General features: G+C 36.1%; 56 protein-coding genes (2 of these 56 cut by a window edge). 44 read left to right on the forward strand and 12 right to left on the reverse strand.

From position 1 onward, the window contains the following. On the reverse strand, positions 1 to 56 hold the beginning of the coding sequence (locus BUC25_RS16745) for a TetR/AcrR family transcriptional regulator (protein ID WP_073203028.1). It extends 532 nt beyond the left edge of the window; only the first 56 of its 588 coding nucleotides appear in the window; it begins with the start codon at positions 54 to 56; its stop codon lies beyond the left edge, outside the window. A gap of 515 nt (positions 57 to 571) precedes the next feature. Between BUC25_RS16745 and serA the strand changes: the two genes are divergently transcribed. Further along, positions 572 to 2158, forward strand: a complete 1587-nt coding sequence (gene serA, locus BUC25_RS16750; protein WP_073203029.1) for a phosphoglycerate dehydrogenase — start codon at positions 572 to 574, stop codon at positions 2156 to 2158. Between the two features lie 693 nt (positions 2159 to 2851). Here serA and BUC25_RS16755 read toward each other — a convergent pair. Then, complete coding sequence (locus BUC25_RS16755; RefSeq protein WP_073203030.1) at positions 2852 to 3625, reverse strand: HAD family hydrolase; 774 nt, start codon at positions 3623 to 3625, stop codon at positions 2852 to 2854. Between the two features lie 206 nt (positions 3626 to 3831). Between BUC25_RS16755 and BUC25_RS16760 the strand changes: the two genes are divergently transcribed. From BUC25_RS16760 to dnaB, 4 genes are all read left to right on the forward strand, one after another. Beyond that, positions 3832 to 4764 carry a YybS family protein gene (locus tag BUC25_RS16760; RefSeq protein WP_073203031.1) on the forward strand — a complete coding sequence of 311 codons (933 nt, stop codon included), beginning with the start codon at positions 3832 to 3834 and terminating at the stop codon, positions 4762 to 4764. Positions 4765 to 4793: 29 nt separating this feature from the next. Then, positions 4794 to 6773 (forward strand): DHH family phosphoesterase, encoded by a 1980-nt coding sequence (locus tag BUC25_RS16765; protein ID WP_073203032.1) that lies wholly within the window; start codon positions 4794 to 4796, stop codon positions 6771 to 6773. Further along, positions 6770 to 7216: a 50S ribosomal protein L9 gene (gene rplI, locus BUC25_RS16770; RefSeq protein ID WP_073203033.1), complete on the forward strand. Its 447-nt coding sequence runs from the start codon at positions 6770 to 6772 to the stop codon at positions 7214 to 7216. The genes BUC25_RS16765 and rplI overlap by 4 nt, the downstream gene beginning before the upstream one ends. Positions 7217 to 7290: 74 nt before the next feature. Continuing rightward, a complete protein-coding gene (gene dnaB / locus BUC25_RS16775) occupies positions 7291 to 8652 on the forward strand; it encodes a replicative DNA helicase (RefSeq protein WP_073203034.1) in 1362 nt (453 codons plus the stop codon). 549 nt (positions 8653 to 9201) lie between these two features. Here dnaB and BUC25_RS16780 read toward each other — a convergent pair. After that, positions 9202 to 9789 (reverse strand): TetR/AcrR family transcriptional regulator, encoded by a 588-nt coding sequence (locus BUC25_RS16780; RefSeq protein ID WP_073203035.1) that lies wholly within the window; start codon positions 9787 to 9789, stop codon positions 9202 to 9204. A gap of 194 nt (positions 9790 to 9983) precedes the next feature. On the opposite strand from BUC25_RS16780, the gene BUC25_RS16785 reads away from it, so the two are divergent. The 16 genes from BUC25_RS16785 to BUC25_RS16860 all read left to right on the forward strand — a co-directional run bounded on the left by BUC25_RS16785 (position 9984) and on the right by BUC25_RS16860 (position 24726). Further along, positions 9984 to 11609, forward strand: a complete 1626-nt coding sequence (locus BUC25_RS16785; protein ID WP_073203036.1) for an FAD-dependent monooxygenase — start codon at positions 9984 to 9986, stop codon at positions 11607 to 11609. Between the two features lie 184 nt (positions 11610 to 11793). Then, positions 11794 to 12726 (forward strand): phosphate/phosphite/phosphonate ABC transporter substrate-binding protein, encoded by a 933-nt coding sequence (locus BUC25_RS16790; protein WP_170862725.1) that lies wholly within the window; start codon positions 11794 to 11796, stop codon positions 12724 to 12726. A gap of 22 nt (positions 12727 to 12748) precedes the next feature. Beyond that, the gene (gene phnC / locus BUC25_RS16795) at positions 12749 to 13519 is read left to right on the forward strand and encodes a phosphonate ABC transporter ATP-binding protein (protein WP_073203037.1); all 771 of its coding nucleotides are present in this window, start codon (positions 12749 to 12751) and stop codon (positions 13517 to 13519) included. Between the two features lie 19 nt (positions 13520 to 13538). Beyond that, the gene (gene phnE / locus BUC25_RS16800; RefSeq protein ID WP_244535204.1) at positions 13539 to 14324 is read left to right on the forward strand and encodes a phosphonate ABC transporter, permease protein PhnE; all 786 of its coding nucleotides are present in this window, start codon (positions 13539 to 13541) and stop codon (positions 14322 to 14324) included. Then, a complete protein-coding gene (phnE, locus tag BUC25_RS16805) occupies positions 14321 to 15145 on the forward strand; it encodes a phosphonate ABC transporter, permease protein PhnE (RefSeq protein WP_073203039.1) in 825 nt (274 codons plus the stop codon). The genes phnE (BUC25_RS16800) and phnE (BUC25_RS16805) overlap by 4 nt, the downstream gene beginning before the upstream one ends. Positions 15146 to 15163: 18 nt before the next feature. Next, entirely contained in the window at positions 15164 to 15808 is a 645-nt protein-coding gene (locus BUC25_RS16810) for a DapH/DapD/GlmU-related protein (protein ID WP_073203040.1), read from the forward strand. Between the two features lie 22 nt (positions 15809 to 15830). Then, the gene (locus BUC25_RS16815; RefSeq protein ID WP_073203041.1) at positions 15831 to 16541 is read left to right on the forward strand and encodes a GntR family transcriptional regulator; all 711 of its coding nucleotides are present in this window, start codon (positions 15831 to 15833) and stop codon (positions 16539 to 16541) included. 107 nt (positions 16542 to 16648) lie between these two features. Then, positions 16649 to 17071, forward strand: a complete 423-nt coding sequence (gene phnG, locus BUC25_RS16820; protein WP_073203042.1) for a phosphonate C-P lyase system protein PhnG — start codon at positions 16649 to 16651, stop codon at positions 17069 to 17071. Positions 17072 to 17107: 36 nt separating this feature from the next. Then, on the forward strand, positions 17108 to 17710 hold the full coding sequence (gene phnH / locus BUC25_RS16825) for a phosphonate C-P lyase system protein PhnH (protein ID WP_073203043.1): 603 nt from the start codon (positions 17108 to 17110) through the stop codon (positions 17708 to 17710). A gap of 1 nt (position 17711) precedes the next feature. Further along, on the forward strand, positions 17712 to 18824 hold the full coding sequence (locus tag BUC25_RS16830; protein WP_073203044.1) for a carbon-phosphorus lyase complex subunit PhnI: 1113 nt from the start codon (positions 17712 to 17714) through the stop codon (positions 18822 to 18824). Continuing rightward, positions 18814 to 19680, forward strand: a complete 867-nt coding sequence (locus BUC25_RS16835; protein WP_073203045.1) for an alpha-D-ribose 1-methylphosphonate 5-phosphate C-P-lyase PhnJ — start codon at positions 18814 to 18816, stop codon at positions 19678 to 19680. The genes BUC25_RS16830 and BUC25_RS16835 overlap by 11 nt, the downstream gene beginning before the upstream one ends. Beyond that, complete coding sequence (locus BUC25_RS16840) at positions 19673 to 20512, forward strand: ATP-binding cassette domain-containing protein (protein ID WP_073203046.1); 840 nt, start codon at positions 19673 to 19675, stop codon at positions 20510 to 20512. The genes BUC25_RS16835 and BUC25_RS16840 overlap by 8 nt, the downstream gene beginning before the upstream one ends. A 13-nt stretch (positions 20513 to 20525) precedes the next feature. Beyond that, positions 20526 to 21707 carry a phosphonate metabolism protein PhnM gene (gene phnM, locus BUC25_RS16845; RefSeq protein ID WP_073203047.1) on the forward strand — a complete coding sequence of 394 codons (1182 nt, stop codon included), beginning with the start codon at positions 20526 to 20528 and terminating at the stop codon, positions 21705 to 21707. A 14-nt stretch (positions 21708 to 21721) separates the two neighbouring features. Then, positions 21722 to 22444 carry a phosphonate C-P lyase system protein PhnL gene (phnL, locus tag BUC25_RS16850; RefSeq protein ID WP_073203048.1) on the forward strand — a complete coding sequence of 241 codons (723 nt, stop codon included), beginning with the start codon at positions 21722 to 21724 and terminating at the stop codon, positions 22442 to 22444. Continuing rightward, positions 22434 to 23222, forward strand: coding sequence for a PHP domain-containing protein (locus tag BUC25_RS16855; RefSeq protein ID WP_073203049.1), 789 nt, complete (start codon positions 22434 to 22436; stop codon positions 23220 to 23222). The genes phnL and BUC25_RS16855 overlap by 11 nt, the downstream gene beginning before the upstream one ends. A 217-nt stretch (positions 23223 to 23439) precedes the next feature. Then, positions 23440 to 24726, forward strand: coding sequence for an adenylosuccinate synthase (locus tag BUC25_RS16860; protein WP_073203050.1), 1287 nt, complete (start codon positions 23440 to 23442; stop codon positions 24724 to 24726). Between the two features lie 173 nt (positions 24727 to 24899). Here BUC25_RS16860 and BUC25_RS16865 read toward each other — a convergent pair whose 3' ends face one another. Next, positions 24900 to 27515: a carbohydrate-binding domain-containing protein gene (locus BUC25_RS16865; RefSeq protein ID WP_073203051.1), complete on the reverse strand. Its 2616-nt coding sequence runs from the start codon at positions 27513 to 27515 to the stop codon at positions 24900 to 24902. A 348-nt stretch (positions 27516 to 27863) separates the two neighbouring features. On the opposite strand from BUC25_RS16865, the gene BUC25_RS16870 reads away from it, so the two are divergent. From BUC25_RS16870 to manA, 9 genes are all read left to right on the forward strand, one after another. Then, positions 27864 to 28835: a LacI family DNA-binding transcriptional regulator gene (locus BUC25_RS16870; RefSeq protein ID WP_073203052.1), complete on the forward strand. Its 972-nt coding sequence runs from the start codon at positions 27864 to 27866 to the stop codon at positions 28833 to 28835. 267 nt (positions 28836 to 29102) lie between these two features. After that, positions 29103 to 30506, forward strand: a complete 1404-nt coding sequence (locus tag BUC25_RS16875; RefSeq protein ID WP_073203053.1) for a M23 family metallopeptidase — start codon at positions 29103 to 29105, stop codon at positions 30504 to 30506. A gap of 169 nt (positions 30507 to 30675) precedes the next feature. Continuing rightward, entirely contained in the window at positions 30676 to 31380 is a 705-nt protein-coding gene (gene yycF, locus BUC25_RS16880; protein WP_073203054.1) for a response regulator YycF, read from the forward strand. Positions 31381 to 31386: 6 nt separating this feature from the next. Further along, the gene (walK, locus tag BUC25_RS16885) at positions 31387 to 33213 is read left to right on the forward strand and encodes a cell wall metabolism sensor histidine kinase WalK (RefSeq protein ID WP_073203055.1); all 1827 of its coding nucleotides are present in this window, start codon (positions 31387 to 31389) and stop codon (positions 33211 to 33213) included. Continuing rightward, positions 33210 to 34568, forward strand: coding sequence for a YycH family regulatory protein (locus tag BUC25_RS16890; RefSeq protein ID WP_073203056.1), 1359 nt, complete (start codon positions 33210 to 33212; stop codon positions 34566 to 34568). The genes walK and BUC25_RS16890 overlap by 4 nt, the downstream gene beginning before the upstream one ends. Beyond that, positions 34549 to 35484, forward strand: coding sequence for a two-component system regulatory protein YycI (locus tag BUC25_RS16895; RefSeq protein WP_073203057.1), 936 nt, complete (start codon positions 34549 to 34551; stop codon positions 35482 to 35484). Before BUC25_RS16890 ends, BUC25_RS16895 begins: the two co-directional genes overlap by 20 nt. Before the next feature lie 3 nt (positions 35485 to 35487). Then, complete coding sequence (locus tag BUC25_RS16900; protein ID WP_073203058.1) at positions 35488 to 36285, forward strand: MBL fold metallo-hydrolase; 798 nt, start codon at positions 35488 to 35490, stop codon at positions 36283 to 36285. A 21-nt stretch (positions 36286 to 36306) separates the two neighbouring features. Next, positions 36307 to 37539, forward strand: coding sequence for a S1C family serine protease (locus tag BUC25_RS16905; protein WP_073203059.1), 1233 nt, complete (start codon positions 36307 to 36309; stop codon positions 37537 to 37539). A gap of 318 nt (positions 37540 to 37857) precedes the next feature. Beyond that, entirely contained in the window at positions 37858 to 38817 is a 960-nt protein-coding gene (manA, locus tag BUC25_RS16910; protein ID WP_073203060.1) for a mannose-6-phosphate isomerase, class I, read from the forward strand. A gap of 175 nt (positions 38818 to 38992) precedes the next feature. Here the strand turns inward: manA and BUC25_RS19625 are convergent, their stop codons facing one another. Together BUC25_RS19625 and BUC25_RS19630 are read right to left on the reverse strand one after the other, a co-directional pair. Next, complete coding sequence (locus tag BUC25_RS19625; protein WP_244535205.1) at positions 38993 to 39199, reverse strand: DUF2798 domain-containing protein; 207 nt, start codon at positions 39197 to 39199, stop codon at positions 38993 to 38995. After that, positions 39199 to 39471, reverse strand: a complete 273-nt coding sequence (locus tag BUC25_RS19630; RefSeq protein ID WP_244535206.1) for a DUF2798 domain-containing protein — start codon at positions 39469 to 39471, stop codon at positions 39199 to 39201. Before BUC25_RS19630 ends, BUC25_RS19625 begins: the two co-directional genes overlap by 1 nt. Before the next feature lie 293 nt (positions 39472 to 39764). Here BUC25_RS19630 and BUC25_RS16920 point away from each other — a divergent pair, with 293 nt between their 5' ends. Further along, complete coding sequence (locus BUC25_RS16920; protein ID WP_073203061.1) at positions 39765 to 40514, forward strand: hypothetical protein; 750 nt, start codon at positions 39765 to 39767, stop codon at positions 40512 to 40514. A 298-nt stretch (positions 40515 to 40812) separates the two neighbouring features. On the opposite strand, the gene mgrA is transcribed toward BUC25_RS16920, so the two are convergent. Then, on the reverse strand, positions 40813 to 41805 hold the full coding sequence (mgrA, locus tag BUC25_RS16925) for an L-glyceraldehyde 3-phosphate reductase (protein WP_073203062.1): 993 nt from the start codon (positions 41803 to 41805) through the stop codon (positions 40813 to 40815). A gap of 25 nt (positions 41806 to 41830) precedes the next feature. Then, on the reverse strand, positions 41831 to 42190 hold the full coding sequence (locus tag BUC25_RS16930) for a Lin0512 family protein (protein ID WP_073203063.1): 360 nt from the start codon (positions 42188 to 42190) through the stop codon (positions 41831 to 41833). 163 nt (positions 42191 to 42353) lie between these two features. On the opposite strand from BUC25_RS16930, the gene rlmH reads away from it, so the two are divergent. Next, positions 42354 to 42833 (forward strand): 23S rRNA (pseudouridine(1915)-N(3))-methyltransferase RlmH, encoded by a 480-nt coding sequence (gene rlmH / locus BUC25_RS16935; protein WP_073203064.1) that lies wholly within the window; start codon positions 42354 to 42356, stop codon positions 42831 to 42833. Between the two features lie 54 nt (positions 42834 to 42887). Here the strand turns inward: rlmH and BUC25_RS16940 are convergent, their stop codons facing one another. Next, positions 42888 to 43910: a hypothetical protein gene (locus BUC25_RS16940; protein WP_073203065.1), complete on the reverse strand. Its 1023-nt coding sequence runs from the start codon at positions 43908 to 43910 to the stop codon at positions 42888 to 42890. Continuing rightward, the gene (locus BUC25_RS16945) at positions 43903 to 44187 is read right to left on the reverse strand and encodes a hypothetical protein (protein WP_073203066.1); all 285 of its coding nucleotides are present in this window, start codon (positions 44185 to 44187) and stop codon (positions 43903 to 43905) included. The genes BUC25_RS16940 and BUC25_RS16945 overlap by 8 nt, the downstream gene beginning before the upstream one ends. Positions 44188 to 44365: 178 nt before the next feature. Between BUC25_RS16945 and BUC25_RS16950 the strand changes: the two genes are divergently transcribed. The 6 genes from BUC25_RS16950 (at position 44366) to BUC25_RS16975 (ending at position 50377) form a co-directional block, all read left to right on the forward strand. After that, positions 44366 to 46174 carry a DNA-methyltransferase gene (locus tag BUC25_RS16950; protein ID WP_073203067.1) on the forward strand — a complete coding sequence of 603 codons (1809 nt, stop codon included), beginning with the start codon at positions 44366 to 44368 and terminating at the stop codon, positions 46172 to 46174. A gap of 147 nt (positions 46175 to 46321) precedes the next feature. Next, positions 46322 to 46768, forward strand: coding sequence for a JAB domain-containing protein (locus BUC25_RS16955; protein ID WP_084543511.1), 447 nt, complete (start codon positions 46322 to 46324; stop codon positions 46766 to 46768). Between the two features lie 14 nt (positions 46769 to 46782). Further along, positions 46783 to 47301, forward strand: coding sequence for a DUF1643 domain-containing protein (locus BUC25_RS16960; protein WP_084543512.1), 519 nt, complete (start codon positions 46783 to 46785; stop codon positions 47299 to 47301). A 25-nt stretch (positions 47302 to 47326) separates the two neighbouring features. Further along, positions 47327 to 47620, forward strand: coding sequence for a hypothetical protein (locus tag BUC25_RS16965; RefSeq protein ID WP_073203069.1), 294 nt, complete (start codon positions 47327 to 47329; stop codon positions 47618 to 47620). Between the two features lie 131 nt (positions 47621 to 47751). Then, entirely contained in the window at positions 47752 to 48975 is a 1224-nt protein-coding gene (locus BUC25_RS16970) for a hypothetical protein (RefSeq protein ID WP_073203070.1), read from the forward strand. A gap of 388 nt (positions 48976 to 49363) precedes the next feature. Continuing rightward, entirely contained in the window at positions 49364 to 50377 is a 1014-nt protein-coding gene (locus tag BUC25_RS16975; RefSeq protein ID WP_073203071.1) for a hypothetical protein, read from the forward strand. A gap of 272 nt (positions 50378 to 50649) precedes the next feature. Here BUC25_RS16975 and BUC25_RS16980 read toward each other — a convergent pair whose 3' ends face one another. Continuing rightward, on the reverse strand, positions 50650 to 50883 hold the full coding sequence (locus tag BUC25_RS16980; protein WP_073203072.1) for a hypothetical protein: 234 nt from the start codon (positions 50881 to 50883) through the stop codon (positions 50650 to 50652). 534 nt (positions 50884 to 51417) lie between these two features. On the opposite strand from BUC25_RS16980, the gene BUC25_RS16985 reads away from it, so the two are divergent. From BUC25_RS16985 to BUC25_RS17005, 5 genes are all read left to right on the forward strand, one after another. Further along, entirely contained in the window at positions 51418 to 51924 is a 507-nt protein-coding gene (locus tag BUC25_RS16985; protein ID WP_073203073.1) for a hypothetical protein, read from the forward strand. Next, positions 51924 to 53750, forward strand: a complete 1827-nt coding sequence (locus BUC25_RS16990) for a DNA primase family protein (RefSeq protein ID WP_073203074.1) — start codon at positions 51924 to 51926, stop codon at positions 53748 to 53750. Before BUC25_RS16985 ends, BUC25_RS16990 begins: the two co-directional genes overlap by 1 nt. Positions 53751 to 54019: 269 nt before the next feature. Beyond that, positions 54020 to 55711: a recombinase family protein gene (locus BUC25_RS16995; RefSeq protein WP_139251853.1), complete on the forward strand. Its 1692-nt coding sequence runs from the start codon at positions 54020 to 54022 to the stop codon at positions 55709 to 55711. A 27-nt stretch (positions 55712 to 55738) separates the two neighbouring features. Continuing rightward, entirely contained in the window at positions 55739 to 56029 is a 291-nt protein-coding gene (locus BUC25_RS17000) for a hypothetical protein (protein ID WP_073203076.1), read from the forward strand. A gap of 263 nt (positions 56030 to 56292) precedes the next feature. Continuing rightward, positions 56293 to 56607 carry a hypothetical protein gene (locus tag BUC25_RS17005; RefSeq protein WP_073203077.1) on the forward strand — a complete coding sequence of 105 codons (315 nt, stop codon included), beginning with the start codon at positions 56293 to 56295 and terminating at the stop codon, positions 56605 to 56607. Between the two features lie 507 nt (positions 56608 to 57114). On the opposite strand, the gene BUC25_RS17010 is transcribed toward BUC25_RS17005, so the two are convergent. Continuing rightward, a complete protein-coding gene (locus tag BUC25_RS17010) occupies positions 57115 to 57342 on the reverse strand; it encodes an HTH-like domain-containing protein (protein ID WP_073203078.1) in 228 nt (75 codons plus the stop codon). A 197-nt stretch (positions 57343 to 57539) separates the two neighbouring features. Here BUC25_RS17010 and BUC25_RS17015 point away from each other — a divergent pair, with 197 nt between their 5' ends. Then, positions 57540 to 57671, forward strand: partial view of a DUF262 domain-containing protein gene (locus BUC25_RS17015; protein ID WP_073203079.1) — the 5' portion only. It continues 1542 nt past the right edge of the window; the window shows 132 of its 1674 coding nt (coding positions 1–132); its start codon is at positions 57540 to 57542; its stop codon lies off the right edge, out of view.

Below are 57671 nucleotides of genomic sequence, written 5' to 3' on the forward strand. Positions count from 1 at the left end.
GAGCGGGCAGCATCTATAATTTTTTGTTTAGCTTCTTCACCATTTGACTTTTTCATTATTAACCTCCTTTTACATTAACGGCGTTAACTTAACAGTGTTAATATAGCAAAAATATACAAAACTGTCAATTGTAATTTACAAATAACTGTAAATGAGTGGAGCTAAAGATCTTTATCATTTGTAAGTTTTAATGAACTATAAAAAGATCGAGCAAATTCTAAGTAAAGTACGTTTGGATGGGATAATTTTTCTAAAAATAAGCAAGAAATGCATAAAGACGAAATATAGATTTAAAATTTCTGTAAATGTTCGTTATTAGATTGAAAAAAGCATTAACATTAACGATAATGAACATTAAAAACAACCAAACACGATTAATGCCCTTGACATTATCACAAATTTTGCTATGATTGAAGGATAAATTGAGTAGTAATAGAGGAAATAAAAGTGCTATAATAGATGAAATGGAAAGCAAATAACTTTTTTAGTGAAAATATTCACGAAATAAGTGTTATGACATAAACAAGTGAATATCAAAAAAGAAGATACAATAATAATGGAGGGGACAACCATGGCTTTTAAAGTATTAATCAGTGATCCGTTAAGTGAAGATGGAATCCAACCGTTACGGGAAGCAGACAATATCGAAGTGGATGTTCAGACAAGTTTATCACCTGATGAATTAGCGGAAAAAATTGGTAACTATGACGCACTACTTGTACGTAGTCAAACCAAAGTGACCAGAGATATTATTAGTCAAGCATCTAATCTTAAAATTATCGGTCGTGCAGGTGTTGGTGTGGATAACATTGATTTAAGCGCAGCAACTGAGTATGGTGTCATTGTTGTAAATGCACCAGATGGAAATACGAATTCTGCAGCTGAGCATACAGTTGCGATGCTGATGTCATTGGCTCGTAAAATCCCACAGGCATTTTTAGCATTAAAAAATGGAAAATGGGATCGTAAGACACATGTAGGCGTAGAATTGAAAGGAAAAACATTAGGTGTTATTGGTATGGGAAGAATTGGTGCTGAAGTAGCTGCACGTGCGAAAGGCCAGCGCATGAATATTATTGCATATGATCCATTCTTAACAAAAGATAGAGCCGATAAACTGGGAGTAGACCTTGGCTCAGTAGAAGATGTGGTGGTAGCTGCAGATTTTATCACAGTACATACACCTTTAATTAAGGAAACAAAACACTTATTAAATAAAGAAGCTTTTGAAAAAATGAAGGATGGAGTACGCATTATTAATTGTGCTCGTGGTGGTATTATCGATGAGGATGCTCTATATGAAGCAATTAAATCAGGAAAAGTAGCAGGAGCAGCATTAGACGTATTTGAAGAAGAGCCTGCTACGGACCATCGCCTGTTAGAATTACCAGAGGTAATCGCTACACCACACTTAGGTGCAAGTACGGTAGAAGCACAGGAAAATGTAGCGATTGATGTTAGCCATGATGTGGTACGTTACTTAACAGAAGGAGTAGCGAAAAATCCTGTTAATTTACCTGCAGTACCAAAAGAAATCATGAACAAAATTGAACCATATTTCCATCTATCTGAAAAATTAGGTACCTTCTTAACCTACTTAACGAGCGGTGTAATCGAAGAGATTAACATTTCTTATTCTGGTGACCTAACGGAAATGGAAGTAGCACCATTAACTCGTAATACCATTAAAGGTTTACTAAAACGTCATCTAGGTGACCATGTTAATGATGTGAATGCTTCTTATTTAGCAGAAAAGCGTGGTATTCGAGTCAATGAAAATAAATCTTCCACACCAAAAGGGTTCACCAATTTACTTAAAGTAGAAGTGAAAACTAAAAATGTCACGCGTTCTATTTCTGGTACATTACTAAATGGCCTAGGACCACGCATTGTACAAGTGGACGCATACAGTGTCGATGTAGTACCTGAAGGGAACCTTGTCGTAATTAAACACAATGACCGACCAGGTGTTATTGGTAAAGTTGGTAGTTTGTTTGCTGAAAAAGGAATCAATATAGGCGCCATGCAAGTAGGGCGTTCAGATGTAGGCGGAGAAGCGATCATGATTGTAAGTGTAGACAAATATTTAGAAGAAGAAGAAATAGAAGCATTAAAAGAAATCGACGAAATCGAAAAACTAACAGCAATGGAATTATAGACTGCAACAAAATAATTCAATAATTAGAAAAATCCAAACGATGAGGTGAAATCGTTTGGATTTTTCTGCGTACTAGGGAGAAACTGCGCAATAAACGGTGTGGTAATTTTGAAATAGGTTAAACTGGTGTACATCTGCTCCGGCTGCCCACTTTCCTTTCCGCGGGGTTTTATCTTCAGCTAACTTTTTTAAGCAAAGGACGCTTAAAAAAGAGGATCTTCAGATAAAACGTTCCCACAGGAGTGAAAGTGGGCGGCCTGCGCTAACATATTTGTTCTACAACTACTGTGACAGATAGCATTTTGAGTTGTGACTTCAATCAACGAATTTTTTAAACGAGAGAAATGACAAAATGCTACCTCATGCTAGCGTTGTAGCATATCAAATTAGCGTAGGCGTCCGCTTCTACTCCTACGGGATATTTTTATCCGAAGATCCACTTTGGCAAGCGGTTTTTGCTTTCCAAAGTTAGCTGAGGAGAAAAACCCGTGGAAAGGGAAGCGGACTAGCCGTAGCGGTTGCTACGCACACACCTTATGTCAAAATTACTGCATTATTTATTGCACAGCAATCCTTATATTATGCAACAATAAATATAGCATAGTTCGTGTTTGAAGTTATGAAAAATATATATGTCTCAGCCTCTTTTTGCCTCAAAGTCTATCCAATAGTAATTAATATACTAAGGATTGGTTATAGCAATGCAAGTAGTTCTTCTAGATGTTTAATTTCATAGGTTGGCTCTACTTCATTCTTCTCTTTATCCTCGCGATTAATCCAGACACTTTTAATTCTCGTACGATTTGCACCTAAAATGTCTGTCATTAAATTGTCGCCAACCATTAATGCCTCTTCATTCGAAACGTCTGCAACCTCTAATACATGCTCAAAAATACTGGGGTCAGGCTTGCCTTTACCAAAACCACCCGAAATAATAATATGATCAAAGAAATCATTAAGTTCAGGAGTGATCGTTAATTTCGTATTTTGCAGATCAGGAGAACCATTTGTTAGCATGACTAATTGATAGTCTTTTTGTAATTTTTCTAGTATCGAAAAGGTTTCCTCGTACACAAATGGACTGTTTTTACGATGAATCGGAAACTGCTCCGCTAAATAAGCACCAAATTCCTTATCCTCAATGCCCAGTTGTTGTAAGCCTTGAGTCCAGGCATCTTTACGGTAATTAGGTACAATCTCAGCCATTTTCTTAAAATAGGTATGATCATCTAAGAAATTACCCCATAGTCCTTCAAAAGGATTTATGCCAATCATTTGCGTGAATTCATATGTTTCATAGTTTTGATATAGAGTTCGAGCTTCTTCACGAACAGCTTCTTCTAGCTTGTCAGGATCGACCCCGTATTTTTCTTCTGCTAGTTGGCAGGTTTTTTCGAATGCCGTTTTCACACTTTTTTTATCCCATAGTAGAGTATCATCAAGGTCAAAAATTATTGTATTTATCATTTATGTTACCTCCTCTTTTGATTCCATCCTTATTATACTGGAAATAAGATAGAATGGCATATCATTTTTCTATAAAAGCTTTAATTTGTCGCTACTACTTAGTTCGTATATAATTAGAATAGAAGTGAATGGTACGGAGGAAAAGCACAGCGCTTTCTTGCTGTGCTTTTTCGATCAAATTGAGCACGTCAAAGGTGGTTTAAACAATGAATCAACAACCAATTCAGAAGGATTTTTTCATATATATTGGGATGTTCTTCTTACTTCTATTATTATCCGTATTAGCACCATTTCTGGCAGGTATATTCTTATTTTTGCTGCCAATTCCTGTTATTTTATTAATGAAAGCATATCCATTAAAATGGACAGCACTGGCATTAGGGATCATGTTTCTTTTTTCTTTACTAGTGTTTCCTTTTCTAACCGTCCCTTTAGCAATCATAGCTTTTATTAGTGGAGGGATGATGGGCTGGTCGATCACAAAACAACAACATCCATATGAAACATGGGCAAAAGGAACAGCGGGTTTTGTTTTAGGATTAGTGTTTGTTTACGCTTATATCGAAGTGGTGCTGCAATTTTCTATTATGGAGAATTTTGAGCAAACCATTGATGAATCACTAAAGATGACCGAGGATTTATTTCAGAGTTTTGGGATGGGCCAGCAGGATTTTGAAATCATACGAGATCAGATGATGAATACGTTACAATTAATGCCGGTCATTTTGGTCGTAGTGTCGATGGCTTTAGCCATTTTAACCCAGTGGATATCTTTTAAAGTAATGAATAAATGGTATAGAGAAGCGTTTTATTTTCCGGCTTTTCGTAAATTACAACTGCCGAAACTTATATTGTGGATTTATTTTTTTACGTTAATTATTTCGCTTTTTGTAGCGGATGACTATTCCACCATTGGATCTGTTGTAGTATGGAACATCTATCATTTAGCAGGAATCCTGATTGCCTTGCAAGGCTTATCCTTTATCTTCTTTTATAGTCATACAAAAGGGCAATCTTTAGCATTACCTATTATTAGTATTCTGTTTGTAGTATTTTTTCCGCTAATAGGTCTTTATTTGATCAGAATCTTAGGTATAATTGATTTAGGGTTTGAATTAAGAAAAAGAATGGCAAAGTAAAGAGGTACTTTAGTTAGGAGCTGACAACAATGCCAAAATTTATAGATAAACCAGTTGTAATGGGACGGCATATTATAGCTATTTATATTTTATCGTTTCTGTTGCTTATATTTCTGTTTTATTATCACTGGATACTCGGAGTCATCATGGCAATATTCTTTACTGTGTCATTATATTACAGTATTAAGCGTGAACGACAACTGGTTGATCAAACAGAGGCATACATCTCGACGCTATCTTATCGGGTTAAAAAAGTTGGTGAAGAAGCTTTATTAGAAATGCCGATAGGAATCATGTTATATGGTGAAGACTATCAAATTGAATGGGCAAATCCCTATTTGAATGAATTTACAAAGGAAGATACGTTGGTCGGTGAGAATTTAGAGATTTTATCTGATAATCTCATTTCACAATTAAAAGACAGTAAGGATACTTTTTGGCTGACCATTGACGAGTATGATTTCCAGGTTTACAACAAGAAAGAAGAGCGATTACTTTATTTATTTGATCGAACAAAACAGACCGAGTTACATCATATGTATCAAAATGAAAAAACGGTGTTAGGTATCATCTTTTTAGATAACTATGAAGAAATCACTCAAAATATGGACGATACAGCGAAAAGTCAACTGAATTCTCAGGTTACTGCAACACTTAACAAATGGTCACATGAACATGAAATTTATTTAAAACGGACGTCACAGGAACGTTTCATGGCTGTGATGAATCAAAAAATATTAGGGGAATTGGAAAAAATAAAATTTGAGATATTAGATGAAGTGAGAGAATTGATTACTGATAAAAACGTTCCATTAACATTAAGTATTGGAATCGGATTGGGTAGTGAGTCATTACCTGAACTAGGAGAACTAACTCAATCAAGTTTGGATTTAGCGTTAGGACGAGGCGGAGATCAAGTCGTCATTAAAGATGATGAATCAGGAAAGGTTCGTTTTTATGGTGGTAAGACAAATCCAATGGAAAAACGAACAAGAGTTAGAGCTCGTGTTATCTCTCATGCTTTGAAGGAATTAGTGAAGGAAAGCGATCAAGTATTGGTGATGGGGCATAAGGCACCTGATATGGATTCCATCGGTTCCTCGATTGGTGTATTAAAGATTGCACAAGCAAATGATATAGAGGCCTATATTGTCTTGGATGAAAATGATATTGATACAGGTGTGCAGCGATTAGTGGAAGAAATGAAGGAAAAAGAGGAGCTGTGGTCCCATTTCATTGACCCTGATTCGGCTTTAGATATCGTCTCAAAAGATACCTTGTTAGTCATTGTAGATACGCATAAACCATCAATGGTTCAAGAGGAAAAATTAATTCAAAAAACAGACCATGTCGTTGTGATTGATCACCATCGTCGCGGCGAAGAGTTTGTGGATCACCCTACCTTGGTTTATATGGAGCCATATGCGTCCTCAACGGCAGAGTTAGTAACAGAGTTATTAGAATACCAACCAAGCAAATTATCCTTAAATATGTTAGAATCTACAGCATTATTGGCAGGGATTATCGTCGATACAAAAAGCTTCACATTAAGAACGGGTTCTCGTACCTTTGATGCAGCTTCCTACTTACGCTCAAAAGGTGCGGACACGGTACTTGTGCAAAAGTTCTTAAAAGAGGATTTGGACATATATGTGAAACGAAGCAGGCTGATAGAGAACACAAACATTTATCGAGGTAATATTGCGATTTCAGTAGGTAATTCACGAGAGCCATATGGTCCAGTGGTAATCGCGCAAGCAGCGGATACACTCCTGACGATGACAGGTGTGGAAGCATCTTTTGTTATTTCGGAAAGGAAAGATGGGCGTATCGGAATCAGTGCAAGGTCATTAGGAGATATCAATGTCCAAGTGCTTATGGAAAAAATGAACGGTGGCGGCCATTTAACGAATGCTGCTACCCAATTAGATGACATGGCGGTTATTGATGCCTATGAATGGTTAAAGGATATTATTGATGAATACTATGAAGGAGGAGATTCAGAATGAAAGTGATTTTTACCAAAGATGTGAAAAATACAGGAAAAAAAGGAGAAGTAAAAAACGTATCAGATGGATATGCACGTAATTTCCTGCTTAAAAATAATCTGGCGATTGAAGCTAATCAGGCAAATATGAAAGCATTAGATGCGAAGAAAAACAAAGAGAAAAAACTAGAACAAGAAGAAGTAGAGGAAGCAAAGCAACTAAAAGAAAAATTAGCGAGTTTAGAAGTGAAATTAACTGCAAAATCAGGTGAAGGTGGCCGATTATTCGGTTCTATTACAAGTAAACAGATCGCCGAAACTCTTAAGAAAGAACATAATATCAAAATGGACAAGCGTAAAATCGAACTAGATCAGCCAATTCGCAGCTTAGGTTATACGAATGTTCCAGTGAAGATCCATCCTGAAGTAACAGGAACAATTAAAGTACATGTTGTTGAAGTATAAGCGAGTGAATAGGGGAGTTTTTCACTTCCCTTTTTCTATAAGATGGTTTAAGGCGTAAGAAGGGGTGCAAGGATATGACAGATGCAATTCAAGGACGGACACCACCACATAATATGGAAGCAGAGCAAGCGGTACTTGGCGCTATCTTCTTAGAACCGGATGCGATCTCGAGTGCTTCTGAGATATTAATTCCAGAGGATTTTTATCGTGCCAGTCATCAGCAGATTTTTCGCGTGATGTTAGAGCTTGCAGATAAAAGTGAACCGATCGATATTGTAACAACAACAACATCTTTGGCGAATACACAACAGTTAGATGACGTTGGTGGCGTTTCTTATTTAAGTGATTTAGCAAGTGCAGTACCTACAGCTGCTAATATGGTATATTATTGCAAGATCGTTGAGGAAAAGTCAATACTTAGAAGGTTAATCCGAACCGCTACAGATATCGTAACTGACAGTTTTTCCAAAGAAGATGAAGTTGAGGAAGTACTGAATGAATCAGAGAAACGTATTCTAGAAGTCTCTAATCGAAAAAACGCTTCTGCTTTTAAAAATATTAAAGATGTCTTGATGGATGTCTATGATAATATCGATCAATTACATAAGAATAAGGGTGAAGTAACGGGAATTGCTTCAGGCTTCCGTGATTTGGATCGCATCACATCAGGATTCCAGCGCAATGACCTCATTATCGTTGCTGCCCGTCCTTCAGTAGGTAAAACCGCATTTGCGTTAAATATTGCACAGAACGTAGCAATCAAGACAGATGAGAATGTCGCTATCTTTAGTTTGGAGATGGGAGCAGACCAGTTGGTTTCCCGTATGTTATGCGCAGAAGGTAACATTGACGCCCAACGACTAAGAACGGGTGCTTTGGAAGAAGAAGACTGGGGACGTTTATCAATGGCAATGGGAAGCTTGTCTAATGCCGGAATTTTTATCGATGATACACCAGGTATTAGAGTAAGTGAGATACGATCTAAATGTCGTCGATTAAAGCAGGAACATGGTCTTGGAATGATTTTAATTGACTATCTGCAACTTATTCAAGGCAGTGTGAATTCAAAAGAAAACAGACAACAGGAAGTATCAGAGATTTCCAGGTCTTTAAAAGGTTTAGCAAGGGAATTAAATGTTCCACTTATTGCCTTATCACAGCTATCTCGTGGTGTGGAATCTCGTCAGGATAAACGACCAATGATGTCCGACTTACGTGAATCAGGAAGTATTGAACAGGATGCGGACATTGTCGGTTTCCTTTATCGTGATGACTACTATGACCAAGAATCAGAAAAACAAAATATCATCGAAATCATCATCGCTAAACAACGTAACGGTCCAGTCGGCACAGTAGACCTCGCCTTCGTCAAAGAATACAACAAATTCGTCGACCTAGACCACCGCTACCAAAACAGCGACGTACCACCAGGGTGAAACACGGGGACGGTTCTCGTGTTTCATCTTTTTCTATGAGTAAAGAAAGCATATAATCCTCGGTATCAACGCTTTTTCAATGTAACTATTTTGAAATATAGTGACTATTAATCTAACGCTTCGGCTGTCCACTTCCCTTTCCATGGCGTTTTCCCTTCAGCTAACTTTTTCGAGCACAAACCGCTCAAAAAAGTGGATCTTCAGGTAAAACAGATGCCATAGGAGTGGAAGCGGACGGCCTACGCTATATGGTGGTTCTACATCCTTTGTGACAGCTAACTTGTCGAGGTTTATTAACAATATGAAATAAAAGTCGTGAAATCACTATTCACACTCATTGTAGCGCATTATTTAGCGGAGGCGGCCACTTCGACTCCTAAGGGATCAGCGTGATCTGAAGATCCACTTTTGTAAAGTGAACTTCTTTACGAAAGTTAGCTGAAGACACGCCCCTTGGAAAGTGAAGTGGGCAAGCCGAAGCGGGTGTTAAATCTATTATCTATTTCAAAATTACTACTAAAAGGACCAGATGGGCTTTCCCGGTTTTTCTTATACGGCATTAATCGGTCCATTCCGTTCTAAAAATGTTAATTGTTTCGCCATATAGTTTGGGGAATAGGTCATTCCATTTTGCACCCAGTATTTGATTAATCCAATACTAGCGGCTGCTACATAATGAACAACAATTTCTCGTGGAACCTTGGCGTTCTTTTCATTTGGAGCCAGTTGTGCTAACGTATCAGCGACAAATTCCTGGATACTAATAGTCATTCGATTCTGAAATAATGTGGTGCCATTTTGACCTAACATGGTTTTAAAAAAAGATTGATGGTCGAATACGAACTGAAAGAGTTGTAAGTATACATTGTTCGTTTCATCTTTATGTGTAACTAATAATTCTTCCCGTTTATGTGGTGCAACGGTTATAATAAGATCTTTTAACATAGTTTCGATAGTTTGTTCTAGTAAATCATATTTATCATGGTAATGCTGATAAAAAGTGACCCGATTTATTTCTGCTTTTTCCGCAAGATTCCCAACTGTTATTGCTTCAAATCCCTTATCCTCAATTAAATCTATTAAAGCCTCTTTTAAAAACTTTCGTGTTTTTTTAACTCTGGGATCCATTTTTTTCATTACACTTTCCCCCTAATTGTTAATTAGTGCAGATAAAATTCACACTACCCTCTTTTGTGTTGTTTTTACTACAAAATACAGAGAATCATCTGTTGTATGGTCGTTATGGTCTATTTATAATTAAATTATACAACACATTGTAGTAAAAATATACACAGTGTAAATTAATTAAGAGGAAAAGAGGGGAAGATACCATGAAGAAAGTACAAACAGATGTAATTGTCGTTGGGGCTGGTCCATCTGGTTTAATGGCAGCGAATCAATTGAGACATTACAAAATCGATTTTGTTTGTATCGAAAAACAAAAAAAGCGCTCCGTATTTTCAAAAGCAATGGGCATTCATGCGAGGACATTAGAGATGTTAGATTTGCTTGGAATTGCTGAGTCATTTATTGAACGTGGTTATCCAGGACATGGTGCAAAACTGTATATGGGCGAAGAAAAGGAATCGGTATTAGCTTTGCATCACATTGAAAGTAGGTTTCCCTATATGCTTGCTATCCCTCAAACAGAAACAGAAGAAATACTTGAAAACCATCTTAATAACAAAGGTGGAACGATTAACAGAGGTGAAGAGCTTATAGATGTGACAAATAGTGATCAAGGTGTATGTGTAAAGGTAGAAAAAGATGGCGAGATAATCGAGTATCAAGGCCAATATTTACTAGCATGTGACGGTGCCCATAGTAAAGTAAGAGAAATATTGGATGTTGAATTTATCGGGGAAAAAGAAGGCAAGACGTTTTTTCTCGGAGACGTAAAAACAACAGCAGTGGAACATTCCATGATCACTGGATTTATTAATGAAAGAGGTGCAATTGTCTTTTTTCCATATTTAAATGGAACATTTCGGGTAGTAGGACTAGATCTTTCTATTCAAGGAAAAAGTCAATTACATGAGAATCTTTCTTTACAAGAGTTAAATCAAAGTATTAATTATGTAACGGCTACACCGATTGATATCAACGATGCAAATTGGCTCACCTACTTTGGAACCGCACATAAACAAGTGAAAAATTATCAAAATGGTCGAGTATTCTTTGTTGGTGATGCAGCTCATATTCACAACCCACTTGGAGGACAAGGAATGAACTTAGGTATTCAAGATGCAGCCAACATTTGCTGGAAACTTTCAACGGTTATAAAGGCTCATGCAAAAACAACCATACTTGAAACCTACGATCAAGAACGACGGCCAATAGCAAAGGATATTTTACAACAGACCAGTCGTTTATTACGGTTTATATCGACAAAAGCAACAGTTGGAAAGATTCGTAATTATTTGACGAAAGGGCTGTTAAACAGTTCCAAAATTCAGTATCATATTGCCAATAATTTATCCCATATTAAATACCATTATGATGTCGCACCCTTTAATAAGAGATTGACAGACTCCCGTTTAAAAATGGGTAGTTTACAAGCAGGTGAAAGAATTCCAGATATCTTATTTTTATATAAAGAGTTACCAGATCTAAGGTTATATAGATTGCTGCAAGAACAGTCATTTCTTTGTTTGGTGTATATGGAAGAACAAACAGAAGATGTCATTCGGTATGCCAACCTATTGGAAGAGCAAATATCCAGTAAATATGGCGATTTAATACAAACATTTCTTGTAGTTAAAGGCGGAGTTCCCAGTATGGGGGGCAATCAATTACCGGTTATTTATGATGTTTACAGGGAATTTGAAAAGAAACTAACGTTACGCAATGGTCATACCATGTTGCTCCGTCCTGATGCACATGTAGGGTTTCATACAATAGCACAGGATAATGATCCACCCCTCACTCACATCCACACGTTTTTTAATAAAGCTTGAAACACGGGGACGGTTCTCGTGTTTCTTTTTTATTGTCAAAGACAAAAATGAAACAGCAGAACCGTCCCCGTGTTTCGCCCGTGTTTCGTTTCTTTACAAAACTTAAAGCGCTATTAACAATACCTTCATGGTACCAAGTTATCGTGGAGTTGTAGAGAAAAAATTGTTCGAGGAGGAGAATGAAATGAGAGTAGTTTTTGAGAAAATGAATAAGTTTGTAGTGTTGTTGATGGTTGTGGGTCTCCTTGTTTTATTAGCAGCTTGTGGAGAGGATGCGGATGCATCGGAAGGTGAGGATGGCTGGCCAGATAAAATTAGCTATGGAGTACTTCCTGGGGAAGAGGATAGCGAAATATCTAGAGCACATGAACTTTTTGTTAAGGATATGTCGGAAGAATTAGGTGTTGAAGTGGAATTGTTTCAAGGAGAAGATTATAACGCAGTCATTGAAGCAATGCGTTCAAAAAAGTTAGATTTAGCGAGTTTTGGACCATTTTCTTACATCATTGCACAAGAGCGCAGTAATGCTGTCCCATTTGCCGTTCGCGCCAAAAGTGAAGAAGATGCCACGTACAATAGCTGGATTGTCGTACCAGATGAGTCGGATGCAGAAACGTTAGAAGATTTAAAGGATAAGACGATTCTTTTTGCAGATCCTGCATCCACTTCGGGTCACTTATTTCCGCGAGGTATCTTCATTGATGAATTGGGACTAAAAAACGACGAAATTGAAAGCTATTTCTCTAGTGTTTCTTTCTCTGGAAGTCATGATAACTCGATTCTTGCTATTGCTGCAGGTGATGCAGATGCAGCGGGTGTTTGTTCCACCTGTGTAGAACGTGCGATTGACGGTGGTATGGTTTCTGAATCGGATTTTCGCATTATTAAAGAATCTGAGCCGATTCCGTCAAGTCCTATCAGCTATAGAGGAGATTTGCCAGAAAGCTTAGTAGAAGCAATTAAGGACTTTGTCTATAACTATGATAATGAGACTTATTTTGAGCAAGCAGGCGATGTAGAGTCACGATATATTCCTGTTGATGAGAGTGATTATGACATCATTCGAGATACGGCTGAGAACTTGGATATGAGTCCAGAGGATCTTTTAAGCAATTAAGAAAGTGAGAGGAGAATAATTAATGAACCCCATTTTACAGATCGAAAATTTGGACAAAGTTTATCCAGACGGAACGGTGGCGCTAAGTAATATAAACTTCAGCGTCTACCCAGGAGAATTCGTTGTTGTTATTGGTCCGAGTGGTGCAGGAAAAAGCACATTACTGCGTTGCATGAACCGTCTTATCGAACCAACAAATGGAAATGTCATTTTCAAGGATAAAAAGATCAATCAGGCGAGCGCAAGACAAGTAAAACAAATTAGACGAGAAATAGGTATGGTATTTCAGAACTTTAATTTAATTGATCGGTTAACAGTATTAAATAACGTATTACACGGTCGTCTCGGTTATACCAATACGATTAAAGGCTCTTTAGGGATATTTAGCAAAAAGGATATTGCGGAAGCGGAAGAAATCCTCGACAGAGTAGGTCTGAAAAAACAAAAATATAAGCGTGCAGATGAATTAAGTGGAGGGCAAATGCAACGTGTTGGTATCTCAAGAGCATTAGCACAAAGGCCACGATTGATTTTGGCGGATGAGCCAATCGCAAGCCTTGATCCCGCCTCTTCGAAAAACATCATGGATCACATTTACAACATTTGTACGGAAGATAAAATCACAGCGATCGTTAATTTACATCAAGTAGAGGTAGCCATTAAATATGCGACAAGAATTATTGGCATTCAAAATGGCGAAGTGATTTTTGATGGACAACCTTCACAATTAACAGACAGGATTATAGATGAAATCTACCATAATAGAAAGCCGCCATTAGTACATGCTCAATAAATGGAAGCGAGTGATAGCGTTGGAAGGAACAAAAGATATAAGACGTCATAAACGGCTGCAAACGATGTTAATTATTCTCCTTGTTATCGGATTAACCGTATGGTCTGCAATAGGAACCGATTTTTCCGTATATGAAGTTTTTTCTGGTGTAGGGCTAATCAGTAATTTTCTGTTTCTCGATCTGCTACCACCGGACGTGACTACTTCAGGCAGTCTACTAGGTGCAATCTTAGAAACACTATATATGGGGTTTGTTGGTATGGTTGTAGGAGCTCTGATTGCATTGATTCTCTCCTTTCTGGCAGCAGGCACCACGACACCACATCCGATCATTCAAGTGGTCGTACGAGCGTTCACTTCTATTATACGAAATATACCTGGATTAATCTGGGCTTTAATTTTGGTAGCTTCTTATGGAATTGGCGTAACCGTAGGGACACTGTCACTTATATTAGGTTCCGTCGGTTTCTTAACAAGAGTATTTGCCGACACGCTTGAAGAAATCGACACAGGAAAAATAGAAGCCCTGAATGCAACAGGCTCAAGTTATTTGCAAGTACTTGCTCAAGGTGTATTCCCACAGTTCATTCCGGGATTTGTGGCATGGTCCTTATACAATTTGGAATTGAATATTCGTGCCTCGACCATCATTGGCATGGTAGGGGGCGGAGGTATCGGGTTTGCTATTCAAAAGGGAATCAAGTTATTTCAGTATAAGGAAGTTAGTATGGCGATCATTCTGGTACTTGTATTAATTCTGTCAACAGAGTTTCTTACAAGTAAGATAAGGGAGCGAATCATATGAGTGAACTGGAGAATCCTAATGAAAATATTTACTCCTTAACTAAAGACGAAGAAGAAATATTGAAACCGAAAAAAGATTTTTTTATCAAAGGTGTCTTGATTTTTGGCGGTTTATTTTTCTTATTTAGCTTATATGAGCTTAATATTGATTATGCCAACTTGCTAGAAGGTACAGGAGCATTTTTCGCTATGTTAATTGATATGTTTCCTCCAAATATCAGTGAGTGGGCCTACGTGTTACCAGCTGCAATCGAATCATTACAAGTGGCCATATTAGGAACCGTTATCGCGGTAGTTATTTCTCTAGTCCTTGCCTTCTTAGCTGCAGAGAATCTAGCTCCTAGTCTATGGGTATCGCGAATTGTAAAGGGATTTGCAACCTTAATGAGGGTTATTCCTACGATTATCTGGGCCTTAATTTTTATCGTGGCAGTCGGGTTAGGACCGTTACCTGGTGTGCTTGCGATAGCGGTTCACAGTTTAGGAATGCTCATAAAAGTATTTGCACAATCGGTGGAAGAAATGGATGAAGGTAAAATTGAAGCTTTAAAGGCATCTGGTGCAGGTTGGATCCAAATCATTGCCCAAGCGGTCATTCCAACGGTTTTGACCGCACTAATGTCCTGGACAATTCTACGTTTGGAAATCGATATTGGCGAATCTACTATTCTCGGATTAGTTGGAGCAGGCGGTATTGGCTGGGAATTAATGCGGGCGATGAGAAGTTATGATTTTAATAGCGCGCTTTTTATCACCATGGTTATTTTTATCATGATCTTTTCGGTAGAAATGCTTAGTAACCGTCTGAAATTAAAAGTGTGAAAATGAGGAGTGTCGAACGTGAATGTAAATACAACCGTTCAAAAAAAATTGACCAAAACACCAACGATACACGCTAACACGAAGATAGTGGATAGCGATATAGGAGAGTGGACCGATATCGGTGAGAACTCCAAAATCATGGAATCCTATTTAGGAGACTATAGCTATACTGCTGGAGATGTGCAAATCATTTATGCGGATATCGGGAAATTTTGCTCGATTGCATCACATGTCCGAGTCAATCCTGGTAATCATCCTACCTGGCGTGTTACCCAGCATCATGCTACTTACCGCAGTGTACAATACGGGTTTGCCGAGCAGGATGATCATGAATTCTTTGATTGGCGTCGCAGTCATCGAGTTACGATCGGGCATGATGTTTGGATTGGCCATAATGCCATTATAATGCCAGGCGTATCGATTGGCAATGGTGCGGTAATCGGTGCAGGAGCCGTTGTAACCAAAGATATTGAACCATATACCATTGCCGTCGGTGTACCTGCCGAGCCGAAAAGTGAGAGGTTCTCACGTCATATTGCGGCACAATTACAAGAGATCGCTTGGTGGAATTGGCCACGAGAAACATTAGAAGAAAGATTTCAGGATCTAAAAGATCTTGACCTGTTTTTAGCGAAATACGCAGAAGAAGCAAGTAGGCATTAGATAGGAGGTAATCGTTATTTCCATGGATAAAGAACTCATCATCCTTGATGAACTTATGCAGCAAATCATAGCTAAAAAGTTTACGTATGGGGAAAAGTTACCTTCCGAGAATGAGCTTGCAGATAAATTTCGGGTACCAAGGACAACCATTCGTCGTGTATTAGCTAAGCTAGAGGAACGTGGATTTATCTATTCACAACGCGGTGTAGGACGATTTTTAAAAGAGGAATCTTTTCAGGTTCAATTGAATTTAAACGGGAAGACAAGTTTTACAGAAAAAATGAAACAATCTGGACATCCCTTAATCACACGTAATATTGGCTGCCAAAAGATGGAGTATGATAGTCAAATCTATCAATATTTGCACGCAAATAGAGAAGATAATGTCTATCAAATTAGCAGATTACGATATATCCAGGAGGAGCCAATTGCAATACATACCTCCTATCTAAACGAAACACTTTTTCCAAATATTGCTGAAGATGGACCAACCATTGAATCCATGTTTTCTTATTATCGACAACTGGGGTATAAATCGCTTACGAATAGAGATAGCTTGCTAAGTGTTACGTTTCCCACTTTAGCAGAACAGCAATTACTTTCATGTAAAAGCATGGAACCGTTAATCATGATTGAGAGCATTTGTTTAGATGTTGAAACAGACAAAGTATTGGAACGAACAAAAGTTTTGTATCGGAGTGATAAATTTAAATACAAACTTTCGGAAAGATAAATTAGTAGTTTTTATATGTAAAACAGTTTTACATATTCTTTACATTTTTATCAAAGACAGCAACTTGGCAACAAGATATCCTTTGTTTGTAAGGAGGGTGGATCAAAATGAAAAGAAAACAAAGAACTGAAATATTAATTCAGGATGGTGGATCGTTAGCGGAAGAATTAGCAAGTACTATCACAGCAAATTATAACTATCTTGAGATTATAAAACCACAGTACGGAATGACCATGATCAAAATGAGAGAAACAGCAAAAAAATCGTTGTTTTATCTCGGTGAGGTATTGATTACAGAATCAAAAGTTGAAATTGAACAGACAATTGGTATTGGTATTGTCATTGGTATGGAAAAGGAATTGGCGAAGCATTTAGCAATCATCGATGCAGCATATCGAGCAGATTTACCTGAAACAAAAGACTGGGATACTCAGTTGATTGAGAAAGGAAAACAAATCACTGCACAACGAGCTAAGGAACAAGCTGAATTATTCCGATCAAAAGTTAATTTTGAAACGATGGAAGTTTAATTAGGTGAGATACTATTCAATTTTCGAGGTGAAATAATGGCTATTGATCAAGTACATGATTTACAGCAAGTTTACCGAAATTTGTTGGATTGCATGGCGCGACCTGCAACGATTAGGAAAGTAGAACAAACAACAGGATTATCGGAAGAGCAGCTCCCGTGTAATGAAGCACTCTTTCTATGTGCATTAACCGTACTAGATGCAGAAGTAAGTTTTTGTATCCTAGCAGTTGATGGTAAAACCGAAAAATTGGCAGAGATGATTACGTCTTATACCTTGGCTCGTGAGACATCGATGGAACAAGCAGATTTTATCATCGTTTTGCAAGACGCAGTAAAAGATCAAGTTCATAAAACACTGTCTGTATGTAAAATGGGAAATCTCATTAACCCACAACAATCCGCCACATGGATGATAGAAGTGGAAAATCTGTCAAATAACGGCGGTTTAACACTGCATGGACCAGGAGTCAAACAGTTTAAACAACTTCAAACCGGATGTTCGGATACATTTTGGCAAACAAGAAATCGCAAAGTGAAAGAGTATCCATTAGGTATCGATCTTATCTTTGCAGATCAATTGAACCAAATCTCCTGTGTTCCGCGAACGACGTCTGTAGAGCTAACGGAGGTGAGCTAATATGGGCTATGTGGCGGTAAAAGGAGGTACACAAGCGATAGAGGCGTCGATCGATCGATTGAAATATGATCGACTGAAAGGAAATGAAATTGTAGAGATTAATACCATCTTAGCTACAATGCGCAACCTGGTAGATCAGGTCATGTCTGAAGCTAGTCTTTATGCACCATTTCTAGCAGCACTGGCGATAAAACAAGCAGGCGGAAGTATGGAAGAAGCGGTTTTCTTAATGAGAGCCCATCGTTCCACACTTCCTCGCAGTTATTATAGTGAGACAGTGGAAGTCGAGGAGATGTTTGTCGAAAGAAGGGTTTCAGCCAGTTTTAAAGATATTCCCGGAGGACAATTACTTGGCGCCACGAATGATTACACCCATCGACTACTTGATTTTAGTTTAGTAGAGGAGACTTTGGAAGAAAATAAGCAATGGTTGTCCGACTATCAGAAAGAATTGGAAAAGATAGAGGCAAGCGAGGTGCACTATTTTCCAAAAGTGGTCGATTATTTGCGAGCGGAGGGGTTATTTGATACTTATCCGTTAGATAACACTTCTCCCAAGGATGTTACAAAGGAAAGTATCCAATTCCCAACAGGCAGAAGTGAACGGCTGCAAGTGCTAACCCGTGGCCAAACAGGTGCTGTCACCGCTTTAGGATATGCGTCATTACGCGGCTATGGTCAGGTCCATCCAACGATTGGAGAAGTACGCGTCGGTGATGTACCGATTCACGTGAAACATCCTTATGAAAAAAATCAAGATGAAGAAGACAATTTCTATATAGGCGAAATCAAAGTCACAGAAGTAGAATCCTTTGTACCCGTCCCTGTAAAAAAGACGAATGGAAATGAAGAGCTTGAATTTGATATTGGTTATGGTATTAGTTTTGGACAGAATGAAACGAAAGCAATAGCGATGAGTATTCTCGATCAATGTCTAGAATCACCTCATGGTGAGTTTCCTACCCATGATGAAGAATTTGTCTTATTGCATATTGATTCCGTTGAAGCAACTGGCTTTATTTCTCATTTAAAGTTACCACATTATGTAACGTTCCAATCTAAATTAGATAGTATCCGCCAAGTAAAGAAGGGAGGAAAAGTCGATGCAGACTAAGCCACATTTCGCTTTTTTTGATGAGGGATCGAAAAAGGAAATTCGACGGGCGACATTAAAAGCAGTAGCCATTCCAGGATACCAGGTTCCATTCGCATCAAGGGAAATGCCAATTGCCCGTGGCTGGGGAACAGGTGGTTTACAACTTACTCTTTCCCTGATCGGAAAAAAGGATGTTTTGAAAGTGATCGATCAGGGGGCAGATGAATCCGTAAACGCTGTAAGTATCAAGAAATTAGTAAGGCATACGACAGGTGTAGCCTTAACCGATCAGACAGCAGAAGCCAACATTATTCAATCCCGTCATCGTATTCCTGAAGAGCCTTTACGTGATGATCAAATACTCGTGTTACAAGTACCAAATCCTGAACCTCTCAGAAAAGTTGATGCTAGAGAATATATGACAAAAAGAATGCATGCGGAAGATGATTACAGTGGTGCATGGTTAATTTTATTCGAGCAAATCATTAAGTACCAAAAGATGACAACTGGTGCTGCTCATCCTGTATACGTCAATGGTCGATATGTTATGGCACCAAGCCCAATCCCGAGGTTTGATAATCCTAAAATGCATGCTTCCGACGCACTAATTCTATTAGGTGCAGGTAGGGAAAAGAAAATTTATGCAGTTCCTCCTTATACCAAAGTGGAATCATTAGCTTTTGAGGATTTTCCTTTTACAAAAGAGTCGTTTCAAGGAAAACAATGTAACCTGTGTGGAGCAGAAGATGTTTTTCTAGACGAAATCATCAATCAGGCTACAGGAGATCGAATCTACCAATGTAATGACACAAGTTATTGTGTAGATAGATTAAATCATAGCGAAGAAAAAGAGGTGGAAAACAGCTATGCGTGAACAACCGATTCTAGAAGTGAGGAACCTGCAAAAACAATTTGGAGAAGGTTGCCGGCATTGTTTAGATCCTGAAACGAGACAGCTTGAGAAAAATTTCTGCTCGTATTGTGGGACGGTATATGCTGTTCATGATGTCTCTTTTGACTTGTATCCTGGAGAAGTGTTAGGTGTAGTTGGTGAAAGTGGCAGTGGGAAGTCAACGATGCTTCAAGGTTTATATTTTGATACAGATCTCGCCTCTGGAGAGGTATATATAAATGAGCCAATGTTAGCCGGTCAAAATGTATTAACATTATCTTCTCAACAAAAACGATATATTCGAAATTACATCTACGGCATGGTCTATCAAAACCCGCTTGATGGATTGAAGATGAAGTTTTCTTCGATTGGCAATATCGCCGAAAAAATGATCGCAGCAGGAAGCAGACATGTAGGAGATATTGAAGCAAGAAGTAAGACATTGCTGGAAGATGTTCATATTCCTTTGCGGCGAATGAAAGAAGAACCTCGAAATTTTTCGGGAGGGATGCAGCAAAGAGTTCAAATCGCCAAAGCACTTTCTAATAATCCTCCAATTTTATTCCTGGACGAAGTAACAACCGGTCTTGATTTGTCGGTGCAAGCAAGTGTATTAGATCTGATCAAACAAATTCAGCGGGAATTACACATTAGTATGATTGTTGTATCACATGATCTTGCTGTGATTCGAATGCTTGCAGATCGTTCGATCGTTATGCTCAATGGCACAATTATCGAAAAGGGTTTAACCGATCAAATATTAGAAGATCCGCAACATGAATATACACAACAGCTCGTTTATTCACTATTATAGGAGGTCGTTTGCGTTGTACATTATTCATAATGGGAAGGTTGTTACAGAAGATGCAATAATAGAAGATCATGCAGTTCTCGTAAAGAAGGAGAGAATCCAGGCCATTATTCATCAGGATCAAGTAGGAATCTATCCGGAAGCGAAACGGATTGATGCGAGAGGTGGTTATATCTCGCCTGGTTTTATCGATATCCATTCCGATTATATTGAAACGGTCGCGTCTCCACGGCCCTCCAGTGTAATGGATTTTAATTTAAGTATAAGAGAAGCTGAAAAAATACTGATCAACCAAGGGATCACCACCATGTTTCATTCATTGTCGTTCTATCGAAAGGATAAAATCACTCGTAAACATGTTCGTTATCCCGATAACATGCAAAGAATGATTGATACCATTCATGATACCCATCAGCAATTACACATGATCCGACACCGGCTGCATGCTCGGTTTGAGATGGATAATATTGAAGGTATTGATCTATTGATTGACAATATTAAAGCAGATAAAGTGCATTTGTTATCGTTTATGGATCATACACCAGGACAAGGACAGTATCGAAATTTAGAAGTCTACCGGGAAAACATTAAGGGTCATCGTAACATTTCAGACGAAGAAGTAAACGTATTATTAGCTGAACGAAAAAGTACCGAATTGCTAACAATCGAAAAAATAACCGAGGTAGCAGAGCTTGCTCAAGCGAAAGGGATTGCCATTGCTTCCCATGATGATGATAATGTCAAAAAGTTAGAGTTAGTAAAATCTTTCGGAACAACGATTAGTGAGTTTCCAATCACACTGGAAATAGCGAGAAAAGCAAAAGCGCACGGCTTTTATACGATAGTCGGAGCACCGAATGTCTTATTAGGAGGTTCGCACTCTGGTAATCTATCTGCAGCAGAAGCGGTGGAATATGGGTATGCAGATATATTGTGCAGTGATTATTATCCGGCCGCGCTGATTCATGCAATCTTTGATCTTCATGATCAGAAAGCAGTAGATTTACACAAAATCTTTATGATGGTGACGTTAAATCCAGCCCAAGCAGTAGGTCTCGATAATGAATTAGGATCGATAAAAGCAGGGAAAAAGGCAGATCTGTTAGTCATTGAGCGTATGGAAGATGGTTATCCAATGTTAACGGCAACAATGGTTAATGGAGAATTAATAACAACGACGAACTATCGTATTCAATAAAGGGAGGTATTCGGGTGACGATGCTTGAAATCAAAGGGTTTGGTAAATCTTTCACCATTCATCACTTACATAAAACAATTCCAGCTGTTTCTCCTATCGATTTGAAGGTGGAAGCGGGAGAATTTGTTGGTATTGTTGGGAAAAGCGGGAGTGGGAAATCTACCATTTTAAAAAGTATTTACCGTACCTATTTACCATACACTGGAGAAATTAACTATTCCTCAGCACATTTTGGAACAATAGATTTATCGAAAGCAACCGAACGGCAAATGCTTTATTTACGAAAGAACGAAATCGGATATGTCTCCCAGTTTTTAAATGTAATGCCACGAACCAGCTGCCGCCAACTGGTACAAAACGCTTTATTAGAAATGGGAGAACCTAAAGAATCAGCCAAACATCAAGCGGAAGAGGCTTTACAACATTTTGAAATGGACCCGGCATTATGGGACAGTTATCCAAAAACGTTTTCCGGTGGTGAGAAGCTGCGCTTAAATATTGCGATGGCAACCGTAAAAAAACCAAAGTTATTGTTGTTAGATGAACCGACAGCAAGTTTGGATCATCATTCAAAAATCAAAGTGCGTGAAATGATTGAAAAATTAAAACGTCAAGGAACTACCTTGGTTGGTATCTTTCATGATATAGAGTTTATGGAAGGACTATGTGATAAAGTTTTTGATATGAAAGATGGCCAATTAGCGTCATCCTTAGAGGGCGTTGTAAATGAAGGCTGATTTGCATGTGCATAGTTATTATTCCGATGGCTCTGATTCCGTAGAAAAAATAATGCAGAAGGCTTCACAGAATAAACTAACACACATCAGCTTTGTCGATCATGATACGGTTGATGGTTGGTCAGAGAAGCAATCTGTTGGTCAAAAGTTGGACATTCAGGTGATACCAGGTATCGAGATTTCAGCTTATGACTTTAAGCGACACCGGAAAGTACATATATTAGGGTACCAATTCAAACCAGAAGCTCCAAATATTAAATCTCTTTGTAATCCTTTATTACAACGAAGACAACATAACTCCCTTTGGCAAATGGAACAAATACGTGGATTGGGGTATGAGTTAGATACGGAAACCATTACGAAAAAAGTGCATCCATCGCCTGCCATATACAAACAACACATAATGAAGCAGCTAACAGAGGCAAGCTATACAACGAAAGAGTACAAACAATTATATAAACTCTTATTCAAAGGGAATGGTATTGCCGCGAGAGACATAGAGTATGTCGATGTGTTTGATGCTGTTCAAGCAATTGTTGCAGATGGAGGAGTTGCGGTATTGGCACATCCAGGTCAGCTTAATTCCTATGAATTGGCACCAGAACTGGCAGACGCTGGTTTAAAAGGGATAGAATTAATCCACCCAGATCATACCAAAGAAGATCACCAGCGAATTAAAGAACTATCCACCAAACATAACCTCATTCTAACAGGCGGAACAGACTATCACGGCACAAACGGAATTGACATTCAAATCGGGGACCTCATCAGCCCCTAAAATGAATGAAACACGGGGACGGTTCTCGTGTTTCATTTTTTTGTCAAAAATGAAACAGAAGAACCGTCCCTCTGTTCACCCGTCCCTCTGTTTCACGAACGATAATGGTGATAAATAGTAAAATGTTCGTATATAAAATTGACATTGCTCGTTATCGTTGGTAAAATTAGTTTGGAATGATTGAAATGAATAAATTGATAAGGCGGAGGTGCCGTTTATGTCTTCAGTAGTCGTTGTTGGTACACAATGGGGAGACGAAGGAAAAGGTAAAATTACAGATTTTCTTTCACAAAACGCAGAGGTAGTAGCACGTTATCAAGGTGGAAATAATGCAGGACATACCATAAAATTTGATGGTATTACATATAAACTACACTTAATTCCTTCTGGGATCTTTTTTGATGATAAAGTATGTGTACTTGGAAATGGAATGGTTATTGATCCAAAGGCAATGGTCGAAGAATTAAAATACTTAGATGACAAAGACGTAAGTACAGATAATTTACGAATCAGTAACCGTGCCCATGTTATATTACCTTACCATTTAAAACTAGATATTTTACAAGAAGAAGATAAAGGTGTAAACAAAATTGGAACAACACGCAAAGGGATCGGTCCTGCTTACATGGATAAAGCTGCACGTGTTGGAATTCGTATTGCAGATTTACTAGATAAAGAAGCTTTCCGTGAAAAATTAGAAAGCAATCTAAAAGAAAAGAATCGTCTGTTTGAAAAAGTGTATGAAACAGAACAAATTCAAGTAGAAGAAATTCTGGAAGAGTATTATGAGTATGGACAGCAATTGAAAAAATATGTAGTAGACACATCGGTTGTGTTAAATGACGCACTAGATGATGGACGTCGTGTGCTATTTGAAGGTGCACAGGGCGTTATGCTGGATATTGACCAAGGGACCTATCCTTTTGTTACTTCGTCAAACCCGATTGCAGGTGGTGTAACGATAGGTTCAGGTGTAGGACCGTCCAAAATTGATCATGTCGTAGGTGTATCAAAAGCATATACAACGCGTGTTGGTGACGGACCTTTCCCAACTGAATTGCATGATGAGGTAGGCGATCAGATCCGTGAAGTAGGTAATGAATATGGAACAACAACAGGCCGTGCTCGTCGTGTTGGCTGGTTTGATAGTGTCGTTGTACGCCATGCTCGCCGCGTAAGTGGTATTACAGATCTTTCATTAAATTCTATTGACGTTCTAACGGGAATTGAGAATTTAAAAATCTGTACTGCCTATAAATATAAAGGCGAAATCATGGAAGAATTTCCGGCTAGCTTAAAGGTATTAGCAGAATGTGAACCAGTATACGAAGAGTTACCAGGCTGGACAGAGGATATTACAGGAGTAAAAAGCCTGCACGAGCTACCAGAGAACGCCCGTCATTACTTGGAACGAATTTCACAGTTAACAGGTATTCCACTTTCTATTTTTTCTGTGGGTCCTGATCGTTCTCAAACAAATATCGTAAGAAGTGTGTATAGTTAATAAAGTGAGACTTCTATCAGTGGGAGTTTTTACTCCCGCTGATTGTTAGCGATACTTATCGTCCGTTTACCCTCGTGATAAAAGAACAAAAGAAAAAGTCACTCCAAACTAATAGAGTGACTTTTTTATATACTTAGCATTAAAAGGATAAATTGGCGAGAGTCTTTTCTTTTTTAGTGGAGACGCTTCCTTCGTCTATTTAGCATATAAGCAGAAATCCCAGTTACCATTAAAAGGAATCCTGCTAACAACATATTAAACGAATTCGTAGATGTGTCAGGGAGCTTATCTCCGGAGGACTCATCTTTAGTACTATTTTTATCACCGTCTCCCGAACCAATATCCTGATTATCATCGTTATTGCCATCTCCAGAGTCAGAGCCATCGTCCTCATCGTTGTTGCCATCTCCAGGGTCAGAGCCATCGTCCTCATCGTTATTGCCATCTCCAGAGTCAGAGCCATCGTCCTCATTATTATTGCCTTCTCCAGGATTAGTGCCATCATCCCCATCATTGTTACCATCTCCAGGATCAGAGTTATCATCCATCGACTCAAAACGAACATTATCCACATACATTCTTCCAGCAAAATCGCTCTCAACGTCTGCAAATATCAATAACATATTCCGCAAAAATGTATCTGGTTCTAAATTTTCAATATCGCTTACATTCAAAACGACTTCATATTGATATAACCCATCACTGGTATTGGTTACATCCTCTAATTCTTCCAATGCTATGTTAAAGGTATCGGAGGATTGTGCCCAATAACCTAATGCTTCTGGTTGGAATACTAAATTAATTTCGATTTCACCCTCTGTTGCACGAGTAGGTTCAAGGTACAGATCAAATGCAACATGATCATGATCACCTAAATAAAGCTCGTCATACCAAAAGTCCAGTCGTGGAGCGGAAGCCCAATTATCATCTGGTTTTACTTCTGGATAACCAAATTCCCATGATAGAGCATTGGAGCCGTTTGCTTCTTCAATTGTTAAAGCCGTTTTTACACCTGAATCAGCGGCCCACTCCCAGCCATCACGTGTTCCGCTTTCAAAGTCAGACGGTAAGCTAGCTTCCCCCTTCTCATCATGGATAACAGGTATCTCTACTTTTTTACCGGAAACTGCGATGTTATCTAAATAAATAACATTTGCGTTTTCCGTACCCACGAATAAAATAATATTATTCATTGTATTGTCTGCCTCATTGGTAGCGATTGTTTCCAATGCAGGTGCATCTTCCTTTGTAATCGTTAAAGAAGCCTTAAAGCGATCTCCATCAGCTACAAAATCGTCTTCACTCACTTGAACGGCCCGGTTAGGGTTAACCCAGCTTGCAGCAGGTCCTTGCGGAATAGCAGCAATGGAAACCGTAGCAGGTTCATCCACAATAACATCCATCGTTAATGTTTCAGCTCCAAGGATGTTGACTGAGTCACCCCAACTGTCAGCAGATAGTCGAGCATTTGCCCAGAAATTACCTTCGGAAGTATCATTACTTTCATCTAAGCCTTCAATCCGTAATGCACCATTCTCATTACTAACATTAATATCCTGAATTGGACTGTCACCGTTTACGCCAAATCCGCCAGTTGTTCCATCATCAAAATCCCACACAGACAGGGAATAGGCATCCCGGTCAATTGGTTCATAAGGTATACCTTTTATACGGGCACGTATATATTCACCAGAAACACTTAACTCTTCTGTTGCCCACTTTTGGTCATCTCCCGGGTCAAGATCAGTAGCTACTGTTTCACCTAGCTGAAAGGGAGTAAACGAACCGGATGTCTCATTTTTATTTGTCAAAGACCAGTTAACCCAGCTCACGTTATTTTCATTTAAAAACTGAATCCACTCATCAGCCTCTTCTAAAAAAGGCCCGCCATTGCCATTCGCTTCACTGGTTCCCCATTCAGATACGAATATAGCAATATCATTTTCTAATGCATAGCGAGCGTTACTCATCACATTAGTTCTATCTGAGCTATCAGCTGCAGGGAAATGAGATCCAGAATAGAAATGTACAGTATAGATGGTATTATCATCATCGATTGGATCATCTGCAGCCAAGTCAGGACGTTGACTCCAGTTTGGACTACCCACAATGACAAGGTTTTCATTATTAGTTTCACGAAGCATGTCTACAATCGGTTGCGCATAGTCTTTCACTTTCTTCCATCCAGCTTCATCATTTGTAAGCCCTGGTCCACCAGTACTGTTACTACTAGGTTCGTTAGCTAACTCATAAATAATATGTGGGTCATTTGGATAAAGCTCTGAGATTTCCTTGAAAAAATCCATTGCTCCATTGTACACATCTGCATTTGGATCTCCTGGAGCATGAACATGCCAATCAACAATCACATACATATCATGCGCCTTCGCAAGCTCTATCCCTTCGATGACTCTTTGTTTTATGACATCTGGATTGGAGGCGTAACCTTCCTCCCCTACATACATTGCAAGACGGATAACATTAGACTCCCAATCATTTGATAAGGCAGCAAATGCATTATTATTGATAATTTCAGGAAACCATTGTAAACCATGTGTACTCATACCTCGTAATTGAATAGGGTTTCCGTTCTCATCCCCCAATGTTTTCTGTCCATTATGATCTATGATTTGAAGGGCTCCACCTTCAGAAGGTTTGGTGGCAGTATTTACGATTAATTGGTCTAAATGTGTATCGGCAGTTAATATTTTTGGAACGAAAAAAACAGAGCCTATGACGGAAAAAGCGATAGCAGTTAAAAGAAAGCGCTTTAATGAGTAGCCATTCATAAAAATCCTCCTTGTTATTTAATTGTTCATAAACATTCTTTATTCTGTATGTTCTTAGGATGTATTTAAACAAAATAAACCATCCTTTCTTTTAATATTTTCGAAAGTTTTCGTAATTCTAATTAAAAAATTAGAAAAACAAGGAAATTAATAATCAAAATAATAATACCAGCCCTATGATTGAACGTCAATAGAATATCGTTAAAGATATAGCAATTAAAGTGTTTGTTGAGGAATTTGTAAAAGATAATAAATAGATTGTATAATAAACATATACAGACAATGAAGATAATAGATTTAACGAAAATTTTCGTAAGCTATTTACAATATAACCAGGGAAGGAAAATCATGAAAATTACAATTAAAGAAATAGCAAAAAAAGCGGGTGTTTCTACGGCAACAGTTTCAAAAGTTATCCATAACTATCAGGATGTTGGAGAAAATACACGTTTAAATATCATAAGAATTATGAACGAAACAGGTTATCAAGTTAAAACTAGAAAAGTCATTGGTGTAATTTACGGGATTCATGTTAATTATAACCATCCTTTCTTTTCAGAAGTGATGAACAGTTTTAGTAAACAGATGGGTGAATTAGGGTATGATCTGATGTTTTTTACAGGTGAAGACATAGATGATTATTATAAAAAATGTAAAGAGGCCCAAGTCGATGGTTGCGTGATTTTAGGTGGAGACGAGATAAAGCATTCGATCCGCAGTTTAGATAAAAGTGATATACCTTGTATTGGAATTGACATCGAATTGACCGGGAAAAAATCGGGTTATATTATGGCTGATAATATAAAGCTGGGAAAAATGGTTGTCGAACACTTTTACTTATTAGGTCATCGTAATATCGGATATATTGGTGGGCTGCCAGATACGATCATAGGAAGTCACCGAACGCAGGGCTTTATTCAGGCGATGTCGGATTTTGGTCTGTCCTTGAATCAAAATTGGATTCACCATGGAGATTTTACTAAAAATAGTAGCTATCTATTTATGAAAGAGTTGTTAAAGGATAATGAGTTACCCAGTGCCATATTTGTTGCCTCAGATGTAATGGCAATGGGGGTTATCGAGGCCATGGAAGAAACAAAACTAGCGGTTCCAGAAGATATAGCAGTGATTGGGTGCGATGATATTGAACTAAGTAAATATATTAATCCACCTTTAACAACGATTAGACAAGACAAAAGCAAGGTGGGCCGGCTGGCATCTCTCATGCTCGTTGATTTAATGAATGGCGTGTTAGACTCTAGTTCGGTCATGGTAGAATCTGATTTAGTAGTTCGTCAATCTTGTGGAGGTAGAAAGTGAGAGTTTCAGACTCTCGCTATGCTCTAAGAAATATATCAGGATGTTAGAAATAAAGATATCTATTACTCTATGTAATCCCTGGAATATTACAATCCGTTCGCTTTTGACATCTTTATGTAAAATTATGGCTTTTTTTATACAGTTTTATTACATTACTATTAAAATCATTTTATCCTAGTTTAACTTATGATAGATTAGGTAAGGTAGAAAACTCGAATTAAAGATAATATAAAAAAGAACGTTTTGGGGTTATAGGAGGAAGTAGGTATGCGAAGTAGTGTTAAAGGGTTCGTCAAGGGCTTATCAATTGCTGGTGTGGTTGCAGCAGGTTTAACGTCACAGGTTGTCTTAGCAGATGAGGCAGACTTAAGTAATGTTTATCATGTTTATGTAGATAATGAACATGTAGGTATTGTCGACAACAAAAGTGTTGTAGAAAGTTATATTTCTGATAAAATCACTAAACATCAAGAAGATAATGATTATACATATACAGTCAACGAAGAGATTACTTATGTTACAGAGCAAGTATTTTCATCCAAAGAAGACAATCAGGAAGTATTAAATTATCTAAAGGATGAACTCACAGTAGGTGTTGAAGCAGAAGCTTTAAAGATAGGCGACGAAGTAATTGGTTATTTTTCAGAAGATGAAAAGGCAAACCAAGTGATTCAAGCCTATAAAGAAAAATTCGTTAGTGCGGATGTTCTCGAAAAATTAGATAGCGAAACAGAAGATACGGAACCATTATCTGTAGGTGATTCTAATATTATAGACGTATCACTAACAGAAAAAGTTACACTTGAAGAAGAAATAGTAGCAGAAGATAAAGTTTTATCCGTTGAGCAGGGGATCACTTTATTAGAAAAAGGAACGTTAGAAGACAAGAAACATGTGGTGGATGCTGGAGATGTTTTAGGGTCTATTGCAAGCCAATATGATCTGTCATTAGATGAATTATTAGAACTTAACCCAGATTTAAATGAAGACTCGTTGATCCAAATCGGTGATGAGCTTCAGGTGACATCCTATGAACCATTTGTAGAAGTAGTCGTTGTAGAAGAAAAATTAGAAGAAGATGAAATTGCCTATGAAACAGAAGTAGAAGAATCTGAAGAGATGTATAAAGGTGAAGAAGAGGTAAAACAAGAAGGTGAAAATGGTACTGTTGAAACACATTACCGAATTGAAAAAATTAATGGTAAAAGTGTAGATATGGAGATCGTTGAAGAAAATATAACAAAGGAACCTACTAAAAAGATAGTTGTAAAAGGAACAAAAGTCGTTCCATCACGTGGTTCCGGCCAATTCGTACGGCCCGCAGTTGGTGGTTATATCTCCAGTCATGTTGGCGAACGTTGGGGTTCTTACCACAAAGGAATTGATATTGCTGGTGTAAGTGATCGCTCAATTTTAGCAGCAGATAATGGTACAGTTACCTCTGCTGGATGGGACGATGGCGGTTATGGTAATAAAGTTGTTATTAATCACAACAATGGCTATCGTACAATTTATGCACACCTGGCATCAATTAATGTTTCATCAGGTCAGGTAGTAGAAGCCGGACAAAAAATTGGTGTTATGGGTACTACTGGATTCTCTACAGGTATTCATTTACACTTTGAAGTTTATAAAGATGGTTCACTAGTAAATCCAGCTAATTTATTTTAACTCTATATGATATATACCCAAAACTAAATATATTAAAACCCTTGTTACAAAAAAAGTAGCAAGGGTTTTTTTCAAATAAAACACCATACGGTACGATAAGACATTTTTGCTATTTTCGGTTAGAATAGAACATAAGAAAAAAATTAAATTTTAAAAAGGACGTGCTTTTATGAGCCAAAAAATATTAGTTGTAGATGACGAAAAGCCGATTGCAGATATATTAAAATTCAATCTCGAAAAAGAAGGTTATGAAGTTTTATGTGCTTATGACGGAGATGAAGCCATTGAATTAGCAACAACTAAAGATCCTGATTTAATTCTATTAGATATTATGCTACCAAATAAAGACGGCAATGAAGTATGTCGTGAAGTCAGAAAAACACATAGTATGCCCATCATTATGCTAACAGCGAAAGACGCTGAGATCGATAAAGTATTAGGACTGGAATTAGGAGCAGATGACTACGTAACAAAGCCGTTTAGTAACAGAGAGCTAGTGGCAAGGGTTAAAGCAAATTTAAGACGCTTGCAAGTAGAACCAGCCAATCCAAAAAGGGATACAAAAGATATTTCGATCGGAACACTGGTGATTCATCCAGATGCCTATACCGTTACAAAAGATGGTGAGTATATCGAATTAACACACCGCGAATTTGAATTACTCCATTATCTAGCTCGTCACATTGGACAAGTCATGACAAGAGAACATTTACTGGAAACCGTTTGGGGCTATGATTATTATGGTGATGTTCGAACGGTAGATGTTACCGTCCGAAGACTACGTGAAAAGATTGAAGATAATCCAAGTAATCCATTATGGATCGTGACAAGAAGAGGTGTCGGCTATTATTTACGAAATCCTGAACAGGAGTAATGTCTCATGAAAAGAGTTAGCTTTTTTCAATCGATTCGATTAAAAATCATTGTCATTCTCAGCTTGTTCTTGCTATTGGCAATTCAAGTAATTGGCACTTACTTTGCACAAAAGTTAGAGGATAACTTATATAACAATCACTATGAAAGTGTTGAAGATAGATTAGAAGTACTGAAGCTCAATTTAAAGGATGCCTTTCTAAAAGAACGATCAGATGATGAAGAAGGCGTAACCTTACAAGAAGAAGTGCGTGATATTACGACAAGGTACTCTGGTGAGATTTTTTCTGATTTAAAAGTGATCGATTCCCAATTTCGGGTGCTGGGTGCCAATAAAATCGATATGATAGGTAAAAAAATCTCAGGCAATACTAGTATTCGTTTAGCTGTCGTACATGGTCAACCAAAAGAGGATATAAGAAGGAATAATTTCACAAGAGATCGTGTTTTAGTGCGGACGATACCGATTATGGATGGTGATGTGCCAGTTGGCGCGATCTACTCCGAGGCCTCGATAGAAGGGGTATATACGCAATTGGAGGAAATTAATCGTATCTTTCTAAATGGCACGATTTTAGCTGTAATTATATCGATTATATTAGGGATTTTAGTAGCTCGAACCATTACAAAGCCGATAACTGAAATGCGGAAACAGGCAATGGTAATGGCAAGAGGAGATTTCTCCAAAAAGGTAAATGTCTATGGACAAGATGAGATTGGACAACTAGCTATCACCTTTAATGATATGAATGACCGTTTACGTTTAGCTAATCAAACAACGGAGGAAGAAAGAAGAAAATTAAGTTCCGTCCTTTCGAATATGTCGGATGGGGTAATTGCGACTGATGAACATGGGCGAATAACGTTAATGAACGATCCTGCTACAAATCTAATTGGTATGACCTTGCGTGAAGCAAAAGGGCAACCGATAGTAGAAGTTCTCCAGGTGGAAGACAAAGTAATCAATGTGAAGGAATTGGAAGAACAAGGCTCTTTGACGATTGATTTTAGTGATGAGGATCAACTATTTTTAATTAAGGCAAACTTCTCCATTGTACAAGACGAAGAAGGGAACTTCTCTGGATTAATTACTGTGATCAGTGATGTTACCGAACAAGAGAAAGTGGATCGTGAACGAAGAGAATTTGTTTCCAATGTTTCCCATGAATTGCGAACACCATTAACGACAATGAGAAGTTATTTAGAAGCACTTACAGACGGTGGCGCATTGCAGGATGAGGAATTAGCGCCACAATTTTTACAAGTTACCCAAAACGAAACAGAACGAATGATTCGCTTAGTTAACGATTTATTACAGCTTTCTAAAATGGACCATAAGGAAAGTGCTATACTTAAAGAAAAAATTGATATTATCCCAGTGTTACATCATATTTTAGATCGATTTGAAATGAATAAAACAGAATTAATTGACTTTGAACGTTATATACCGAATGAACGGATATTTGTTTGGGTCGATCAAGATAAAATCACTCAAGTAACAGATAATATTTTATCCAATGCGATTAAATATTCCCCAGAAGGTGGAAAAATTACTTTTCAGGCTGTTAAAGAAAAAAATCGCTTGCGAATCAGTATAAGCGATCAAGGGTTAGGTATAGCACGTGAAAAACTGGAGAAAATTTTTGAACGCTTTTATCGGGTGGATAAAGCAAGATCAAGAGAACTTGGGGGAACTGGTTTAGGATTGGCTATTTCCAAGGAAATAATTGATGTACACCATGGTCAGATTTGGGCAACCAGCAAAGAAGGACAAGGAACAACGATTAATTTTACACTACCGCTCATGAACAGAAAGCGAGGTAGTAAAAAATGAAAATAGAACTCTTAAAAACCGTGTTGCTCGTCTTTTTAGTTTCATTAAGTTTGTTATTAACGTTAGGTATCTGGAATTACCAAGGAGATTATGAAACCTCTAGTAGAAATCAAGCAGCAGATGCTCAGTTAAATGGAAGTGAACTAACGCGAACAGACTTGGTTCAACCTTCGCAAATCATCATACAGGACAGAGATTCTTTATTGGGCTTCACGGAAAAGGAAACCGAATTATCCGTGTTTAAAGACATAACGGCATGGTCACTCTATGATTTCGAAATGATACCAGAAGGTGAGGAATTTAATAAAGAGGAAACGGAAAAGATGATTGAAATTATTTTCCCTACCTCTGTTCCTTCTTCACAAATAAGTGAGATATTTTCAACCGATGATAGTATGATAATTGATAGTAAATTCAAAAAAGTTTATTTAGTTGTAGATGAAAATGTGACAAATTTTCAAATCGTATTTGATAATATCGAACAAGGTGGCATTGATATACGAGCGAATGTTCAAAACATGATGGAAGTTGTAGAATACTTCGATCGTCTTCATTTAGTTCATGATTTTTCCACTTATGTAGAAGTAGAATTAAATACTAAAATGGTCTATATTCCTAAAGAACCAAACATTATGGGACGCAAGTTTCGTTATGAAGCAATAAATCCTGATTCGATCAATTTCCAAGAAATATTTTTTTCCAATCCTTCAAATATAGCAAGTTCACCAAACTTTGAAGGTGGTCAGGTTTATAGTGATGGAAATAGAGAAGTAGTAGAAAAAGGATATGCAATGGAATATACCAACTTTACTACTTCAGAAAATCAGCAAGACCAAGATAGCACGCAACAAACCGGGAATGTTAATATAGCAGATTTTCTGCTAACCAATTCAATAGAATATATTAATTCTCATAATGGTTGGCTTGTCGATCAGGAAATTAAATATCGATTGTACAGTCTAAGTGAGATCAGCAATCGAATTGAATATCGAATGATTTATAATAACTATCCCGTGTTCTCTAATCAAGGATTAGCTTCCATGACAGTGGAATACCGTAATCAAAATGAATATCAATATGCACGCCCACTGATGCAACTGACATTTTCATATGATCGATCACCTACACTTTTAATGACGGGTGAGGAATTAATTGCTTACTTGCAACAGAGTGATGAAATTCCGTTTAACCAAATTTTGGATATTCAGCTTGGTTATCGAATTGAACAGGGTGGACAAGTGTTTGATTTAATCCCAACCTGGGTGATCGAGACACCAACCGAATGGAAATATGTAACAGGTGATGCTACTCCTGTTGGGCAAGGAGGGAATAGAAATGCAATGGGGGCAAATTAAGACACTATTCATTCTCTGTTTTCTTATCTTAAATATATTTTTGTTGCATCATTTTATTAACAATCCAACACGGGAATTAGAATATACGGAAGATATGCCCAGAGAAGAAAACGTTCGAAATAATGTGAGTGGTCTAGATAATATTCCAGAAGAAACTCCTGAAAAGGAATCCATGTTACATGCGCAGCGAATGGAGTTTACCGAAGAAGATGTAACGGAAATTATCGGGTTACCAAATCAAAATAATGTTATCATTGATGATCACTTGATTGTATCTCAGCTAGAATCGCCATTAGCAATCAATGTGGAAGAAGATACAGAAACATTAAGTGAACATGTATGGAACCTTGATAAATATGAGTATTTTGGCAAAGATGAACAAACGAATACGCATATCTTTTTCCAGAAGATTGATCGACCTATCTATTTTAATTTAAGTGGGGTCTTGTTAATTCAGGAAAATCAACAAAATGAAGTGATTTATTATGTGCAAACCATATTAGAAAAAGCGGAAGAGCAGACCGAACAAGAAGAAGAGATTAACAAACCATTTGATGCTCTTACTGGATTGTATTTTAGCGACGGTAATATTGTTTCAGGTGATGAGATAACCAAGAAAGTTGCACTAGGATATCATAATTTATTACCTTTACCCAATGGTGTCCAGGTGCTAGCACCTACTTGGGAATTTGAAGTAAATGAGGAAGAATTCTTTTATGTGAATGCGGTTGAAAGTCATTATACAATGAGAGAGAAGCATGCGTTTATTGTAGAAATGAAGGAACAGATTGAAGAATATTTTGGTGAAGGAAATTCATCCGCAGTTATCGCACCAGAAGACTGGGAAGAAGGAGATCTAGATCGACTTCTCGAACAGCTATTAGAAAATATAGAGCAAACAAACGGAGTGGAGTAAGAGATGACTTTTCATTTTAGTGTATTAGCATCCGGTAGTACGGGGAATGCTTTTTATATAGGAACAGAGAAAGAAAAGATATTAGTGGATGCGGGTTTAAGTGGTAAAGAAATGACGCGTTTATTTTCTGAGATAAACATAGATCCAAATAGTTTATCGAAAATATTAGTAACACATGAACATAGTGACCATATTAAGGGTCTGGGCATATTTGCGAGAAAATATAATTTACCGATATATGCCAACGAAAAGACATGGAAGGCAATGAATCATGCGATTGGCAAAATTGAATTGGATCAAAAGTTTGTCTTTAATATGGAAGAGACGAAAACATTCGGAGACATTGATGTAGAGTCATTTGCCGTGTCTCATGATGCGGCAGAGCCAATGTTTTATACGTTTCATCACAATGGCAAGAAGGTAGCTCTTGTAACGGATTTAGGTTATGTATCGGAAAGAATTAAGAAAACCGTACAAGGAGCAGACGCGCTCATTTTCGAAGCAAACCATGATGTAGGGATGCTCAGAATGGGACGATATCCATGGAGCGTCAAACGACGAATTTTGGGCGATAGTGGTCATGTTTCAAATGAAGACTGTGCGATCGCTTTAAAAGATATTATAGAAAATGAAACAAAACGTATTTATTTGGCCCATTTAAGTAAAGATAATAATATGAAGGATTTAGCGAGGATGTCCGTAGAAAATGGATTAACCGACTATGGCTTTAAGCTAGGTGATCAATTATCACTACATGATACAGATCCAAAAGTTCCAACACCGATCTATGAAGTAGTGTAATTTAGTAAAGAAGGTGAAGTAATGGGCTATTATGATGACCATTATTTGTCCAGACAAAAACAAAAGAAGAACAAATGGTTTATGCCTTTTATTATTGGTATGGTACTAGGAGCTTTTCTATTTGCGGTAGTATTACCTTCATTAGTTAAGAATAATCTCCTGCCATACCAAGTAATCATCGGCAGTAACACCGCGGAGTCATTACACAGTAGTGATGGAGAGGATAATACCCCGTCACCAACAAGTGTGACGAATGTAGAAGTAGATATATCGACCAGAATCTCAGAAATTGTCGCTGAAGTATCTCCAGCAGTAGTTGGTGTAAACAATATTCAAAATCAATTAGATTTTTGGCAGCAGGAAGAGTCTGGAGAACAAGGAACAGGGTCTGGTGTCATTTATAAAATCAAAGACGATCGTGCTTTTATCGTGACCAATTATCATGTCATTCAGGAAGCCGATCAAGTCGAGGTCGTCCTCTCAGACGAAGAAAAGGTAGAAGCAACCATTGTTGGCAGTGACTTATATACAGATTTAGCCGTTATTGAAATGGATGCCAGTTATGTAGACAATGTAATCGAATTAGGAAATTCCGCCGATGTGCTTGTTGGTGAACCGGCAATTGCCATTGGTAATCCACTGGGAATGCATTTATCAGGTTCTGTTACACAAGGAATTATTAGTGGGAAACAACGTGCTATTCCTCAGGATTTTAACATGGACGGAAGAGCGGATTGGCAAGCGGAAGTTATTCAGACCGACGCAGCGATCAACCCCGGTAATAGTGGTGGAGCGTTATTAAATATGGATGGGCAATTGATCGGCATCAATTCGATGAAAATTGCACAATCTGCTGTTGAAGGTATTGGTTTTGCGATCCCAATCGATGATGCGATCCCTATTATTGAGGAACTTGAACAAGATGGAGAAATTAATCGCGCCTATTTAGGAGTAGAAGCCTATTCATTAAACGACATCGCGCAAGTAGAGTGGGAACGTAGTCTGAATCTCCCTAACAGTGTCGAGGGTGGTATTTATATCAGAAGTGTGGAGCCAATGTCACCAGCTGACAAAGGTGGATTGGAAGCCTATGATGTGATAACAAGCCTTGACGGAGAAGCCATTGAAGATATCGTCGGTTTAAGGAAACATCTTTATTCAGAAAAAACAATTGGCGATAATTTAACGATTACCTATTACCGTGACGGAGAACAACGTGAAACAACAGTAGCATTATCATCTTTATCTTATTAATGAAGTGTGGATACCAACCATCGAGGTTGTTATCCACATTTTTTATGAATTATTCACATGTTGTGGATAGCGTTTTGGATAAAACTCTATATATGGTGGAGAACATAAATTCCGATACGATATATACGAAGAAAATGTTAGTATGTGTATAAGTTTGTGGATAAGCTTGTATTTTGGGTATAAAACTGTTAATTACTGCGGTTTTTCGTGTATTGTGAACGAATTTGTGGATAAATTAACAAGTATGGATTGATTTTAGATCTGGAAGGTAGTATCTTTTAGTAAGAAAGAATCGAAACGATAAGGGAGAGTCTATTTATGTATCAAGAACCAATTTTTCTTCAGCCGATCTTTCAGGAACGAATATGGGGTGGACAAAAGCTACATACAGAGTTTCACTACACCATACCATATCAAAGGACTGGCGAGGCATGGGCCATCTCCGCACATGAAAATGGGCCAAGTAAAATTGCAAATGGTGAATTAAAAGGCAAAACACTATTAGAGGCATGGAAAAACCATGGTGAACTTTTCAACAAGTCTGTGGATAACTTCGAAGCTTATCCACTGTTGATTAAAATATTGGACGCAGATGATAATTTATCGGTGCAAGTACACCCGGATGATCAATATGCAAGAGAAATAGCAAATGAAGATTACGGAAAAACAGAATGCTGGTATGTATTAAGTGCTGAAGATGATGCAGAATTAATCATCGGCCATCACGCCCAAACAAGAGAAGAATTAACGGAGATGATCGATCAAGGGAAGTGGGATCAGTTATTACGAAGAGTAAAAGTAAAGAAAGGCGATTTTGTCTATGTACCAAGTGGAACGATTCACGCGATTGGTAAAGGAATTGTTATCCTGGAAACACAGCAAAGCTCTGACATCACCTACCGAGTATATGATTACGATCGAACCGATTCAGAAGGAAATACAAGAGAATTACACCTAAAGCAAGCCAAGGAAGTAACCACTGTTCCACATGAAACACCAGAACTCACACAAACCGTTGAAGAAAAACAAGGGTTAACAGAAAAGAAATTAGTGGAAGAGAAATACTTTACAGTCTATCATTGGGATCTTGACGGCTCTGTAGAATTAGCAAGAGAAGCCGATTTCCTACAGGTAAGTATCGTAGAGGGGGAGGCAACGATTACAGTTAACAGCCAATCATTTACTATTAAAAAAGGCGATCATTTTATTTTGCCAGCTACCCTACAGGATTATCGTCTGGAAGGAAAAGCAGAGTTTCTTGTTTCACATCCATCTTAAATAAAAAGCAATACAAGTTTATAGCTTGTATTGCTTTTTTTAATTTGATGTCTTACGGACACAATTTTAAAAAAATCGAATATTTGTCCACAACAAACGATCTTATGGACAATAATATTCTGATCAGGTAATTTATGTCCATAAGATTTGTTTTCCCAGAAAATAATATTCTTATTTACACACTATATGTAGGCTTCGTGGCTGGCTTAACAAATTTGATTAATAGTGCACGTGAGATTGGGCCAACAATCAGTAATTGTGTAGGTAGAGCTACTATCAAGTTTAAACCTGCTATTTTTAAATAAGCTGAGAAAAGGGAACATTCTATTCCTACTGTTAATGCTGTTATAACAAGACCATATCCTGACATAATCAGAACCATTATTGGAACCATACAAAAGGCAATCGCAACAATAATGTTCTTTCTTTCGTTTTGTGGTAGGGTAGTGATAAGGCTAATTTCCGTGCAGCCGGTTCAACGAATGATTCTGCAATAAAAGCTATGAAAAGTGTTACAACAAATTGGAGGATAGCGCTGACTACTGTAAATGTTGAGAAACCCTGTAAAACAAGATTATAGAACGACACAACCGTAACCATTCCAATGCACATAAAAACTCCGAAAATGATACTTTCCTCTTTATTACATGGCAAATCAAAAACTTCCTTTCTTTTTTAAGGATAGGTGCAATTATATAGATAATGAAACTGTTTCATGTGAAACAGACAAAAGCACTATTTTATAACGTTTTCAAAACAATTTTGTTATGATAGTAGCAGAAGTAAATAGGGAGAATTAAAAATGATCAACAAGTGATTGAAAATTTTTCAACAGATAAAAAAAAGAACTATAAAATAAGCTGTATTTATGATCTAATAAAAAAGATATGAAAATTGAGGCGATCAAAAGATAATTAGTAATTAGTTTAAAAGAGGATGTTTAGCTGATGAATGAGGATAAACTTAAAATGTTATTAAAGGAAGAATATACTGAAAATCCTATATTAAATTATTTATTTTATATACAAAAAGGGAAAAATAACTTACCGACTCCAAAAAAACTTTTTAATAAGGAATATAATGAACTGACCTATAGAGAGCGAAATAAATACTTTGAAGATTATGGTAACTGGAGGAAAAGATACGATTTAGATGTAATACATTTAAATGGAAATTTAAATGCAGATACGATTTTTTCTATCTGGATGCCACTAAAGATGTGTTTACAAAATTCAGGTGGATATCCTTATTCAGAATATGGCATAAGTGAAAAACCGAATAAAAGTTACCCGTATATACCGAATATTATTAAAAATATTGATACCTACTTACCTTATAATGAATGGGAGGAGTTATATAAATTTGTTAGTATTGCTTTGACTGAGGTTAACGTTATGAGGTTACCCGACACAAAAATGCAAAAAAGAGGAGAATTTTACGACCAGATGCCAAAAACACTTTATGAGTGTTATGGAAAGGGGAAATTTGCAAAGTGTTTTCAGGATATTCAAGTAAAAGAATGGGTAAGAGACCAGAATCTAACTATGTTCTTTGAAAATAAGATTTCAAGGGAAAATATAAAACCTTTGATTTCAAGAATGAATGCTTCAGATTTTGAATGGTTAAAAAATAGGGAAGAGATAAAAGAAATGCTTACAAATTACTGTATGATTTTAGAAATGAGAATTGGTCGTTGATTTATATCAATAGTAATTTATAGTATAGTTAAGTCGTTAATTTCTTATAGCTCGATATAGTATCTTCTTTAACGTCAAAAAAATGTGTGGATGAAAAATATGTTTAAACGTTCGGTGCTTTAGTTTTAGAAAATGTTAAATATAACGTTAAAAAACGCTCAAAATACCTGAGCGTTTTTGTTTTCAATTCACACTGAAAAATAGTGTTCGAATTCTATGCTTATGTTATTTTTATTGTTATGATCTTTTTTCTTTCCCCAAAAATAATCCTGTTAAGCTAACATTTGACCTTTTATGATCAATTCAATATATTATCAATGGCAGCGAGTTCTGCTTGAGTGAAGCTGGCGTTATTCAAAGCTTGGATATTTTCCTCGATCTGGCTCACTCGGCTTGCTCCAATTAAGGCAGATACCACAGACTTTTGCTGTAATACCCATACTAACGCCATTTGAGCTAAAGTTTGCCCCCGTTCCAAGGCAATTTCATTCAAGGCTCTAATTTTTTGCATTTTATCAGAAGAAATATCACGTTCATTTAAGAAAGGTATAAACTCTTTAGCGGCCCTGGACTCTTTAGGAATTCCATGTAAATATTTACTGGTTAACAGTCCCTGCGCTAAAGGTACATAGGCAATACAGCCAATTTTGTGATCTTCGAGGATATCTGTTAAACCATTTTCAATTGTACGATCTAACATCGAATAAGCGGCTTGGTGAATGATAAAAGGTGTGTTCTGTCTTTCAATAATTTCAATCGCTTGCTGTGTTTGTTCCGCATTATAGTTGGAGATACCGACATAAAGTGCTTTACCTTGTCGGACGATCTGGTCAAGAGCGACCATTGTTTCTTCAAGAGGTGTTTCAGGATCTGGACGGTGGTGGTAGAAAATATCTACATAGTCGAGGTCCATTCGTTGTAAGCTTTGATCGAGACTTGAGATTAAATATTTTTTTGATCCCCAATCTCCATAAGGCCCGTCCCACATCCTAAACCCTGCTTTGGTTGAAATAAGCATTTCATCTCGATAACGGGAGAAGTCTTCTTTCAAGATACGGCCAAAGTTTTTTTCAGCAGCTCCTGCCGGTGGACCATAGTTATTGGCAAGGTCAAAATGGGTAATACCTAAATCAAAAGCTTTCATAAGCATTCTTCGTTGATTTTCTAGTGTGTCCTCTCCTCCGAAATTGTTCCATAAACCAAAAGAGATCGCGGGAAGCATAATCCCGGAGTTGCCACACCGGTTGTACGGAATTTGATGATAACGCTTGGCATTCGCTATAAACGTCAATGAACATTCCTCCCCATATACTTTTTTAATAACCTACTTCTACAGCTGCATTGACAATGTACATCAGGTCATTTTTATCTTCTTTATCTTCTAAAATAATTCCTGATGTGGTTGCCATGCCACCATCGATAACTTCGACTGTTACCGTTCCATATGGTATTTCCTGCTTCACAAGTTCAATGTCAACTTGTTCTTTATCCAATGGTACGGCAAGTCTTATGTTCACCTTCATATTGTTAAGGTCCTCATCAGGTAAATACGCTCTTATACCTGGCATGGAATTGTAGTGGATCGCATTTTCGACAGCGCGAAGGCAGGCCTTGGTCACATTTTGGCCGTGAACATCAATCCCAGTTCCTGTTTCAATAAAGATGATTCGTTCCATGTTAACGCCTCCAAAGAAAGTAGTTTGAGTCGTATAAAATAATTATCCCTACTTCTAAGGTTAAGTTATAATGGAAATAAAATCAATATTGAACAGAGCTTGCGTTTTCTATACGTTTTTGTAAGATGATAAAAAGAGAAGATAGTGGAAGGATGAAGAAATTTTGAAAATTACAATCATATCGGTCGGAAAATTAAAGGAGAAATATTTAAAACAGGGTATACAAGAGTATATGAAAAGATTGGGCGCTTATGCCAATATGGAAATAATAGAAGTAGCAGACGAGAAAGCACCAGAAAATATGAGTGAAGCGGAACAAGAGGAAGTGAAGGGGAAAGAAGGAGAAAAAATTCTGTCGAAAATTTCCCCGGATTCCTACGTTATTTCCCTGGAAATAATCGGACAAATAATTACTTCTGAAAAATTTGCCGAAAAAATAGAGAATTTAATGATTCATGGCAAAAGTAAAATCGTTTTTATTATTGGGGGATCATTAGGATTGAGTAAAGAAGTTAGTGATCGCAGTGATTATGCATTGTCTTTTTCGAAGATGACATTTCCACATCAGCTAATGCGGTTGGTTTTGTTGGAACAGGTTTATCGAGGGTTTCGGATAATGAAGGGGGAACCGTACCATAAGTAAATGAGGTTTTTAATAAAAATGCAGGAAGAGATTAGACTCTTCCTGCACTTTTCATTAATCCCGAAAGTATTCTACTAGGAAATTCACTAATTTATTGAAGTGTGCTGGATTGGCAGTTGAAGCAAAGTGACAAGTATCAAAGATGGTGCTTGTCACTTTATGTCTTTTAACAAACCCTGCCCCATCAATAATGTAGATTAATTTATGATTAGAATCTTCAATACTTTGATAGAGTCCGTTTACTGCTTGTTTGGACTTTCTTTCTATAACGGAATTGGTAGTCTCTTGGAAGGCGGTCTCAATAACGACCCATTTCCAATCTTCTGGATTGGTGCTTTCATTTCTCTTTACAAGAACTAAGTCGAACTGCTGCTCACCAAGATATCTATTACCAGGTGCTATTTCAACACCATATCCTTCCATCGAATCAACAATTTTGTTTTTTAAGTTATTTTGAAGACCATTTCCATATGCTACAGCTCTTAATTGTTTAATTTGCGAACTATTTTCTATAGACCGACTTAAATAAAATTCAGCTAGAGCTTCTATATTTCCAACTAGGGTGGCTAAGCGGAATCCTTTAAATGTAAGGTATTTACTAAATTCGTCAGACTCATAAGCATATAGCATCAAATTGATTACATCTTCAAAAAATCCATCATCTGAAATTGCTAGTTTATAAATATTGTCATTCGATAATGCTTTTGTAAAATTGGGACCAAATCTTTTAAATTGATATGTACCAAATGGTCCATTCAATTGAGTAATGTTCTTATGGTGGCAATATAATGCCACTCTATCAAGTATTTCAGCGGAAACATCGAGTAATATCATTAGATTCTTAAGAACAAGTGACCGTGGAATAGTGTTCCCTTGCTCATCTTGTAATGTTATTAATACTGGTACTAGCTGTTGAGGCTGATGATTTTCTAAGGTATCTTGAATAAGAGGCGAGATTTTTAGCATTTCTTCAGCTAAAGTATGCTCTTGCTGCTCTCCGATTAAATCTGGAGACCAAAACCAACTTGCTTCTTCTAAAAAAGTTTTAAAATTGCGTTCTTCATTCGAATTAATCATTGTCTTCCTCCTTAAGTAAAGTTGTACAATCAATCTGCAATAAATAGCAAAACTTTAATAAAGTATCTAGACGTGGGTTTCCCTCAGAATGTACTAGAGAATAGAGTGCCTTTTTTGAAATAGGACTCCAGCTAGAATCTTGAGAAGTATGGTACATCCAATTTTGTTGCAAGTGTAAATCATGCAGTGATGTAAAGCCTTTTTGTTGAACTACTTCATTAATTGATTTTCTAAGCAATCTTAAATGCTTTTTGCGGTAATCATTATAGGAATTCACATTTTTACTCCTCACATACTTGAAGTATTGTTATGTATATCGTAACATAACAGGGCTTTTTTTCAATACCTACTAGTTTCTTTCAGGAAACTATATGGAGGAAGACAATGTTATTTTATTTGCAATAAAAATCGTGTATATTTATTATGTGGAACATTCTTAGGAGGTTTATATAAAGATGAAACATTTAGCAGAGCAAACGGAAGATTTCATTCTTGAAAATCTTACTCTGAAAAACAAGAAAGATTTAAATGAGAATATAAAAGGAATACAACAAAATGGCGCTATAGTATATAATCTATCTTTAGTAAATCAAAGTCCAGAAATAATATACAGCAATCTAAAGGGTTCAATAAATGAGCTTCCTAAAAAGAGTGTCGTTTGCTTTATTGGTTACAACAGTGAACTTGCTCATCTGGCATATTTCTTATCAGAAGGTTTAGGATTACACTATCAATATTGGATAACAGTTAGAAGAGAAATAACAAAAGAAGATAAAATTTTGCCTTCTGAAACAATGTCTATACTTGTTATGTCAAAATCAAAAAAAATAAAAATTACTCGTGTGCTTCTTCCGTACACTTATTGTCCTGCTTGTGGTAAAACTACTAAAGACTACGGTGGGAAAAAACATACTTTTCATCATTTTGGTACAACAATGAGTGATGTATGGAAAGATGTGTTTTTTAATCCATCCGAATTATTGGCGAGTGATAAAAATAAGATTATAACTGAAAGGATAGCATTAATGCTATCAACTGAAGAACGTAGAGTATACGCTATGGATTTTGATAATGGTTTCTTATGGGATGATAAAATAGAGAATGATGTTTTACTACCTAGAATAGAAGATAAAGAAAAACATCAAAAATTTGATAATCAGATTAACACAAACAATTCTCATATTATTCATGGGGATTCAATAAAAACATTAAAGTCTCTTCCAGACAATTCTGTTGATTATATATTTGTAGACCCACCTTATAACTTAGAAAAGAAATATGGGTCTTATAGTGATGACATGGATATTCAAAACTATTTTAAATGGTGTGACGAATGGATATATGAAAGTATTAGAGTTTTAAAAGAAGGTAGCTATTTTTCTATACTTAATATACCCCAATGGTCTGTTAGGCATTTTGCTTATTTAGTGCAAATTGCAGACTTTGAGTCATGGATTACTTGGGATGCGTTATCAAAACCTGCAGGAAAAATAATGCCAGCAAATTACACTATACTGACTTTTAAAAAGAGAGGTAGTAGCCATAAAAAATCAAATGAAGTCAATTATCTACCAGAATATATGAAGCAGTTAGCTGATAGCTACTGTCTAAGAGCTAGTTGTGTGAAAAGTAGGGGAGATAATTTTCACAAGCCTTTAACTGATTTATGGACGGATATACATCGGTTAAAACATAACAGTTTGAGGTATGACCACCCTTGTCAATTACATCCTAAGCTAATGAAAAGAATATTTGAAGTATACTCAAACCCTGGAGATTTGATTTTGGATTTCTTTAACGGAGTGGGAACAAGTACCTTGACAGCTGAGTTAATTGGAAGAAGGTATATTGGAGTTGACTTAGATAAAAAGTATGTATCAATAGCTAGGGAGCGCCATAAAATGATACATCTTGGTCAAGACCCATTTGGCAAAAATAAATTAAAAGCTGAAGAAAAAACTAAAAATAATACAGTGAAAAGGGTTACGATAAGAAAAAAGGAACATCGTCACATCAGTAAGAAAGAAGTACAGATGAAAATTAAAGCACTAGCAGAAGAGTTAGATACAAATCCCTCAATAGAAGATGCATTATGGAAATTCCCTGAAATACCTAGGGATTTTTATGAGTTGTATTTCAGCTCTTGGGCAGAAGTTCTAGCTGCAGTAAAAGTAAAAGGTGTAAATGAAAATAAATTCATAGAAGATAATTATAAAGGTAACATAAGTAAAAAAAGGGAAATCCAGCAAACTTGGAATTTATAGAAACAACCTAGAGTTATTTTTCTATAAAATTTAAATTAATTTATTGAAGTAATTCAGCTATTAGAATAATAAAGTATATAAGAGAGGGTGGTGTTCGTTATTTCTAGAACCCCATCCTTTTTTATATTATAAAAGGAGTTGTTACTAGTGAAATCAGCGAAAAGAGTCAATATAGTATCAATTAAATTAGTTAAAGAGTCCAGCCTCTTATATCAAAGAAGAAGCGTCCGCTCACCTGAAGACGGTTATGACTTAGTGAAGAATTTCCTAGAAGACAGAGACCGTGAGCATTTCATTGTAATAGCGTTGGATACTAAAAATCAACCTGTATCAATTAATATCTGTCACATTGGGAGTTTAAATGCGAGTGTTGTTAGTCCACGTGAAATTATGAAAACAGCAATTCTATCATCAGCTGCAAGTATCATTGTGGCACATAATCATCCATCAGGCGATACACTAGAATCGAGAGAAGATATAGAAGTTACCAAACGTCTAGCGGAAGTTGGGAAATTAATGGGGATAGAATTACTTGACCACTTAATCATTGGAGACAGTAAATTTTCTTCATTAAAAGAAAAAGGTTATATCTGAAAGGAGTAAAAACAGTGAAAACAACAAAAAGTACGATGAAAACAGAAGCCACTTATGATGATGAAATGAGAAACAAATATCTTATTAGAAAAGAATGGGACAAGAACAAGAGAAAGGCACTTGTCATTATGAAAAACGCAGGTCAAGCTGATGAAATAATGCAAGACCAAACAACGATGTATGTCATTAATAACCTTTCTAAATTGGAATATGGTGTTGTGCATATTGTGAATTTATTTCCATCTATTGAAGAAGATGAGGCGAAAGAGTCAGCTATTGAAAATTTAAAATGTATTCAAGAGGCTATCGCAAAAGTAGCTGACGTTATTATTGCGGTTGGAAAAGGAGTAGAGACAAATAAAAAAGCTGTTGAACGATTAAACATGATTTTAGCTGTATTGTTAGACAAAAAAGCAAACATTCTTCAAATAGAAACAAACTATGGTCGGAAAGGATTCCATCCACTCTATCCTGCTGTGAAACATCAGTGGAAGTTAGTTCCGTATGAAGTTAGCGATAAGGTGAACGAATAATAGCATAATTGGAAGGAGTTAGACTATGTTCGATAAGAAGCAATTGAAAGATTTTATGAAGGAAAGATTTAGTTTAACAGTAGATACAAGAATGATTGGAGAAGAAACAGTATTGCTTTATCATGAAGAATTAGACGAGAGCCTCATTTCAAAGGATATGTTACAACAATTACCGAATCCCGTCTTGTTTCAAACTTATATTTACAATAAACAGTCAGAGTGGATTATTGGAGTTGCTTTAGAATCAGAAACCAATAATCCACTCTTTTTAATTTGTTTGAAAGATGGAGAGAGAGTTTACTCAAGGAATTTAAAGTGAAATAAATATTGATGAACAATCTTTAAAATAATATTTCATAGTGTAAAATGGTAGGTATCAAAGAAACCTTGTACCTACTTTTTTTCTATGAACCAAAAAAACTCAATTTTACTATGGAAAGAAGGAACAATATGAAAAGGTCAATTACTAGTTATACAAAGGCTGATCTGCTTAAAATGGCAAAAATAAAACATAATACTGTGTTTAACAGACGTCTTGATAAGATTAATGAGCACTATGATTTAGCATTGAAGAGTATTAATCCATTTAAAGTAGAGGTTGATAATGAAAAATCACCTTATGAGATACCATTTGAAGTAGCGGAGTTATTAAGCACATTACTATATAGTATAGAATTTAATCCGTATTTTAGAACAAACGCAGATGATAGGAAGATTGAAGCTTATAGCATAATCGATTTCTACAAAACGCTGATAGAGGAGATAGAAAACTTTCCGTTATTTGAACAGTACAAAATAAAAGAACATCCTGCGTACCTAAATACCTTAAAAGAAGTAGATATATTACCGAAACTCATTGAAAAAATATCTGAAACAATTGTAGTTTTAGAGCAAATCACTCAACAAGAACGAGGCGATATAATGATTCATATTTATAAAAGACTTGATGAGTGGATTTTCAATGCATATTCAAATAATTCTTATTTAAAGATGGCGAGATTATCAAATTTAGAATATATGAAAGAAAAAATCGATGAAGAAGTTATGGATGACCCTACTGTTGTGCAAGAAAGTATAAATACATTAGACACACTAATTGTAGAAAGAATTAAGATGTGGACAGGATTAACGGGAGAAGAGATTGTAGATATAAAGAAAAATGTATTAGATAAAAAGAAAGGAAAAAAAGAGTTTGAGAGTTACATACAAAAGTTTTTAAATATGGAAGGAAACAATGGAGAAGAGCTAAGAGGGTTTATAGAAATGGAATTACTTGAGAGTCTTTATGATGGTAGGTTTGAAGATCATCGTATTGAAACAGATGATTTAATAAAAAATATAAAAGAGAGCAAGTATGAAGAAAAACTAGTAAGTTATAAAGCAGAGAAGCAGTATGAAAAATGGAAAAACGCTGATCAAGTGGAACAACAGGAATATATCAAACAATGGAAAGAATCTAGAATTTCTAAAGTGAAACAACAGATAAGTGCTTATGAGGAAGTTCTTCATTCTCTTGAGTGCGACGACGATTATAGTTTTCAAAAAGTAACAGAAGAGATGGACCAACTTGAGAGATTCCTCGAATTTAAGAAAAATATTAAGAATAGTAAACTTTATGAAGAAGCAAGTAATCTATTTTTAGGTCAATTGATGCTTCAAAATCTAAAAAAGTAAATTGGAATAAGCACATGATATTTTTCTTAGTAGTTAAGTTTTGGAGTACAAACAATAAAATGTATTATAAAATGAGCGTTGAACTGCATAGCAATTTGATGCTCATTTTTCATTTCTATATCAATGTTAGATTGTATTTTGAGTAGTTATTAATACAGGAAAATGAACCCCAATTTGCAATTCAACACTAATTATTGAAGATCTGCAAAATCACGTGCAAAGACTAATGCAATTTTGACAACAAAAAAAAGAACAAATTCCTTAACGAAAAATGCTCACTCTTCTAAAACTAAAGCACCCATTGGTTGATGTGTTAATCCTCACAAACATATGATATTATACAAGCAAATAGACAGATAAATTAGTATAAATGGGGGGATGGAAATACATGGACATGGAATTGCCTATTGGAAAAAAACATGGATGTTTTACTATAATCGGGAGAGGTGAAGAATATTATGAAAAAGTTACTAAAAAAAAAATTGAACACATAGAACAAGAAAAGCAAAAGTTTATAAATGGGGAAAAAAATCCTAATAATAATTTTGAATCAGTAGATACTTTTGATAAATGGATACAAAATTATAAGTCTCAAAAGAAATATAAATGTCAGTGTAAATGTGGAAGAATATTTTATATTAAAGATACTACTTTTTTAGGAAAAAGATGGAGAGATTGTGAAGGGTTTGGAGAGATAGGAGAACAAAAAAATTGTGCGCTAAAACAAGAGCGTATTAATAAGAGATTGGCTTCATATACCAGAGTAAAAGACGAAAGCTATCATATTGATTATTCCAATACCACACATGAATCATTAGAGATATTAGAATGTATTAATGAAAATTATGAAGGAAAACCTATTACACATGACAAACGAAAAAAGGGAGGTGGCAAATTTATTGTATATAAGTTATATAAATGTCGTTGCTATCTGTGTGGTAAAGACTATGAATTTAAATCATCAGATTTTGAAATAAAAATTGATGCATACGGGTCTAGAGCGTTAGATGGATATTATTGTAATGCTTTTTGTGACTGTCATAACATTTCATCGTTTCAATGGCGAACTATAAAAATATTGAGAGAACATAATATAGTATATAGAGTAGAAGTTGAGTTTCAAGACTTATTTGGTGTAGGGCAAAAGAAATTGTTGCGTTATGATTTTGCTGTTCTCGGTTCAGATAATAGCATTAAATGTCTTATTGAGTGTCAGGGTGAACAACATTATAAGCCTGTAGATGAGTTCGGTGGTGTTTCACATTTTGAGTCTCAAGTAAAGAATGACGAATTGAAACGTATTTATGCCAAGTCACATAATATACCTTTATTCGAAATTCCTTATACTTGTAATACATACGATAAGGAAATAAAATTTCTTAAAACGGCTGAAATTATTTAATCACATATTTTCAGATTAAGAGAGCAAAAAATCCAATTTATTGGTGAGTTTGATTTGGGGTACTGTCAGGAAAATGCGAATTTACAACGATAAGGAAGTTTTAAAAATAAAAAAGGCGATTTCCAGTTTCTCAAAGGAATCGCCTTTTTTATGTTAAAGCACCTATAATTTAAGTATAATGTTTCCCAAACTCGTTTTTGAATTGAATTAGACGTTATATCATAATATAAGAATTATATGCAATAGTTACACTACATATTGGAATTTCCATGCTATTTATATTTATTAGCTGTTACTACTTCATCTCTGATCTTCTCTCCTAACAATCCAATATTATCTCTATAATTTTCAAGTCGATCTTCTAATGTCTCAATTTCCGATCTACTAACAGCTTTTCGCCCATAAAATATTGTAGCAATTTCCCATTCTAATTCACCAATCTTTTTATGAAGAAAATCAAATTCTTCTTTGAATAATTTTAATTCAGGAGTAAGTTTCTTTTCCATAGTATTCACCTTTCTTTTAAATCGATAAATTCCTATTTATCAGTATAATAAACAATTACTAGTCTATAATTATCTTTCTGTTGAACATAATACTACTAATGTGCATCACCTCAATTTTTTGCATAACTTTTTTATTGGAACATTAATAATGTTTATTCTTATTTTACACTAAAATGCTCGCTCCTTTTTTTGTGATTTCTTATTGAACAAACCTGCTCCGTTGAATAACGTTCTTTAACTTATTTTACTATATAAATGTTAATTATCCTAAATTCCCCTCAATTATTTATACATTTTGCATTACGAATAACCTTACATTTTAGATAATAATTTCATATGTAAAAAGTAGTTCAATTAAGGGTCCAAATTGCAATTTTATACTCCAAAACTGAACTACTTAATATTTTCCATGGGCTTTCTCTATTAATTAACAGATAACACACATTTTTTTTTAAGTGTTATAAGTGCAGATTAATTTTCTGAATCACATTATGATTATTACTGTAAGTTAAAAACAACTAAGGAGGAAAGTTTATGATTCAAAAAAGTAACTACGAACTAGCAATTTCATCTTTAACTTATGCAAGGGAGGATCATTATGACGGAATCAACGCAATATATCGTTTAGCAGCATGTGTTCCAATACAAAAGGATTCTTCTCCACACGGGATACGAAGACAATTACGTAGATTAATAAAAGATCTATTAAAGCTTGATGTAAAACCTAATCGAATTTTTGTTCATGATGACAAGTTAGAAATAAGCTATTATCCAAAACGTTTTCAGATGGTAATGACAAGAGGGCAATATACTGGATTGCAATTAGAATTTGCAGAGTTTCTTAACAAGTCTAGTATTCGCGATCTTATGATTCATGATGGGTGTTACCGTGATGATCCAGAATATTCTGTGAAGGCAGTTAATAATGAGCTAATTAACTTCTATCCAGAATTTAACTCGCAATGCTTTGGGGCTAGGGAGAATGAGCCTATTGAAGTTGTAAATTATAGTTTGGATGAAATATTTAGGGAGGTATCGTAATGGCGATAAAAAGAGTTAAAAGACGAAGACCATTGCTTAGTAATGAAGATATTAACCCTAATAAGGAGGAACAGAGTGCAAGCCAAGAACAAAGCCCTCCAAAAGAAAAGAATTATAGAATGTCCGAAAAAAAATATAGCAAAAGTGTCAACCCTGAAGGGGTTGACACACATAATTATTTATATACTCATATAATCAGTAATGCCCGTTTACTAAAATCTTCGGAAATCCTTAAAATATTCATCCAAGAGGTAGAGATTTCAGAAAAGTGTTCAATACTAGTTTCGGGAATTAGCATAGTGGCAAAATCTGATGGAGGATTATTTTTTTCTGCTTTGATGAAACATGCCCATGGATTCTCTAGAAGTAAATCCGAGGATCTTTATCGTTCAGTAGAAAGATTAGATGAGTCATTAATACCCAAAGCATTATTGTTAGAATTGGAACATGTTTTCGAAATAGCTAAAGCTGAAGAAAGAGGTTTTCTTTACGAGGAGAAAAAGAACCGATTCATTTTTAACGCAAATGTCTTTTCTAACCATTTCCTCAAAAGGTGCTATGTGCGCTCAACAAAAGATGGAAGACTTTTTTTATATAACCGTAAAGGTTTTTATGAAGAATTATCAGAAGTGCAACTTGGTAAACTCATACGAATTGTTATGCATGAAGGAAGATGGAACAGTTGGAAAAGCACTTATGAAGTTGAAATATATAAAGCATTACAACGAGAGGCAAGTATTGTCGAAGAGATGGATGTACATCGAAATCTTCTAAATGTTGAAAATGGTATGTTGGAATTGAATAAATTTCGTTTGATTCCGCATTCGCCAGAGTTTCTTTCAACTGTGCAAATACCAATTAAGTATGATTCAGCCTCAACTGCTCCGAAATTTTCATCCTTTATGGATGAAATCACTGATAACGATGGGGAATTAGTTTCTGTTCATCAGGAACTACTAGGGTATTGGCTGACAGCAGAAACAATAGCTGAGAAGGCAGTTTACTATTACGGTAGTGGTGCTAATGGCAAGAGTGTTTTTGCAGCTGTTATTACGGCACTAGTTGGAAAAAAGAATGTCTGCAATATATCACTATCGAAATTCAATGATTCATTTGGATTGGAAGGCATGATTGGTAAATCATTGAATATTTCTGCTGAAAATGAAATGGGTGGTAAGGCACTAAATACAGAAAACTTTAAAGCAATTGTGAGTGGGGATAGCATAACCATTAATATTAAATACCGACCAGCTATCACGTATCGCCCATTTTGCAGACAATTATTTCTAGTAAATAACATACCTGATTCCACTGATGTGACGAATGGATATTTTCGAAAAATTATGATTATTCCATTCCCTCACACCTTTAAAAAAGCGGAACGAAATGTGAATCTAAAGAATGAATTATTAGAAGAACTACCGGGCATATTAAATTGGGCTCTAAGCGGCTTGAAGCGTTTAAGGGAAAATGATTATCAATTCAGTTCATCCAAAGCTATTAATTCGTTGCAAGAAGCATATTACAAAGAGCAAAACCCAGTGCAAGATTTCTATGATGAACTTATTATCAAAGAAGAAGGTTGTCGTACAAAGCAGTCAGATTTTTATAATATGTATATCCAATGGATTACGGCTCAAGGAATTGATGATAAAGGGACAAAATCCCGATCCATCTTTTGGAGAAATTTTAAAATCATACTAAATAATGAAAATATATCAATCAATAGAAAGAAAGTGAAAGGTATTATGTACTTTGATGGCTTGAAAATAAGGGATTTTGAAGTACGCTTATCCACATTAACAAGAGACATTGTTAACTTTTAGGGGGCAGGGGGGTGTATTAAAACACAAAAAAGGTGGAAGTGATGACAAATATGAATTTTAAAAAAAGTTAGCTTTTTACTAACCACCCATCCCCCCATCCATCCGTATAAAAGAGAATTATAAGTATTTAATATAAATTGGCTAGCTGGGAGGAATTTGAATGGGAGAAAATAAAGATGAGTACCATGTACTGCTGGATATTTTATCAGAAATGATAATGAATAACTTGGCTCAAAGTAACACTAATCAGAGGGGAGGGAGTGATGACCATGTTGCCTAAAGAGTTAGATTTTACAACTTCAACTAGTTTTAATTCCAGCAATAATGAAGAGAGAACAAAACAAGTAGCTATTTATGCACGTGTTTCGACCACTGAACAAGCAGAAGAAGGATACAGCATTGATGAACAAACAAGAATTCTACGCAAATATTGTGAACATCAAGGTTATGAAGTTCATAAGGAATATGTTGATCGAGGGGTTAGCGGTAAGTCCGTTAAAGGGCGTGCCTCACTTCAACAATTATTAAGTGATGCTAATGAAAAACGATTTGATATTGTGTTAGTTTGGAAATCCAATCGACTTGCTAGAAATATCCTAGACATGTTACAGATAGTCGACTTTCTAAAACAACAGAACATAGCATTCCGCTCATACTCAGAGAAGTATGAAACAGAAACTCCCACAGGCAAATTGCAGTTTAATATGATGGCAGTTATTGCTGAATTTGAACGAGATAACATTGCTGAAAATGTTAAGATGGGCATGATTGCAAGAGCTAAGGAGGGGTCATGGAATGGTGGCAGGGTATTAGGCTATGATTCTATTAAAGTGCCAACAGACAACCATAAAAAGACGCTCACTAAATTAGTAGTTAACGAGAAAGAAGCATCAACGGTTCGTAGAATTTTTCAATTATACACGGAAGGTAATGGATACAAATCAATTACTAACACCTTAAATAAAGAAGGACATGTCACGAAAAAAGGTAATATGTTCTCCATTAGTGGTATTAAAACTATTCTCACTAATCCTGTATATGTAGGTTATATTCGTTACAATGTCCGGAGAGATTGGAGTGAAAAACGTCGCAATAATATCAATCCTGATCCAGTCATCGAAAAAGGTAAACATGATCCAATTATAGACGACACAACGTGGCAAAAGGTACAAAGTATTATGAGAACGAGAGCTAAGAGGCCAAATCGAGTCCATAGTGGGGAATTTCCACTAACGGGTATTATGAAATGTCCTGCATGTGGGGCTGGTATGGTTTTAGGTAGGACAACCAACCGAAAAAAGGATGGTACGAAGCGGGTATTGGAATACTATGTTTGTGGTGCATGGAAGAACAAGGGGACGGCCGCTTGTCGTTCAAATGGTATTCGCACTGCCTACGCTGATGAATATGTGTTTAATAAAATAGCTCAATTTGCCGCAGACGACCGTCTTATTCATGATTTAGTACAGAATGTTAATAGTAGCCATCGTAAAGTCACAGAGCCGCTTGAAAGGGAGTTTAGAGCTCTATCAGATTTAATGGCTGGAATACAATCGAAAAAGGAAAAGGCTTTAACACTTTTTGAAGAGAACATCATAAGTAAATCAGATCTAAAAGAGCGATTCCAAAAGCTTGATGAAGAAAAGGTGAGATTAGAAGATCGGATTCAAGCAATACAGCAACAATTAGGGCAGGATGGTAAACGAGAGATATCATACGAAATGGTGAAGGTGGTCATGAGTAATTTTGTTAATTCATTTAAAAATTCTATTACTGCTGAACAAAGAAAACAATTGTTGCATTTGTTGATTCGTACTATTTCGATTGGGGATGATAGAAAAATCGAAACTATTCAAATTCAATTTAATAACGACTTGTTAAGTCACTTTAAACAAGGAGAAGCAAAATCATCTGGAAATGATGATTTTGCTTCTCCTTTTTGTATTTATTTTAACTTGTAATTTAGTAATCAAAGGAGTGTTTTCAAAATGGATATTATGGGTGCGTTCAATCGATATATTAATACTTTTCATCCTGAAGTAAAATTAAAAAATTGGTTAGTAGATGCTGAGATATTGGATCAAAGTGACGCTGTTAATAGAGGGTTACATCGCATGATACCAAAGAATGCTAAAAAGATAAGATGTTTCACCTTCTTCTATATTGGTGGTGAAAAGAAGGTAATTTATTTTATGCAAGATGCAAGCCAAACGGGAGGTGCTTCTATTGGTTTAATGAAAGATGATGCTCTAGTCCATTTCGTTCGGATAAAGGCCTAAAATGGGATTATTTAAGGATTTTGGCTAGTTCCTGAAGCGTCAATGTTCCAAATCATGAAAGGAGGGATGTGATGACCTCTATTGAACGATTTAAGGCGGGAGTGACTTTTGGGATCTCAGTCTATTTTGCAGTTAAGGAAACATTTAAAAATAGTGTGTAAAGGTGGTATATGGACTTGCAAAGCTTTTTGATAGGAACGGTTATCGGAATATTAATCTGTTTTTTAGTAGGGCTTATTTAGGCTATGAATGGAGGTGTTAGAGTGAAAAAAATCAATAGGTTATCAGATTTAATGGAAATAAAGAAGCACTTTCAAGAAGAATTCGGTAGTTTTTTAGAAGCAGAATTTTTAAACCTTTATGATTATTCAAATAATGGTGAGTCGATAGAAGATTTTGTTCTGGATTCTTTTCAAACAATACTATTTTTCGAAAAAAAGGAAGAAATAGAAAAGATATTGGATAATCCGTTTGAATTAGAGTTTATAGAGGAAGTGAATTTGAATGGATTTACTATTTTGAGGGTTGGAATATTTAGGGAGCATAATGTGCAGTTATGCTATTTTATGAAATCTTAATTTCAGATTAACTCAGGGATAAATAAAGGGAGAACCTATTCTCAAATATCAGATTTTTGGTCACAGGGAGCAGAATAGTAAGCCTTGGCTAATTAAAGCCGAAGATTTGGAATACCAAGAATGTACCTTGTCAACCCGAAGAGATTGACCAAAAGTTAAAATGAAAACATAGTCGAAAAGCATGACCAATATGATGTATAGAAGATCAAGTATTAAAAGAATGAGGTTTCAGTGTGTAAGGAATTAAGCATTGTTAGAATGAATTTAGGGGATTATATAATAATCCCCTTTTCTATATCTAAAAGTACACTAAAGTAAGATACTGTATATCAATAATTGGAAATTGTTCAAATAGATATATTAAATATTAATATAGGTGGATATTATTTGCTCTTTCCATTTCCATAATTATCATACTATAAATGATTACGTCTGATTCTGTACAATAATAAAGAGAACTTCTTAACTACAGTCTTTTAATTATATATTCAAAACTGTATCTCATTATTAGATTTTAGAAGTGACATATTTTGAAAGGTTAATACCTTTTCTCACTTCTGTTTTATACGATTCTTTAATTCCAGATACTTTTACAATTTCAGCGGTACTATGTTTATTTTGCAGAATTATAGCTCCATATTTGATGCCAAATAGATGGATAAAGGTGGCTTTCTTGCTTTCAGGAGCAGTATCATACATCTTTCTTAAAATTCCTCCAAGCTCTGTTATAGACATATGGATCACCTCATCAAGAATTTTTTCAATACTATTATACATTATGTCTATAGCATTTAATAGATTTAATATAACTTTTAAATAGGTAATTTATCTTAGTCTATTAAATCTAGGTTGTAAGTCTCGATTTTATGTTAAAATAGAAAAAGAAGGAAATTTAATTAAGTTATACCAAATAGATTAGTTGGAGGGATTTTATGAACGATTTATTAGAACTTAAAACAATTGAGAACATAAAACAGTACAAGTTTTTAATTCCTTCTTATCAACGAGGTTACCGATGGACTGAAAAAGAAGTAATAGATTTGTTAGATGATATTTCTGATTTC

This window comes from Gracilibacillus kekensis (assembly GCF_900143085.1).
Taxonomy (GTDB): domain Bacteria; phylum Bacillota; class Bacilli; order Bacillales; family Amphibacillaceae; genus Gracilibacillus; species Gracilibacillus kekensis.

What these genes read in the sequence shown, in the direction of transcription:
- serA (WP_073203029.1), top strand. Translation starts at nt 572, where the DNA reads ATGGCTTTTAAAGTATTAATCAGTGATCCGTTAAGTGAAGATGGAATC.
- BUC25_RS16755 (WP_073203030.1), bottom strand. Translation starts at nt 3,625, where the DNA reads ATGATAAATACAATAATTTTTGACCTTGATGATACTCTACTATGGGAT.
- BUC25_RS16760 (WP_073203031.1), top strand. Translation starts at nt 3,832, where the DNA reads ATGAATCAACAACCAATTCAGAAGGATTTTTTCATATATATTGGGATG.
- BUC25_RS16765 (WP_073203032.1), top strand. Translation starts at nt 4,794, where the DNA reads ATGCCAAAATTTATAGATAAACCAGTTGTAATGGGACGGCATATTATA.
- rplI (WP_073203033.1), top strand. Translation starts at nt 6,770, where the DNA reads ATGAAAGTGATTTTTACCAAAGATGTGAAAAATACAGGAAAAAAAGGA.
- dnaB (WP_073203034.1), top strand. Translation starts at nt 7,291, where the DNA reads ATGACAGATGCAATTCAAGGACGGACACCACCACATAATATGGAAGCA.
- BUC25_RS16780 (WP_073203035.1), bottom strand. Translation starts at nt 9,789, where the DNA reads ATGAAAAAAATGGATCCCAGAGTTAAAAAAACACGAAAGTTTTTAAAA.
- BUC25_RS16785 (WP_073203036.1), top strand. Translation starts at nt 9,984, where the DNA reads ATGAAGAAAGTACAAACAGATGTAATTGTCGTTGGGGCTGGTCCATCT.
- BUC25_RS16790 (WP_170862725.1), top strand. Translation starts at nt 11,794, where the DNA reads ATGAGAGTAGTTTTTGAGAAAATGAATAAGTTTGTAGTGTTGTTGATG.
- phnC (WP_073203037.1), top strand. Translation starts at nt 12,749, where the DNA reads ATGAACCCCATTTTACAGATCGAAAATTTGGACAAAGTTTATCCAGAC.
- phnE (WP_073203039.1), top strand. Translation starts at nt 14,321, where the DNA reads ATGAGTGAACTGGAGAATCCTAATGAAAATATTTACTCCTTAACTAAA.
- BUC25_RS16815 (WP_073203041.1), top strand. Translation starts at nt 15,831, where the DNA reads ATGGATAAAGAACTCATCATCCTTGATGAACTTATGCAGCAAATCATA.
- phnG (WP_073203042.1), top strand. Translation starts at nt 16,649, where the DNA reads ATGAAAAGAAAACAAAGAACTGAAATATTAATTCAGGATGGTGGATCG.
- phnH (WP_073203043.1), top strand. Translation starts at nt 17,108, where the DNA reads ATGGCTATTGATCAAGTACATGATTTACAGCAAGTTTACCGAAATTTG.
- BUC25_RS16830 (WP_073203044.1), top strand. Translation starts at nt 17,712, where the DNA reads ATGGGCTATGTGGCGGTAAAAGGAGGTACACAAGCGATAGAGGCGTCG.
- BUC25_RS16835 (WP_073203045.1), top strand. Translation starts at nt 18,814, where the DNA reads ATGCAGACTAAGCCACATTTCGCTTTTTTTGATGAGGGATCGAAAAAG.
- BUC25_RS16840 (WP_073203046.1), top strand. Translation starts at nt 19,673, where the DNA reads ATGCGTGAACAACCGATTCTAGAAGTGAGGAACCTGCAAAAACAATTT.
- BUC25_RS16855 (WP_073203049.1), top strand. Translation starts at nt 22,434, where the DNA reads ATGAAGGCTGATTTGCATGTGCATAGTTATTATTCCGATGGCTCTGAT.
- BUC25_RS16860 (WP_073203050.1), top strand. Translation starts at nt 23,440, where the DNA reads ATGTCTTCAGTAGTCGTTGTTGGTACACAATGGGGAGACGAAGGAAAA.
- BUC25_RS16865 (WP_073203051.1), bottom strand. Translation starts at nt 27,515, where the DNA reads ATGAATGGCTACTCATTAAAGCGCTTTCTTTTAACTGCTATCGCTTTT.
- BUC25_RS16870 (WP_073203052.1), top strand. Translation starts at nt 27,864, where the DNA reads ATGAAAATTACAATTAAAGAAATAGCAAAAAAAGCGGGTGTTTCTACG.
- BUC25_RS16875 (WP_073203053.1), top strand. Translation starts at nt 29,103, where the DNA reads ATGCGAAGTAGTGTTAAAGGGTTCGTCAAGGGCTTATCAATTGCTGGT.
- yycF (WP_073203054.1), top strand. Translation starts at nt 30,676, where the DNA reads ATGAGCCAAAAAATATTAGTTGTAGATGACGAAAAGCCGATTGCAGAT.
- walK (WP_073203055.1), top strand. Translation starts at nt 31,387, where the DNA reads ATGAAAAGAGTTAGCTTTTTTCAATCGATTCGATTAAAAATCATTGTC.
- BUC25_RS16890 (WP_073203056.1), top strand. Translation starts at nt 33,210, where the DNA reads ATGAAAATAGAACTCTTAAAAACCGTGTTGCTCGTCTTTTTAGTTTCA.
- BUC25_RS16895 (WP_073203057.1), top strand. Translation starts at nt 34,549, where the DNA reads ATGCAATGGGGGCAAATTAAGACACTATTCATTCTCTGTTTTCTTATC.
- BUC25_RS16900 (WP_073203058.1), top strand. Translation starts at nt 35,488, where the DNA reads ATGACTTTTCATTTTAGTGTATTAGCATCCGGTAGTACGGGGAATGCT.
- BUC25_RS16905 (WP_073203059.1), top strand. Translation starts at nt 36,307, where the DNA reads ATGGGCTATTATGATGACCATTATTTGTCCAGACAAAAACAAAAGAAG.
- manA (WP_073203060.1), top strand. Translation starts at nt 37,858, where the DNA reads ATGTATCAAGAACCAATTTTTCTTCAGCCGATCTTTCAGGAACGAATA.
- BUC25_RS19625 (WP_244535205.1), bottom strand. Translation starts at nt 39,199, where the DNA reads ATGGTTCTGATTATGTCAGGATATGGTCTTGTTATAACAGCATTAACA.
- BUC25_RS16920 (WP_073203061.1), top strand. Translation starts at nt 39,765, where the DNA reads ATGAATGAGGATAAACTTAAAATGTTATTAAAGGAAGAATATACTGAA.
- BUC25_RS16930 (WP_073203063.1), bottom strand. Translation starts at nt 42,190, where the DNA reads ATGGAACGAATCATCTTTATTGAAACAGGAACTGGGATTGATGTTCAC.
- BUC25_RS16940 (WP_073203065.1), bottom strand. Translation starts at nt 43,910, where the DNA reads ATGATTAATTCGAATGAAGAACGCAATTTTAAAACTTTTTTAGAAGAA.
- BUC25_RS16950 (WP_073203067.1), top strand. Translation starts at nt 44,366, where the DNA reads ATGAAACATTTAGCAGAGCAAACGGAAGATTTCATTCTTGAAAATCTT.
- BUC25_RS16965 (WP_073203069.1), top strand. Translation starts at nt 47,327, where the DNA reads ATGTTCGATAAGAAGCAATTGAAAGATTTTATGAAGGAAAGATTTAGT.
- BUC25_RS16970 (WP_073203070.1), top strand. Translation starts at nt 47,752, where the DNA reads ATGAAAAGGTCAATTACTAGTTATACAAAGGCTGATCTGCTTAAAATG.
- BUC25_RS16975 (WP_073203071.1), top strand. Translation starts at nt 49,364, where the DNA reads ATGGACATGGAATTGCCTATTGGAAAAAAACATGGATGTTTTACTATA.
- BUC25_RS16980 (WP_073203072.1), bottom strand. Translation starts at nt 50,883, where the DNA reads ATGGAAAAGAAACTTACTCCTGAATTAAAATTATTCAAAGAAGAATTT.
- BUC25_RS16985 (WP_073203073.1), top strand. Translation starts at nt 51,418, where the DNA reads ATGATTCAAAAAAGTAACTACGAACTAGCAATTTCATCTTTAACTTAT.
- BUC25_RS16990 (WP_073203074.1), top strand. Translation starts at nt 51,924, where the DNA reads ATGGCGATAAAAAGAGTTAAAAGACGAAGACCATTGCTTAGTAATGAA.
- BUC25_RS16995 (WP_139251853.1), top strand. Translation starts at nt 54,020, where the DNA reads ATGTTGCCTAAAGAGTTAGATTTTACAACTTCAACTAGTTTTAATTCC.
- BUC25_RS17000 (WP_073203076.1), top strand. Translation starts at nt 55,739, where the DNA reads ATGGATATTATGGGTGCGTTCAATCGATATATTAATACTTTTCATCCT.
- BUC25_RS17010 (WP_073203078.1), bottom strand. Translation starts at nt 57,342, where the DNA reads ATGTCTATAACAGAGCTTGGAGGAATTTTAAGAAAGATGTATGATACT.